The sequence below is a fragment of the Pseudomonas sp. B21-031 genome, assembly GCF_024748985.1.
Taxonomy (GTDB): Bacteria; Pseudomonadota; Gammaproteobacteria; order Pseudomonadales; family Pseudomonadaceae; genus Aquipseudomonas; species Aquipseudomonas kermanshahensis.
The window spans coordinates 2922218-2979113 of sequence record NZ_CP087181.1; the positions used below are offsets into that span (position 1 = coordinate 2922218).

49 protein-coding genes, 2 pseudogenes and 1 riboswitch (2 of these 52 cut by a window edge) are annotated in these 56896 nt (G+C 63.4%); of the genes and pseudogenes, 28 read left to right on the plus strand and 23 right to left on the minus strand.

The window, feature by feature from the left end:
- A protein-coding gene (locus LOY53_RS12970; protein ID WP_099454123.1) for an oligogalacturonate-specific porin KdgM family protein crosses the window boundary here: on the plus strand, positions 1-88 show its end. It extends 638 nt beyond the left edge of the window; the window shows 88 of its 726 coding nt (coding positions 639-726); its start codon lies beyond the left edge, outside the window; it ends in the stop codon at positions 86-88.
- An 83-nt stretch (positions 89-171) separates the two neighbouring features.
- The gene (locus LOY53_RS12975; RefSeq protein WP_027593217.1) at positions 172-1002 is read left to right on the plus strand and encodes an NAD(P)-dependent oxidoreductase; all 831 of its coding nucleotides are present in this window, start codon (positions 172-174) and stop codon (positions 1000-1002) included.
- A gap of 53 nt (positions 1003-1055) precedes the next feature.
- On the opposite strand, the gene LOY53_RS12980 is transcribed toward LOY53_RS12975, so the two are convergent.
- On the minus strand, positions 1056-1973 hold the full coding sequence (locus tag LOY53_RS12980) for a LysR family transcriptional regulator (protein WP_252824141.1): 918 nt from the start codon (positions 1971-1973) through the stop codon (positions 1056-1058).
- Between the two features lie 107 nt (positions 1974-2080).
- Between LOY53_RS12980 and araD1 the strand changes: the two genes are divergently transcribed.
- The 9 genes from araD1 to LOY53_RS13025 all read left to right on the plus strand — a co-directional run bounded on the left by araD1 (position 2081) and on the right by LOY53_RS13025 (position 13331).
- Positions 2081-3079 carry an AraD1 family protein gene (araD1, locus tag LOY53_RS12985; RefSeq protein ID WP_258704133.1) on the plus strand — a complete coding sequence of 333 codons (999 nt, stop codon included), beginning with the start codon at positions 2081-2083 and terminating at the stop codon, positions 3077-3079.
- Between the two features lie 64 nt (positions 3080-3143).
- The gene (locus tag LOY53_RS12990) at positions 3144-4460 is read left to right on the plus strand and encodes an MFS transporter (RefSeq protein WP_252824145.1); all 1317 of its coding nucleotides are present in this window, start codon (positions 3144-3146) and stop codon (positions 4458-4460) included.
- A 27-nt stretch (positions 4461-4487) separates the two neighbouring features.
- Complete coding sequence (locus LOY53_RS12995; RefSeq protein WP_252824146.1) at positions 4488-6041, plus strand: UxaA family hydrolase; 1554 nt, start codon at positions 4488-4490, stop codon at positions 6039-6041.
- 44 nt (positions 6042-6085) lie between these two features.
- Positions 6086-7666 carry an aldehyde dehydrogenase (NADP(+)) gene (locus LOY53_RS13000; protein ID WP_252824147.1) on the plus strand — a complete coding sequence of 527 codons (1581 nt, stop codon included), beginning with the start codon at positions 6086-6088 and terminating at the stop codon, positions 7664-7666.
- A gap of 113 nt (positions 7667-7779) precedes the next feature.
- Positions 7780-10272: a DNA ligase D gene (ligD, locus tag LOY53_RS13005; RefSeq protein WP_252824148.1), complete on the plus strand. Its 2493-nt coding sequence runs from the start codon at positions 7780-7782 to the stop codon at positions 10270-10272.
- Positions 10272-11315 carry an acyl-CoA dehydrogenase family protein gene (locus LOY53_RS13010; RefSeq protein WP_027593210.1) on the plus strand — a complete coding sequence of 348 codons (1044 nt, stop codon included), beginning with the start codon at positions 10272-10274 and terminating at the stop codon, positions 11313-11315. The genes ligD and LOY53_RS13010 overlap by 1 nt, the downstream gene beginning before the upstream one ends.
- Complete coding sequence (locus LOY53_RS13015) at positions 11312-12061, plus strand: PIG-L deacetylase family protein (RefSeq protein ID WP_252824149.1); 750 nt, start codon at positions 11312-11314, stop codon at positions 12059-12061. The genes LOY53_RS13010 and LOY53_RS13015 overlap by 4 nt, the downstream gene beginning before the upstream one ends.
- 11 nt (positions 12062-12072) lie before the next feature.
- Positions 12073-12672, plus strand: a complete 600-nt coding sequence (locus LOY53_RS13020; RefSeq protein WP_252824150.1) for a bifunctional 2-polyprenyl-6-hydroxyphenol methylase/3-demethylubiquinol 3-O-methyltransferase UbiG — start codon at positions 12073-12075, stop codon at positions 12670-12672.
- The gene (locus LOY53_RS13025; RefSeq protein WP_252824151.1) at positions 12669-13331 is read left to right on the plus strand and encodes a glycosyltransferase family 2 protein; all 663 of its coding nucleotides are present in this window, start codon (positions 12669-12671) and stop codon (positions 13329-13331) included. Before LOY53_RS13020 ends, LOY53_RS13025 begins: the two co-directional genes overlap by 4 nt.
- 56 nt (positions 13332-13387) lie before the next feature.
- Here the strand turns inward: LOY53_RS13025 and LOY53_RS13030 are convergent, their stop codons facing one another.
- The 9 genes and pseudogenes from LOY53_RS13030 to LOY53_RS13070 form a co-directional block, all read right to left on the minus strand.
- Positions 13388-14230, minus strand: coding sequence for a Ku protein (locus tag LOY53_RS13030; RefSeq protein WP_252824152.1), 843 nt, complete (start codon positions 14228-14230; stop codon positions 13388-13390).
- Positions 14231-14341: 111 nt separating this feature from the next.
- Positions 14342-14923, minus strand: coding sequence for a nucleosidase (locus LOY53_RS13035; RefSeq protein ID WP_252824153.1), 582 nt, complete (start codon positions 14921-14923; stop codon positions 14342-14344).
- A 46-nt stretch (positions 14924-14969) separates the two neighbouring features.
- Positions 14970-16121 carry a carboxylate-amine ligase gene (locus LOY53_RS13040; protein ID WP_252824154.1) on the minus strand — a complete coding sequence of 384 codons (1152 nt, stop codon included), beginning with the start codon at positions 16119-16121 and terminating at the stop codon, positions 14970-14972.
- Between the two features lie 6 nt (positions 16122-16127).
- Positions 16128-17081 carry a class I SAM-dependent methyltransferase gene (locus tag LOY53_RS13045; RefSeq protein ID WP_252824155.1) on the minus strand — a complete coding sequence of 318 codons (954 nt, stop codon included), beginning with the start codon at positions 17079-17081 and terminating at the stop codon, positions 16128-16130.
- On the minus strand, positions 17081-18415 hold the full coding sequence (locus LOY53_RS13050; RefSeq protein ID WP_252824157.1) for an iron-containing redox enzyme family protein: 1335 nt from the start codon (positions 18413-18415) through the stop codon (positions 17081-17083). Before LOY53_RS13050 ends, LOY53_RS13045 begins: the two co-directional genes overlap by 1 nt.
- Before the next feature lie 54 nt (positions 18416-18469).
- Positions 18470-18601, minus strand: a pseudogene (locus LOY53_RS13055) (general stress protein); the annotation flags it as partial.
- 223 nt (positions 18602-18824) lie between these two features.
- Complete coding sequence (locus tag LOY53_RS13060; protein WP_252824159.1) at positions 18825-20108, minus strand: NTP/NDP exchange transporter; 1284 nt, start codon at positions 20106-20108, stop codon at positions 18825-18827.
- Between the two features lie 4 nt (positions 20109-20112).
- A complete protein-coding gene (locus tag LOY53_RS13065) occupies positions 20113-21021 on the minus strand; it encodes an aldo/keto reductase (RefSeq protein ID WP_252824161.1) in 909 nt (302 codons plus the stop codon).
- An 88-nt stretch (positions 21022-21109) separates the two neighbouring features.
- Entirely contained in the window at positions 21110-21991 is an 882-nt protein-coding gene (locus tag LOY53_RS13070) for a Dyp-type peroxidase (RefSeq protein ID WP_258704135.1), read from the minus strand.
- 197 nt (positions 21992-22188) lie between these two features.
- Between LOY53_RS13070 and LOY53_RS13075 the strand changes: the two genes are divergently transcribed.
- Positions 22189-23088: a bile acid:sodium symporter family protein gene (locus LOY53_RS13075; protein WP_099429371.1), complete on the plus strand. Its 900-nt coding sequence runs from the start codon at positions 22189-22191 to the stop codon at positions 23086-23088.
- A 12-nt stretch (positions 23089-23100) separates the two neighbouring features.
- Here LOY53_RS13075 and LOY53_RS13080 read toward each other — a convergent pair whose 3' ends face one another.
- Positions 23101-23568, minus strand: a complete 468-nt coding sequence (locus LOY53_RS13080) for a sterol desaturase family protein (protein WP_027593197.1) — start codon at positions 23566-23568, stop codon at positions 23101-23103.
- 413 nt (positions 23569-23981) lie between these two features.
- Between LOY53_RS13080 and LOY53_RS13085 the strand changes: the two genes are divergently transcribed.
- Both LOY53_RS13085 and LOY53_RS13090 read left to right on the plus strand, forming a co-directional pair.
- On the plus strand, positions 23982-24695 hold the full coding sequence (locus tag LOY53_RS13085; protein WP_099429372.1) for an MgtC/SapB family protein: 714 nt from the start codon (positions 23982-23984) through the stop codon (positions 24693-24695).
- Positions 24696-24733: 38 nt separating this feature from the next.
- A complete protein-coding gene (locus LOY53_RS13090; RefSeq protein ID WP_252824167.1) occupies positions 24734-25294 on the plus strand; it encodes a GNAT family N-acetyltransferase in 561 nt (186 codons plus the stop codon).
- Here the strand turns inward: LOY53_RS13090 and LOY53_RS13095 are convergent.
- The 3 genes from LOY53_RS13095 to LOY53_RS13105 are packed head-to-tail and all read right to left on the minus strand — an operon-like array spanning position 25252 to position 27897.
- Complete coding sequence (locus LOY53_RS13095; RefSeq protein WP_252824169.1) at positions 25252-26820, minus strand: sensor domain-containing diguanylate cyclase; 1569 nt, start codon at positions 26818-26820, stop codon at positions 25252-25254. The genes LOY53_RS13090 and LOY53_RS13095 overlap by 43 nt on opposite strands.
- Before the next feature lie 43 nt (positions 26821-26863).
- Positions 26864-27658: an exodeoxyribonuclease III gene (xth, locus tag LOY53_RS13100; protein ID WP_252824170.1), complete on the minus strand. Its 795-nt coding sequence runs from the start codon at positions 27656-27658 to the stop codon at positions 26864-26866.
- Positions 27655-27897, minus strand: coding sequence for a hypothetical protein (locus LOY53_RS13105; RefSeq protein WP_099429376.1), 243 nt, complete (start codon positions 27895-27897; stop codon positions 27655-27657). Before LOY53_RS13105 ends, xth begins: the two co-directional genes overlap by 4 nt.
- Positions 27898-28064: 167 nt before the next feature.
- Between LOY53_RS13105 and LOY53_RS13110 the strand changes: the two genes are divergently transcribed.
- Both LOY53_RS13110 and LOY53_RS13115 read left to right on the plus strand, forming a co-directional pair.
- Positions 28065-28565 carry a DUF4142 domain-containing protein gene (locus LOY53_RS13110; RefSeq protein WP_252824172.1) on the plus strand — a complete coding sequence of 167 codons (501 nt, stop codon included), beginning with the start codon at positions 28065-28067 and terminating at the stop codon, positions 28563-28565.
- An 8-nt stretch (positions 28566-28573) separates the two neighbouring features.
- On the plus strand, positions 28574-28825 hold the full coding sequence (locus LOY53_RS13115; RefSeq protein WP_252824174.1) for a hypothetical protein: 252 nt from the start codon (positions 28574-28576) through the stop codon (positions 28823-28825).
- A gap of 37 nt (positions 28826-28862) precedes the next feature.
- Here LOY53_RS13115 and LOY53_RS13120 read toward each other — a convergent pair whose 3' ends face one another.
- From LOY53_RS13120 to codB, 5 genes are all read right to left on the minus strand, one after another.
- A complete protein-coding gene (locus LOY53_RS13120; protein ID WP_252824176.1) occupies positions 28863-29033 on the minus strand; it encodes a DUF6021 family protein in 171 nt (56 codons plus the stop codon).
- Positions 29034-29100: 67 nt separating this feature from the next.
- Positions 29101-30093, minus strand: a complete 993-nt coding sequence (locus LOY53_RS13125; protein WP_252824178.1) for a DNA-binding protein — start codon at positions 30091-30093, stop codon at positions 29101-29103.
- Positions 30094-30325: 232 nt separating this feature from the next.
- Positions 30326-31567, minus strand: coding sequence for a cytosine deaminase (codA, locus tag LOY53_RS13130; RefSeq protein WP_252824179.1), 1242 nt, complete (start codon positions 31565-31567; stop codon positions 30326-30328).
- Between the two features lie 4 nt (positions 31568-31571).
- Positions 31572-32789 (minus strand): PucR family transcriptional regulator, encoded by a 1218-nt coding sequence (locus LOY53_RS13135; protein ID WP_258704136.1) that lies wholly within the window; start codon positions 32787-32789, stop codon positions 31572-31574.
- Complete coding sequence (codB, locus tag LOY53_RS13140) at positions 32786-34051, minus strand: cytosine permease (RefSeq protein WP_258704137.1); 1266 nt, start codon at positions 34049-34051, stop codon at positions 32786-32788. Before codB ends, LOY53_RS13135 begins: the two co-directional genes overlap by 4 nt.
- A 502-nt stretch (positions 34052-34553) precedes the next feature.
- On the opposite strand from codB, the gene LOY53_RS13145 reads away from it, so the two are divergent.
- The 8 genes from LOY53_RS13145 (at position 34554) to LOY53_RS13180 (ending at position 45378) form a co-directional block, all read left to right on the plus strand.
- Positions 34554-35378 (plus strand): class II aldolase/adducin family protein, encoded by an 825-nt coding sequence (locus LOY53_RS13145; RefSeq protein ID WP_252824182.1) that lies wholly within the window; start codon positions 34554-34556, stop codon positions 35376-35378.
- 10 nt (positions 35379-35388) lie between these two features.
- Complete coding sequence (locus LOY53_RS13150; RefSeq protein ID WP_258704138.1) at positions 35389-36357, plus strand: ABC transporter substrate-binding protein; 969 nt, start codon at positions 35389-35391, stop codon at positions 36355-36357.
- A 177-nt stretch (positions 36358-36534) separates the two neighbouring features.
- Positions 36535-38973, plus strand: a complete 2439-nt coding sequence (locus tag LOY53_RS13155) for a TonB-dependent siderophore receptor (protein ID WP_258704139.1) — start codon at positions 36535-36537, stop codon at positions 38971-38973.
- A 50-nt stretch (positions 38974-39023) separates the two neighbouring features.
- Positions 39024-40343: an LLM class flavin-dependent oxidoreductase gene (locus LOY53_RS13160; RefSeq protein WP_252824185.1), complete on the plus strand. Its 1320-nt coding sequence runs from the start codon at positions 39024-39026 to the stop codon at positions 40341-40343.
- A gap of 9 nt (positions 40344-40352) precedes the next feature.
- On the plus strand, positions 40353-41954 hold the full coding sequence (locus LOY53_RS13165; RefSeq protein WP_258704140.1) for an ABC transporter substrate-binding protein: 1602 nt from the start codon (positions 40353-40355) through the stop codon (positions 41952-41954).
- Positions 41955-41957: 3 nt separating this feature from the next.
- Positions 41958-42917: an ABC transporter permease gene (locus LOY53_RS13170; RefSeq protein ID WP_252824187.1), complete on the plus strand. Its 960-nt coding sequence runs from the start codon at positions 41958-41960 to the stop codon at positions 42915-42917.
- Positions 42914-43753 (plus strand): ABC transporter permease, encoded by an 840-nt coding sequence (locus LOY53_RS13175; protein WP_252824188.1) that lies wholly within the window; start codon positions 42914-42916, stop codon positions 43751-43753. The genes LOY53_RS13170 and LOY53_RS13175 overlap by 4 nt, the downstream gene beginning before the upstream one ends.
- The gene (locus LOY53_RS13180; RefSeq protein WP_252824190.1) at positions 43753-45378 is read left to right on the plus strand and encodes an ABC transporter ATP-binding protein; all 1626 of its coding nucleotides are present in this window, start codon (positions 43753-43755) and stop codon (positions 45376-45378) included. Before LOY53_RS13175 ends, LOY53_RS13180 begins: the two co-directional genes overlap by 1 nt.
- A 126-nt stretch (positions 45379-45504) precedes the next feature.
- Here LOY53_RS13180 and tenA read toward each other — a convergent pair whose 3' ends face one another.
- The gene (tenA, locus tag LOY53_RS13185) at positions 45505-46164 is read right to left on the minus strand and encodes a thiaminase II (RefSeq protein ID WP_252824192.1); all 660 of its coding nucleotides are present in this window, start codon (positions 46162-46164) and stop codon (positions 45505-45507) included.
- Between the two features lie 2 nt (positions 46165-46166).
- On the minus strand, positions 46167-46814 hold the full coding sequence (locus LOY53_RS13190; protein WP_252824194.1) for a TenA family protein: 648 nt from the start codon (positions 46812-46814) through the stop codon (positions 46167-46169).
- 79 nt (positions 46815-46893) lie between these two features.
- Positions 46894-47008, minus strand: a riboswitch (TPP riboswitch).
- A gap of 243 nt (positions 47009-47251) precedes the next feature.
- On the opposite strand from LOY53_RS13190, the gene LOY53_RS13195 reads away from it, so the two are divergent.
- The 4 genes from LOY53_RS13195 to LOY53_RS13210 all read left to right on the plus strand — a co-directional run bounded on the left by LOY53_RS13195 (position 47252) and on the right by LOY53_RS13210 (position 55204).
- Positions 47252-50644, plus strand: coding sequence for an Ig-like domain-containing protein (locus LOY53_RS13195; RefSeq protein ID WP_252824196.1), 3393 nt, complete (start codon positions 47252-47254; stop codon positions 50642-50644).
- A 142-nt stretch (positions 50645-50786) separates the two neighbouring features.
- Positions 50787-51773, plus strand: coding sequence for an SCO family protein (locus LOY53_RS13200; protein WP_252824197.1), 987 nt, complete (start codon positions 50787-50789; stop codon positions 51771-51773).
- Positions 51774-51853: 80 nt separating this feature from the next.
- Positions 51854-54181 (plus strand): bifunctional diguanylate cyclase/phosphodiesterase, encoded by a 2328-nt coding sequence (locus LOY53_RS13205; protein WP_258704141.1) that lies wholly within the window; start codon positions 51854-51856, stop codon positions 54179-54181.
- A 42-nt stretch (positions 54182-54223) separates the two neighbouring features.
- A complete protein-coding gene (locus LOY53_RS13210; RefSeq protein WP_258704142.1) occupies positions 54224-55204 on the plus strand; it encodes a site-specific integrase in 981 nt (326 codons plus the stop codon).
- Here the strand turns inward: LOY53_RS13210 and LOY53_RS26685 are convergent.
- Complete coding sequence (locus tag LOY53_RS26685; protein WP_408981376.1) at positions 55194-56246, minus strand: SMP-30/gluconolactonase/LRE family protein; 1053 nt, start codon at positions 56244-56246, stop codon at positions 55194-55196. The genes LOY53_RS13210 and LOY53_RS26685 overlap by 11 nt on opposite strands.
- A 27-nt stretch (positions 56247-56273) precedes the next feature.
- Positions 56274-56896 (minus strand): annotated as a pseudogene (locus LOY53_RS26690) (SDR family NAD(P)-dependent oxidoreductase) (its annotated part continues 22 nt past the right edge of the window); the annotation flags it as partial.

The window sequence follows — 56896 nt, forward strand, 5'->3', positions numbered from 1 at the left end:
CATGGAAGTGGGTGACATCAAGGTCAACGCCTATACCGACGACCGCCAGGCCCGCTGGCGCCTGGGCATCCAGTACAACTTCATGTAATGCCGCGCTGCCGGGTGCCTGTCAGGTGGCCCGGCGTTGTCGCCCAACTACCCCCAACCACCCCTCACGCCAAGGCGCTCGCCATGACCACACCCTCCTCGCCCACCCTGGGCAAACCGTTCAACCGCCTGCTGCTGACCGGCGCTGCCGGCGGGCTCGGGCAGATCCTGCGCGAAGCCCTGCAGGCGCACGCCAACGTCGTACGGGCTTCCGATATCAGTGCGATGGCGCCCGCAGCGGGCGCACATGAAGAAGTGATCAGTTGCAACCTTGCGGACAAGGCCGGTGTACTGGCGCTTGCCCAAGGCGTGGATGCCATCGTCCACTTGGGTGGGATTTCCACGGAGCGTGCGTTCGAAGAGATTCTCGACGCCAATATCCGCGGCACTTTTCATATCTATGAAGCCGCACGCAAGCACGGTATCCCACGGGTGGTGTTCGCCAGCTCCAACCACGTTACTGGGTTTTACCCGCAAGACGAGCAGGTGGATGCGCAGTCTGTGCGTCGCCCAGACTGTTATTACGGGTTGTCGAAATCGTACGGCGAAGACCTCGCCACCTTCTATTTCCACCGTTACGGCATCGAGACCGTGAGCCTGCGCATCGGCTCGTCATTCCCAGAACCGCGCAACATGCGCATGCTCTCGACCTGGCTGAGCTACGCAGACCTTTCGCACCTGGTAGAACGGGCCTTGCTCGCTGAAAACGTTGGCCACACCGTGGTGTATGGCGTGTCGGCCAACCGCGAGCTGTGGTGGGACAACCGCTACGCGGCGCACCTGGGCTTCAATCCGCAGGACAGCTCGGAGCGCTTTCGCGCAAAACTCGAGCAACAGCCAAAACCTGCGACTGACGATGCCAGCGCGCACCTGCAAGGTGGCGCCTTCACCGTTGCCGGCCCGTTCGGGGACTGACCCCGCGCTCTGTCACCCTTTAAAGCCCCTTGCACCCGAGCGGTGCAGCGGGCTCATGCCATCAGAATGCTCACCAGCATCTGCGCAGGCCGGCTCAACTCCACGCCCTTGCGCGTGACCACTTCGTACGGCTCGCTGCGCGACTTCAGCTGCAGCGGTAAGCGCACCAGCATGCCATGGTCCAGTGCGACCTTGGCCACATCCCACGGCATCACGGCGAGCAAGCCCGGGTCCTGCAGCAGCATCGACAACGTGGTGAAGGTCGAGGACGTTTCAATCGGGTATTGCGGAAAACTCAGGCCCGCTTCGCGGAACTCGCGTTCCAACGTCAGGCGCATGGGCATGTTGACCGGGAATACCACCCAACGTGAACGGGCCAGCTGCGCAAGGCTCAAGGTCTCGCTGCCGGCCAGGGCGTGTGCAGGGTTGGCCACCAGCACCAATTGCTCCTGGTGTTTCGGCACGCTGTCGTAGGCAGCGGGCCGCGGGCTGACACTGGTCCGGCAGATCACCACGTCCAGGCGGCCCTGGTCGAGCAGGTTGAGCAGGCGATCGCTGGTGTCCTCAACTACCGACACCGACAGGTCTGGCTGGCTTTCACGCAAGCGCGCCAACCCCTCCACCAATATCGGCACGGCCCCCATGATCGTACCGACCGACAAACGACCACCATGGCCCTGCAGAATACCCAGCATCTCTTCGCGCAGGTGTGCCAGGTCGTTGCTGATCAGGCGCGCATAGCGCAGCACGCAACGGCCCAGGTCATTGGCCTCAAGGCCCTTGCTGGTGCGCTCGAACAGTACCGCGCCAAGGGTCGATTCAATCTCGTTGAGGGCTTTTGTCGCCCCCGGTTGGGTGATCGACATGGCCTCGGCCGCTTTATGAATCGAGCCCAGCTCATCCAGGCTGATCAATAACCGCAACTGGCGCAGGCGAAGGCGCGAGGCCATGGAACTCAGGGGTGGCAGCATAGGGGATCACTTAAAGTTATCACGGGGTCAGCAGGTCTCATTAGGCAGCAACGGCGGGGAAAATTAAAGTGACCTGCATCTTCAACAAGAACAACACAGGAACCCGCATGCGCCTGATCCAATTTGAAACCGCACCCGGCCAACGCCACGTCGGCGTGGTCGAAGGCGACCTGATCCAGGTCGTGCGTGATACCCACTCCATGCGTGAGCTGGCCTTGGCCGCGATCCGCAACCACACCAGCCTGGCCGCAGAAGTGCTCGAACGCGGCCTGGACAGCACGCAACACAGTTACAGCCAGGCCCTGAGCGACTGCCGCGTACTGCCCCCGCTGGACCACGAAGACCCAGCCCATTGCCTGATCAGCGGCACCGGCCTGACCCACCTGGGCAGTGCTGCCACCCGCGACAAGATGCACCAGCAAAAAATCGACGATGCGGCGGCGTTGACCGACACCGCGCGGATCTTCCAGTGGGGCATCGAAGGCGGCCGCCCGGCACCGGGCACCGCAGGCGTACAACCGGAGTGGTTCTACAAGGGCGACGGCTCCATTGTGGTCCGCCCTGGCCAGGCCTTGCAGCGCCCGGCCTTTGCCGAAGATGCCGGTGAAGAGCCCGAGCTGGCCGGCCTGTATGTGATCGGCGATGATGGCCAGCCCTACCGCCTGGGTTTTGCCATCGGCAACGAGTTTTCCGACCATGTGATGGAACGGCGCAACTACCTGTACCTGGCTCACTCCAAATTGCGCAGTTGCGCCTTTGGCCCTGAACTGCGGGTCGGTGAGCTGCCGCGCCACCTCGATGGCATCAGCCGGATTCGTCGCGGCGACCAGGTGATCTGGGAAAAGGCCTTCCTCAGCGGTGAGGACAACATGTGCCACTCGCTGGACAACCTGGAGTATCACCACTTCAAGTACGCCCAGTTCCTGCGCCCGGGCGATGTGCACGTGCACTTCTTCGGCACGGCGACCCTGTCGTTCGCCGACCAGATCAAGCCCGCCGAGGGCGATGTGTTCGAGATCAGCCTGCCTGATTTCGGCGCCCCCCTGTGCAATGGCATTGCCGTGACGCCTTCGGCCATCTCACCTGGCGAGGTGAAGTCGCTCTGAACCGACGGCGGCGCAGGGCCGCGCCGCCGCGGCATTTCATAACAATCACAACAGTGAGATGAGCATGAAACACACCCCTTACCCGGCGGCCACAGCCGCCACGGCCAGCACAGACACCGCCAAGCCGACCACCGTGCGCTGGCGGATCTTCCTGATCCTGCTGTTGCTGGCAGCGATCAACTACATCGACCGGGCGTCGCTGTCGGTGGCCCTGCCCTTGATTTCTGCCGAGTTCGAACTCACCCCAGCACTTGAAGGGTTGATCCTCAGCGCCTTCTTCTGGTCCTACGCCCTGATGCAGATCCCGGCCGGTGTGCTGCTCGACCGCTTCCAGGTGCGCAACATCATTGGTGTCGCCACCATCGGCTGGGGCGCCTTCCAGGCGCTGGGCGGCTTTGCCCACAACTGGGTCACCCTGCTGGTCACCCGCATCGGCCTGGGCGTGGCCGAGTCGCCGATCATGCCGGCGGGCGCCAAACTCAACGGCGCCTGGCTGACCCCCAACGAACGTGGCCGCGGGGCTACTCTGGTCGACGGCGGCGCGCCGCTGGGCACAGCGTTTGGCGCGATCATCATCGCCGGGCTGATCACCTGGTTCGACTCCTGGCGCATCGCCTTTATCATCGCCGGTGTCGGCACCGTGGCGGCAGGCATCTGGGCCTGGTGGTACATCCGCAACCACCCCAGCGAACACCCGCAGGTCAACGCCGCCGAACTGGCCTACATCACCCAAGCCAACGACGCCGCGACCCAGGCCAACGGCAATCGCAAGGCGGTGCTCAAACAACTGATCAAAAGCCGCTCGGTACTATGCATGTTCGCCGGCTACGCCTGCTACAACAGCGTGTTCTATGGCCTGCTGACCTGGATGCCAAGCTACCTGCATCAAGCCCACAACCTGGACATCAAGGCCATGGGTGGCGCGACCTTCCTGATCTTCATGTGCGGTTTTGTCGGCGAGCTGGTGGGCGGCTGGATCTCTGACAAGTGGAAAGCCAATGGCGGCCAGCCGAACACGGTCATGCGCAGCATGTTCGCAGGCTCCGCTGCCGTCGCCGCGCTGTGCATCCTGCTGGTGGCCTACACCCCCGATGCTGCACGGGTAATCGCCCTGCTGTGCGTAGCGCTGTTCTTCATCCGCTGGTGCGGCATGTACTGGTGCCTGCCGGCCATTCTCGGCGGTAAATCCAAAGCCGGCGTTCTGGGCGGCAGCATGAACTTCTGCGGCAACATGGTCGGCGTGCTGGTACCGATCCTGATCGGCCTGATCGTGCAGTTCACCGGTTCGTACTTCCTGGCCCTGATCTTCTTCGTGGTCATGGCCTTCGGCCTGATGCTGTTCTCTGGCCTGATCGACTATCGCGAGCGCGGGCTGGCCTGAGCCACGCGCCCTATTGAGGTAACTGTCATGCAACTCATTACAACAACAGGCAGTGAACGCGCTGCCCACGCCGTGATCCGACTCAACTCGCTCGACGACGTGCTCATCGCCCGCCAGGCCTTGCCCGAAGGGTTGCTGCTGGACGAGAGCATCACCGTTCGCCAGCCAATCCCTGCCGGGCACAAGGTGGCGGCGCGCGACATTTCGGCCGGCCAGCCGCTGCGCCGCTACGGGCAGATCATCGGCTTTGCCAGCCAGGCCATCACCGCAGGCGAGCATGTGCACGTGCATAACCTGGCAATGGGTGACTTTGCCCGTGACTACGCCTTTGGCGTCGATGCCCGTGGCGTGCAGGCGCCCAACGACGACACCTTCAGGGGTATCGTCCGGGCCGATGGCCGGGTCGCCACGCGCAACTATGTCGGCATCCTCACCTCGGTGAACTGCTCGGCCACCGTTGCCCGGGCAATCGCCGACCATTTTCGCCGTGACATTCACCCCGAAGCGTTGGCGCCGTACCCGAACGTCGACGGCGTTGTCGCCCTGACCCATGGCGTCGGTTGCGCCGTCGACCCCTCTGGCGAGGCCTTGGCCATGCTGCGCCGGACCTTGGGCGGCTATGCCGTGCATGCCAACTTCGCCTCGGTGCTGCTGATCGGCCTGGGTTGCGAAACCAACCAGATCCCTGAGCTGCTCGCCGCCCAAGGGTTGCAAAGCAGCCACACCCTGCGCACCTTCACCATCCAGGGCACCGGTGGCACCAGCAAGACCATCGCCAGCGGCATTGCCCAGGTCAAGGCGTTGCTCGCCGAAGCCAACCAGGTCGAGCGCCAGCCAGTCAGCGTGCGCCACCTCACCGTAGGCCTGCAATGCGGGGGCTCGGACGGCTACTCGGGCATCACCGCCAACCCTGCGCTGGGTAATGCCGTGGACCGGCTAGTCGCCGCAGGCGGTACCGCGATCCTGTCGGAAACCCCCGAAATCTACGGTGCCGAGCACTTGCTGACGCGCCGCGCCGTAAGCCAGCAGGTCGGTGAAAAGCTGATCGCCCGTATCCAGTGGTGGGAAGCCTATTGCCAGCGCATGGGCGCCGAGCTGAACAACAACCCTTCGGCCGGCAACAAGGCCGGTGGTTTGACCACCATCCTGGAAAAATCACTGGGTGCGGTGGCCAAGGCCGGCTCCAGTGACCTGGTGGATGTGTACGAGTACGCAGAGCCGGTGCGCGCCCATGGCCTGGTGTTCATGGACACCCCCGGTTATGACCCGATCTCGGCCACTGGCCAAGTCGCCGGGGGTGCCAACTTGATCGCCTTCACCACCGGCCGCGGTTCCGCCTACGGCTGTGCGCCTTCGCCGTCCATCAAGTTGGCGACCAACACGCGCCTGTGGGAAACCCAGGAAGACGACATGGACGTCAACTGCGGCGGTATTGCCGACGGCAGCATGACCATCGAAGAGCGCGGCGAGCACATTTACCAGATGATGCTGCGCATCGCCTCGGGCGAGCGCAGCAAGAGCGAACAGCATGGCTACGGGCAGAACGAGTTCGTGCCGTGGCAGATCGGTGCCATTACCTGACTGCTTGCCTTGATGTACCTGCCTTAACGTTTATCGGAGCCCTCATGACCCAGATCCTTGGTCACAACTACATTGGCGGCCAGCGCTCGGCGCAAGGCAAAACGCTGCTCAAGAGCCTGGATGCCAGCACTGGCGAAGCGCTGCCCGGCGCATTCTGCCAAGCCACCGAAGCTGAAGTGGATGCGGCCGCAACGGCTGCTGCCGCGGCCTTCCCGGCCTACCGCAACCTGCCGGCCGAGCAACGCGCAGTGTTTCTGGAGGCGATTGCCGACGAACTCGATGCACTGGGTGACGCCTTCATCGCCACGGTTTGCCGGGAAACGGCCCTGCCCGCCGGCCGGATCCAGGGTGAACGTGCCCGCACCAGCGGCCAGATGCGCCTGTTCGCCACGGTGCTGCGCCGGGGTGATTTTTACGGCGCCCGCATCGACCGCGCGCTGGCGCAGCGCCAGCCGCTGCCGCGCCCGGACATACGCCAGTACCGTATCGGGGTGGGCCCGGTTGCCGTGTTCGGGGCCAGCAACTTCCCGCTGGCGTTCTCGACCGCAGGCGGCGATACCGCATCGGCCCTGGCCGCCGGCTGCCCGGTGGTGTTCAAGGCGCACAGCGGCCACATGGCCACCGCTGAAGGTGTAGCGGATGCCATCTTGCGCGCCGCGACGCGCAGTGGCATGCCGGCGGGCGTCTTCAACATGGTCTACGGTGCGGGCGTCGGCGAGTGGCTAGTCAAGCACCCGGCCATCCAGGCCGTGGGTTTCACCGGCTCGCTCAAGGGCGGTAACGCGCTGATGCGCATGGCTGCGGAGCGGGCGCAGCCGATCCCGGTGTTTGCCGAGATGTCCAGCATCAACCCGGTGATCCTGCTGCCTGAAGCGCTGGCTCAGCGAGGCGCTGCACTGGCCGGCGAGCTCGCCGCGTCCGTGACCCTGGGCTGTGGCCAGTTCTGCACCAGCCCAGGCCTGGTGCTGGGCATGCGCTCTGCTGCATTCAGCCATTTTGTCGAGCACATGCAAGCACAAATGGCTGCGCAAGGTGCCCAGACCATGCTCAACGCCGGCACCCTGGCCAGCTACCGCCAGGGCTTACAACACTTGCACGCGCACCCCGGCATCACCCACCTGGCCGGCGCCGAGCAGGGCGAACGTCAGGCGCAGCCGCAACTGTTCAAGGCCGATGTCAGCCTGCTGCTGAACGGCGACCCGCTGCTGCAGGAAGAAGTGTTCGGGCCCGCGACCCTGGTCATTGAAGTTGAAGATCAGGCGCAACTGAGCGCCGCCGTGCAGGCCCTGCGCGGGCAACTGACCGCCACGGTCATTGGTGAAGCGGCAGAACTGACAGGCTTCAGCTGGTTGAGTGAATTGCTTCAAGCCAAGGTCGGCCGCGTGTTGTTCAACGGCTACCCCACCGGCGTCGAGGTGTGCGATGCGATGGTCCACGGCGGCCCATACCCTGCCACCTCGGACGCCCGCGGCACCTCGGTGGGGTCGCTGGCGATCGATCGCTTCCTGCGGCCGGTGTGCTTCCAGAACTACCCTGATGCGATGCTGCCCCCTGCGTTGCAGAACGCCAATCCGCTGGGTATCTGGCGCCTTGTCGATGGTGAGGGCAGCCGCTCAAGCTGCTAGAGGGCCTTGTGCTCCCGTCGAGCCGTCAGGCGCTCGACGGGGGGAAATTTTGAACTCCCCTCACCGCACCCTCTCCCACCTGAAGAGCCCCCGCGATTCTTCAGGACCCCGCCATGGCCAAGCCCCTGCAGGAATACCAGAGCAAGCGTGACTTCAATGCCACGCCCGAGCCGAGCGGTAAACGTGGCCGGGGCCGGAAGCCTCATGCCCTGCAGTTCTGCATCCAGAAGCACGACGCCAGCCACCTGCACTACGACTTCCGCCTGGAGCTCGACGGCACGCTCAAGAGCTGGGCCATCCCCAAGGGCCCGTCGCTGGACCCGAAGGTGCGGCGCTTGGCCGTGCACGTCGAAGATCACCCGCTGGACTACGCCGATTTCGAGGGCAATATCCCCGAGGGCCATTACGGCGCGGGCGATGTGATTGTCTGGGACCGTGGCATTTGGGAGCCTGAAGGTGATGCGCAGCAGGCCTATGCCAAGGGCAAGCTGCGCTTTCGCCTGCAAGGCGAGAAGCTCAACGGCGTCTGGAACCTGTTCCGCACCCACCTGGCGGGCAAGAAAGAACAATGGATGCTGGTCAAGTCGCACGATGGCGAAGCCCGTAGCGAGGCCGATTACAGCATCGTCGAGGCCCAGCCCGACAGTGTGCTCAGCGAGCGCACCCTGGTCCCAAGGCGTAGCAAGCCTGCCGAAAAAGCGGCGCCGCGTACCCGCAAACGCAAGGCAGGCGCACAGAGCGCCCCCTTACCTGACACGCTGCAACCGCAACTGGCCACCTTGGTCGACTCGCCGCCCGCGGGCGACTGGCTGTACGAGGTCAAGTTCGATGGCTACCGGATTCTTGCGCGCATCGACGGCGATGACGTGCGTCTTTTTACCCGCAATGGCCACGATTGGAGCGCCAAGCTGCCCCATCAGCGAGAGGCACTGCGCACGCTTGGCCTCGACTCGGCCTGGTTGGACGGCGAGATGGTGGTCAATGACGAACACGGCGTGGCCGACTTCCAGGCCCTGCAGAACGCCTTTGACGTGGAGGACGATCAGCACATCCTCTACTACCTGTTCGACCTGCCCTTCCTGGGCGGCGAGGACCTACGCCAGTTACCGCTGCAAGCGCGGCGCAAAACCCTGCAGCAGTTGCTTGAACAGGCCGACTCGCAGTGGTTGAGGTTTTCCGAAGGTTTCGATCAGCCGGTCGACTCCCTGCTCGACAGCGCCTGCCGCATGAACCTGGAAGGCCTGATCGGCAAGCGCGCCGACAGCCCTTACACCGGGCGCCGCAGCGCCGACTGGGTCAAGCTCAAGTGCCAGCAACGCCAGGAGTTCGTGATTGTCGGCTACACCGACCCCAAGGGCAGCCGCAGCGGTTTTGGCGCCTTGCTGCTGGCCGTGCATGACGACAGCGGCGCGCTGCGCTATGCCGGCAAAGTCGGTACCGGGTTCAGTGCTGCCACCCTGGAAACCATTCATGCGCGACTGAAACCGTTGGAAACCCCCAAGCCGATGCTGAGCAAGCCGCCGACCGGCGCCGAAGCCCGGGGCGTGAACTGGCTCAAGCCGACGTTGCTGGCCGAAGTCGCCTATGCACAGATGACCCGAGACGGCGTGGTGCGCCATGCGGTTTTCCACGGCCTGCGCGATGACAAACCCGCGACCGCGATCGACCTGGAGCACGCCATGCCTGGTAAGTCCGTGGCCAAAACCAAGGCTCAGCACAAGCCCGAAGCGTTGGGCGAACTGCGCTTGACCCACCCTGACCGCGTCATCGACGCCACCCGCACCACCACCAAACGCCAAGTCGCCGAATACTATGCGCAGGTGAGCCAATGGATCCTGCCCCAGCTGAAAAACCGCCCCGTGGCGCTGGTCCGCGCGCCCGACGGCCTCGGTGGCGAGTTGTTCTTCCAGAAAAACGCTGGCCAGCTGCACATCCCCAACGTGGTCAGCTACGACAAGAAACAGGCCGGCCAGGCTGCCATGGTCATCAACCGCGCCGATACCCTGCTGGGCGCGGTGCAGATGAACATGCTCGAACTGCACACCTGGAACGCCACCGACAAGGACTTCGAAAAACCGGACCGCTTCGTGCTCGACCTGGACCCGGACCCAGCGCTGCCCTGGAAAGCCATGCTGGAGGCCACGCAGCTGACCTTGACCCTGCTCGACGAACTTGGCCTGAAGGTGTTCCTGAAGACCAGTGGTGGCAAGGGCATTCACATTGTCGTGCCGCTGACCCGAAAGGCGGGCTGGGACGAGGTGAAGGACTTCAGCCATGCGATCGTCGATTACCTGGCCAACCTGTTCCCTGATCGCCTCAGCGCTGTGTCGGGGCCGAAGAACCGGGTCGGGCGCATCTTCATCGACTATCTGCGCAATGGCAAAGGCGCCACCACCGCCTGTGCCTACTCCTTGCGCGCGCGGGAGGGCCTGCCGGTGTCCGTGCCGATCTGGCGTGAAGAGCTGGCCGGGCTCAAGGGTGCCAACCAATGGCACATCGGCAACCTGCACGAGCGCCTGGCCGAGGTGGACGACCCTTGGGCCGAGATGAGCAAGACCCGTCAATCGATCACTGCGCGCATGCGCAAACAGCTAGGGCTGGGCTGATGAGCATCATTCAGGACTTTGATTTGAACACCCTCGACCGCCTGTTGCGCACCTTCACCGAAAGGCCGCAGGCGCTGAACCTCGATACCCAACTGCCGGCGCTGATGCAGGCGCTGCAGGCCGACCACCTTGACCTGCTGCCCCTGCCCGGCCAGGGCAACACGTTGCGCCGCTGGCAGAGCCTGGCCCGCATTGCTGGCTGTGACATGGCTTTGGCCAAGCTTTACGAAGGCCATACCGATGCCTTGGCGATCCTGGCCGAATGTGGCGCCGCGCACCATGCGCAGGACGGCATCTGGGGTGTATGGGCGGCGGAACCGCCAGATGCCCGCGCACGTATCGTCGAGCGCCAGGGCGAGCAGGTGCGGCTTTCGGGCCGCAAGGCGTGGTGCTCGGGCGCCTTGCAAATCGACCGCGCCCTGATCACGGCATGGGGTGAAGACGACCAACCGCAGCTGGTGGCCATAGAGCTGTCGCACCCCAGCCAAGGCTTGCGTATCGAACAGTGGCAGGCGGTCGGCATGGCCATTACCGCGAGCGTCGAGGTCGAGTTCAACCATACCCCTGGTATCGCCATCGGCCGACCCGGGCAGTACCTCTCCAGACCCGGCTTTTGGCACGGTGGTGGGGGTATCGCGGCGTGCTGGTACGGCGGCGCTGAGGCCCTGGCGGACTACCTGCGCGAACACTGTCGCAACCCGCGACCAGACCCGCACGCTGACGCACACTTGGGGGCTGTGGACGCCGCCTTGTGCGGTGCCAGGGCGGCGCTGCGCGAGTGTGCGGGCTGGATCGACCGCCAGCCGGGCGCAGACGCCTGCTTCGAAGTGCGGCGTACCCGCGCACAGGTCGAGCAGGCCGTCGAGCACGTGATCCATCACGTGGGGCGCGCCTTGGGCGCCTCGCCGTTTTGCCGCAGCAGCCACTTTGCCCGGTTGAGTGCCGACTTGCCGGTGTTCCTACGCCAGAGCCACGCCGAACGTGACCTGGCCGCCCTCGGACAGCAGCTGGCTACCCTGCCGGCAGGAGCCTGGCAACTATGAACTTGATCGAGTCGAGTAGCGGTACCCCCTGGTCGGCCTGGCAGCACGCCGCGCACCTGGCCAGGGCCACCTGGATCGACCCAGGGCAGCTGTGCCCGCCTGGCCGCCGGCTTGTACTGGTCGCCCCGCACCCGGATGACGAAATTCTTATGGCGGGTGGTTTGCTGGCAGGCTTTCATGGGCGCGAGGACGACCTGGTGTTGGTCTCCGCTACCGATGGCGAGGGCAGCCATCCAGGCTCCAGCCACTGGACCGAGCACCGCTTGCGCAGGCAGCGGCCGCTGGAGAGCCGCCACGCCCTGCAACAGCTCGAACTTGACCTCAACCGGCTGGACTGGCGCAGGCTGCACCTCAAGGACGGCGCGCTGCCGCGCGACGAGGCGTTTCTGGTCAACCACCTGAGCCAGTTGCTCAAGCCTGACGACGTGCTGATGGCGACCTGGCGCAACGACGGCCACTGCGACCACGAGGCGGTGGGCAGGGCCGCCGCGCAAGCGGCAATGGCGCGCAAGGTGCAATTGGTGGAGGTGCCGGTCTGGGCCTGGCACTGGGCGCAACCGGACGACCCTCGCCTGCCCTGGCCACGGGCTCATCGCGTGCAGCTGGATGAAACCCGCCTGGCCCGCAAGCGCAAGGCCTTGGCCGCGCACACCAGCCAACTCGAGCCAGATGAAGGCCAACCGCCCGTGCTGCCAGCGAACTTGCAGGAGTGCCTGCTGCAGCCTTTCGAATTGGTGTTCTTGTAAAGGGAGTTGTCATGAGCCTTGACGCGCAGTATTTCGCCGACCTGTACGCCAGCAGCGAAGACCCTTGGGCCTTTCGCACCCGCTGGTACGAAAAGCGCAAGCGCGAGCTGGTCATGGCCAGCCTGCCCCGCCAATGCTATCAGCGCGTGTTCGAGCCTGCGTGCGCCAATGGCGAGCTGAGCGCCCTGCTGGCCGAGCGGTGTGCAGACCTGTTGTGCCAGGACTTGAACCCGACTGCCGTAGGCCTCGCGCGGGAACGCTTGGCCGAGGTCAGCCACGCCTCGGTCGAGCTCGGGAGGCTTCCGGGTGATTGGCCCGGTGGGCGCTTTGACCTGATCGTGCTGAGTGAGCTGGGTTACTACCTTGATCCCACCGATTGGTTGCAGGTGATCGAACAGTCAGCCGCCAGCTTGAGCTACGACGGCGGGCTGCTGGCCTGCCACTGGAAACACCCGATTGCGGGCTGCCCCCAGGACGGGCGTGAAGTGCATCGCATGCTGGGCAAGCATCTGTCGCTGTACCCCGTCTATCGCCATGAAGAAGCGGATTTTCTGCTCGAATACTGGTCCTGTCAGCCCAGCGTGGTCGACCTTGACGAGACCTGCCCATGATTGCCGTGGTCATACCCGCGCACAACGAAGCACGCCGCCTGGGTCGTTGCCTCAAGTCCGTGCGGGTGGCTGCAGACCAGGCCGAGTTGGCGGGCTATCAGGTCGAAATACTGGTGGTGCTGGACCGCTGCAGCGATGGTAGCGCGGCGGTTGCCAGGCGGCACCAGGTGCAGACATTGGAAGTGCATGCAGGCAATGTTGGCATAGCGCGCAGTGCCGGCGCGGCTCAGATGATCGAACAGGGCGCCAGCTGGCTGGCCTGTACCGATGCCGACAGCCAAGTGCCGCCGCATTGGTTGCTGTCGCAACTGGCGTGTGGTGCGGACGTGGTCTGTGGCACCGTGCATGTGGAGCGCTGGCAGCCCTGGCAGAAAGCCGCGCTGCGCCGGTTGTACCTGAACCATTACCAGGCGCGAGAGGGGCACCGGCATATCCACGGCGCCAACCTTGGAGTCAGTGCGCAGGCGTATTTGCGTATCGGAGGCTTCCAGCCGTTGCCGGCCCATGAAGATGTACAGCTGGTGCGCGACCTGGAGGCGCACGGTGCGCAGATCTCCTGGACGGCACGGCACAGCGTGGCGACCAGCAGCCGACGCGACAGCCGCGCCCGGGAAGGGTTTGGGGATTTCCTGGCAGGCCTTGAAGCCTCCCCCTCCTGAATCGCAGGCTTATAGCGCTCCCACAGGAGTGGGCTGCCGATACATAGATGGAAAGATCAAGAAGCCTTCCGGGTCCGCTTGGCAGGCTTCTTCTTGCCAGTGGCCCCACTCTTGCCCCCCAGGCTGCGCTTGAGCAACTCGGTAAGGTCGATGATATCGGCACTTTTCTCCGCACTCCCGCCCTCGCCCTTCTCGACCACGCTGATCTTGCCTTTACTGGCCTTTTCTTCCACCAGGTCCATGATCGTCTGGCGAAACGCATCGTGGTATTCATCCGGCTGCCACGGCCCGCTCATGTCCTCCACCAGCCGCTTGGCCATGTCCAGCTCACGCTTGTCCACTTTGGTGTCGGTCACGCTCTTGTCCAGCTCCAGCGTGTCCAGCCCTCGCACTTCCTCTGGCCAGCGCAAGGTGATCATCACCAGTGCATCGTCCAGCGGGCGCAGCAGCGTCAGGTGCTGACGGGTATGCAACACCACCGTGGCCAAGGCCACCTTGCCGGTACTCGCCAGGGTTTCGCGCAGCAGCGCGTAAACCTTGCCGCCACGGCGGTCGGGGGCCAGGTAATACGGGGTATCGAAATGCTGAAGGGGGATTTCGCTGGCGTCGACGAACGAGAAAATATCAATGGTCTGGGTCGCTTCAGGCCGGGCCGTGCGGATCTCCTCCTCGCTGATCACCACATAGCGGCCTTTTTCATACTCCACACCTTTGACGATGTGCTCCTTGTCGATTTCCTTGCCTGTGACCTTGTTGACCCGCTTATACCCGACCGGCTCCATGCTGCGCTTGTCGAGCCAGTCGAAATCGACCCGCTCGGTGCGCACAGCGGTATTGAGCGAGACAGGGATGTGCACCAGCCCAAAGCTGATCGCGCCTTTCCAGATTGCCCTAGCCATCGTTAATCACCTCCCGCCAGGCCCCGCGTCTATCGGGGCTTCTACTGAAAGTGACTGCGGCGCGCCGGGAAGGTTTAGTCAGGCTGCCCTGCGGCGGGCAGCGCCGCTTTATTAGCTGAACAATACGCGCTTGAAGGCTTCGGCGGCCAGGTGCACCTGCACCGACCAGTCGTCTGCCGCGTCGCTGCCGGCATCGTCTGAAATGTACTTGAGGCAGACGAACGGAATGCCTTCGTCACGGGCGATCAGGGCCAGCACATAGGCTTCCATGTCGACGATATCGTAAGGTGCCTCGCCGTGGCTGACTTCGAAACTGTCACCACTGCCGCAGGTACCCAGGGCGAGCCCGGGGATTTCTTCGCCGTGTTCCAGCAGCACCGGGATATCAGACAGCGGTGTCTCGTAGCGGGCGAAGCCCAAAGGCGTGACGTCCATGTCGCGCTGCACGAAACGGGTACAGCACACGACCTCGCCCTTGCCATAGCGCTGACTGCCGGCAGAGCCCAGGTTGACGATCAACTTGGGCTTGCGCTGGGCAATGGCCTTGGTCAGTGCGATGGCGGCATTGACCTTGCCGATGCCGGTGAACACGGTGTTCACGTCGGCGAACACAGCGCCCGCCTCTGCCTCGAGGGCGAAGACAAAAAGCGTGTCGGTCGGGGTGATCTGGGGAAATTGCTTGATCAGCATCATGGCGCAGGACGTTCCGAGTGGCTGCAAAGGGCGCGGCCATTTTCGGTCAACCCTGTCTAATTGCAACCCCAGCCGTTGGCAATGCGGCGTTTCCTTGCGTCACCACCTGCTCGACCACGGCCTGTAAAGCGTGTGCTGCGCTTTGCCCATCGGCGTGTGCGCGCTCCAGGCAGTGCAATTGCCGGTCCGCGCTGGTGCCCTCGCGCAGAATGCCGTGGGCATGCTGGAAGGCGCGTTCGGCGTCGACAGTGTCGACCGGAAACTGGCCCTGCAACTGCCCAAGCCAGCCTTGCGCCGTGACCGGCTGCTGCGCATCGGCACCGATGAATTGGCCATGGCGCCCATAGCGCATGGCTCGCCAGTAGTTTTCCTGTGCGACCCAGCGCAGTTCGCGATTGAAGGGACTGCGTTCATGCCTTGGCTGCAGGCTGTGCTCGACCAAGTGGCGAAACACGCCGGCAATGCTCAACGCGTCCTCTAGGCAAGGGCAACCATCGCAGATGCGCAACTCGACTGTCGGAAAGCGCTGCGAAGGCCTGATCGCCCACCAGAAATCACCCTTTTCTGCCAGTGAGCCGGTCCTTTGCAGCAAGGCTCGGTAGCGCTCGTAGGCGGGCCAATCAGCTAATGGCTCTGGCAGCCCCATGTGCGGCCACTCGCCACAAATGACCCGCCGGTAGCTCATGTAGCCGGTCGCCTGGCCCAGCCATAAGGGTGACGATGTGCTGAGCACCAGTAGCAACGGTAACCAGGGCACCAGGCGATTGATCAGTTGCATGCGATCGCAGTCAGCCGGTACGCCTACGTGCACGTGCAAACCGTTGAGCAGGCTGCGCCGTGCCACATGCCGGTAGTCGTCGAACAGCTGGCGGTAGTGTGCCGAGGCTGGCGGCTTATGCCGGAACCAAGGTGCATTGGGGTGGCTGGCTGCGCCATACAGGCCCATACCGTGCGCCGCCAGCACGTCGGTCAGCCGCTGCCGCGCATGCATGAAGAATTCCCGTGCCTCGTACAGATTCGAAAACACCGGCGAGGCGACTTCTATCTGGCTGCGAAACATCTCCTGCACAAAGTACGGCCCCACTGCCTCTCGGCAGTGTCTTACCAGGCTGGGCGGCGGCATCGCTGGGGCTTTGCCAGTGGCAAGGTCCACCAACAAATACTCCTCTTCGATGCCGAACGTGCAAGGCCGCGGCATAGGCCTTCAGCCGTTGCGCGTGACAGTGAGCGCTACGGCGGCAATGCGCTCCACCTGTTCATAGCCGGGCTCGGCCAGTTGCTCGCCGAACACATCGGGGTCGATTTCCCGGTAGATCCAGGACCACTCTGGGCTCGCCAGACGTAAACGAACAGCTTCAAGCAAGGCATCGCGGCCTTCGACCATCGCAACACCGGTGTAGAGCAGCAAGGTGCCCCGCGCACTCAAGCGCTCCAGCGCCTGCTCGACGATACGCAGTGACAGCGCTTCGCCCAGCGCACCACCGCCGTGGCGGTAGGTGCGCGCGCTGAGGTCCAGCATGTAGGGAGGATTGGCGACAATCAGGTCAAAACGGCCGGTCGTGCCATCGAGCAGATCACTGGCGGCCACCGACACGTTGTTGATACCCGCCAATGCGGCATTGATGGCGGTGTAGCGTAGCGCAAGCGGATTGATGTCCACCGCGCTGACCTGCGCATGCTGTGCGGCACGCGCGATGATCAAGGCGCCCACGCCGGTACCGCAACCGATGTCGACCGCATGCTCCACCCGAGACAAGCGGTGTTGCAGGTGATCGTGGATGACCTGGGCAAAGCGGTAACTGTCGGGGCCGAAGAAGACTGCGTCACTGGCATGAGTCGGGTAAGCCGAATGGACCAGCAGCAGGTCGTTCAGGCTTGACCAGCGCACCGTGCTGGCCATCAGCTCGCCGCGTCGCGTCAGCACCTGCGCGCACTCCAACTGGTGTAGTAGGTCAGCAGGCATCAGCGAAGGCGCGAAGGGTCGGCTCCAGCCGAACACATCGCGCATGTTCGTCGCCTGCCTGGCGCCATCGCGGGCATTGTTGCGCGCATGGGTGGCCGGGCTGACGCAGGTAAAGCGGTAGCCTTCGGCACGCAAGCGCATGCCGACTCCCAGCAATGCCTGGTCCGCCTGGCCTTGAGGCGAGTCGAGCCGCATCACTGGCATCCCTCTTGAATCAGGCCGGTTGCGCGGATGAAGGCTTGAGTAGCCTGCAAACCTTCCGGCAACGCGTGACGGTTACCGGACATCCGCTCCACAAGGGTGGCAAGCCCTTCTGGGGCGATGCTGGCGATCGGTACTTCGCTCAAAGCTGAAGGTGTATCCCAACTGCCAGGCACGACACGGCGGGTCGTGGCCTGCCAGTCGTCAGCGATCCAGTCATGCCATAACTGCTTCTCGTACGCCGTGAACACCCCAAACATGGCCGCCGTTGGCCCCTCGATCAGCTTCCACCAGCGGCTATTCGCCGGGTTCTCGCCGCGCCGAATCCAGCCCTGGGCCTGCAGGGCGCCAACAAATGCCGGGATGGCGCCGGGCTCAGCCAGCCATTGATTGATGGTACGTTGCTGCAAGCGGCAATGATCGGAGTGCATGAACTGACCATACTGGCGCTTGCACTCCAGGGCCGCGAACAGCTGCGCTTGGAGGTCAAACTGGCTGACCAGGGTGGCAGCCGAGATGCCCAGGTCGTTCAGGCGGTAACCCCGCCGCACCCGCTGATAGAACGCCTGTGGGTCTTCTGCGGGGCACAGTGGGTGCAACGCTTGGATAGACAACTGCGCGTGACCACTGGCAGCGTTGTCGATGGTCACGTGCAGCTGGAAGTAGTGGCCATCGATACCCAACTCCGCCAGCTCGTAGGTAGTGATCAGCAAATGCAGCGGCGGTTGTTCGTAGCCAAGGTTGTAGCCCAGCACTTCGGGCAGAAATTCGTCGCAGTTCTGCCCCAAGGCCAGTTGCACGGCACCTTGCAGATAACGGTCGTCATCCAGTGGCGGCCGTTCCAGGCAGCCGAGGCGGCTGAGCAGCCTTTGGTAGATCAATACATGGTTACAGCGCGGGTCGCCATTGCCCAGTTCTTCCAGGTAAGTGCGGATCAGCCCGTGGTAACGCGGGTCTTGCCAATGCTGCAGCGTGCCGTGCAACCAGGCCCCGTCCACGGCCTTGGTCGGCGCAATTTGCTGGAGGAACCACAACGCATGGGCGCGGTTGCTGAAAAACTGGCGTGGCCCACCTTGATGACGCTGCTGGAGATATTCGGCGTAGGCCTTGGCCACCTCAGCGGCATGCTGGGCGCTCCAGGCAGACAGCTGTGAAGGGTTGGCCGGCAGGTCGTCAGGGCACTGCTCGACGCGGGCGATCTGTTCATTAAGCCACGCAGCGCTGGTGGCGTCGTGGCCTTGCAATAGGGTCTGATACCGGTGCTGCAGGCTATGGCTTGGGGTCATAGACCTTTCATGAGTAACGGTCTTGCAGGTCATCACCGTCATGCCGTGCGCCTCTGAATGCAGTGCCAGGTCGCCCTGGCACTGCGGATCCCTCGGTTACAAACGACGGTTACGAACGACCGCCTTTGCGGCTGGTGTCGTGAGGCATGTTGCCCCCGAAGACTGGCCGCCTTTACGCCCGGCTTCGGACGCTTTTTCACGGTCGTTGGCGAAGTTGCCTGGGTTCTTGCTGCCGCCTTGGCTGCCTTCCTTGCCTTGGGTGCCGGTGCGGCTGTTCTCTTTGTTAGCCATGGTCTTCAAGCCTCGTATGACTTCAGGATGCACGGCACTGGGCCGTACATAGCTTCGGAGTTCGGCAATATCGAGGGATTCGTTTTATTGCCGCACGTTCGGACCGGTGGCGTTAAATAAGGGAAGGTTACGTATTTGGTGCGCCAAGCGACCGCCCGCCTCACTCGGCATCGGGTGCATCGAGCCGCGCCTGGCGGCGACCCAGCCAGGCGCCGGTGCCGGCCCAGCCCAGCGCGATCGCCGCGCCAATCAGCATCGCCAACTGCGGGTGCTCCGCGATCACATCCAGTGCCCGCTTGAGCCAGCCGCTGAGGGCGTCACCGCCGCGGTAGACCACCGTGTCGATGAAGTTCTTGGCTTTGTACTTGTCTTCTGCCGACAAAACGGTGAAGAGCATCTCCCGCCCCGGCCGGACCAGCGCATATTCACCGGCCCGGCGCACCACCATCACCACCACGAAGGCGGCGAACACCGGCGCCACTGCCAGCCAGACAAAGCCTGCGGCCATGATCAACGGCACCGCCACCAGCAATACGCCCACGCCCATCCTTCGCGCCAGGCGCCCGGTCAGAAACACCTGCGTGAGTATCGCCAAGGCCTGGACCACGGTGTCGATCAGGCCGAACACCTGGGTTTGCCGGGTGCGGTCGGTGAAGGTCTCGCTGACGATACGTGCCTGTTCGAAGTACAGGAACGTGCTGACACTGGCCAGCAGCACCACGAACAGCGCGATGCCCAACAGGTAAGGAGCGCGCAGCACGGCAGTAGCCCCCGCGAACGGGTTGCCACCCAACGGCTTGGACGTCGAGCGCTGCAGATAGGCCGGCAGCGGATGACGGTCTCGCCAGCGCTGCAAAAACAAGGCAGCGCCGGTGCTGCCTAGCAAACATAGCCCGGCCAGTACCAGCAGGCCTGCATGCCCCAGCGGGCCCACCAGCAACGTACCCAGGACCGGCCCGCAGAGGCCGCCCAGGCTGGCACCCGCTGCCAGCAGGCCAAACAAGCGTTTGCCTTGTTCGGTGGCAAACAGGTCGGCCAGCACGCTCCAGGCCAGTGAAATGGTCAGCAAGTTGAACACCGACAGCCAGATATAGAAGGCGCGCGCATTCCATACATCGTCCGGGGCCTGGGCAAACAGCACCGCGAACAGCAGCAGATTGCTGGTGAAGAACCCGTAGGTCCAGGGCAGGATATGCCGTCGCCGCACCTTGGATGCCAGCCAGCCGAACAGCGGCAGGCATACCAGGGTGGCGACGAAGGTGCCGGTGAACAGCCACTGCAGGTTATCCACGCCACCGGCCACGCCCATGGTCTCGCGCACCGGGCGCAGCATGAAGTAGCCGGTGAACAGCAAGTAGAACAACAACAGGCCAGCAACCACCGCCGGCCCTTCGCCTGGTTGTATGTTCAGCCCTTGGTCCAACCGTCGCCGCCAGCCTTGCATAGTGTCAGCCGAACTGTTCGATCAGCGCCTGTTGCTGCGCCTGGCTGAGCAACGGTGTATGCCCGGCCTTGAGCTGGTCAAGCTGGCGATCAGGCCGGCTGGTGGCGGGAATGACCGTGGTCACTGCCGGATGGCTGATGGCGAACTTCAGAAACAGCTGTGCCCAGCTGCCGATACCTACTTCCGACGCCCAGCCAGGCAACGCTTGGTCCTTGACCCGGGCAAACAGCCGGCCGTCATCGAACGCCCGGTTGATCAGCACCGCGACGCCCTTGTCTTGGCACAATGGCAGCAGCTCACGCGCGGCCTGTGGGGCGTTGACCGAGTAGTTGATCTGAATGAAGTCGAGCGGTTCGCTACGTACGATCCTGGCCACTTCATCCTGGCCGCTGTTCAGGTAATGGGTGATGCCGACGTAGCGGGTCTTGCCCTGCTGCTTGAGTTCGCGGGCGTAGGGCAGTTGGGTCTGCCAATCACGCAGGTTGTGGATCTGCAGCAAGTCGACTTTGTCGGTGCGCAAGCTGCGCAGGCTGCCTTGCCACTGCGCTTGTGCGTCAGCCTGGCTATCGGCGGCAATCTTGGTGGCTAGAAAGCACTGCTTGTGCCAGCCGCCCTCTTCCAGCAACTGGCCCAGAATGCTGTCGGCACCCCCGTAGTTGGGCGAAGTGTCAATGACCCTGCCGCCACCTTCGAAGAAGGCCTTGAGCACCGTGGCGAGCTGCTGGTACTGAGGCGAGCCGGCCTCGACCTCGAAGCTGCCTGAGGTGCCGGCACCGATGACCGGCAAGGCCTCGCCGGTGGAAGGGATAGTGCGCGTCAGCAGGCCACTCGCTGCCCCAGCGTGCAGCCAAGGGCTTGCGGCCAGCAACCCCAAGGCTGCTCCGGCGCGTAGGACATCACGACGTGCATACATGGAAAAGCCCCCGTCATGAACCGGAAACTTTCAAGGCTAGCCGCTCTACCCCGCCTCGGCGAGTGATTCTGTATCTGGATGTTAGCGATCAGGCCTGCAACAGCAGGCGCAGGTCCAGGCCGGTTTCACCCATCGGCGGGCACCAGTAATAACCACCGGTCAGTGGCCGGCTGAAACGGTAGAGGCCGTCGATAATGCCGTCTTCCAGGCCGCTCATGCGCCGCAGTTGCACTTCGAAGGCATCGAAGCTGTGGCCCAGCGCCACGAAGGCAAGGCCAGCACCACGGGCGTCAGCCCAGGCGACCGAGCGACGGACCATGAACGCCTCAGGTTCGAAGCTTTCCTGGGCGGTGCGTTTGACGTGCGCGGACGCGGGGGCGTCGTCGAGCTCTTCGTTGTCGCTGAGGCGGCGGCCGATGATGTTGTCCTGGTCCGCCTGGGGCAGCGCCTTGAAGTACTCCAAGTCATGCTTCCACAGTTGAAACGCGGCAAAGCTGGAACCGTTGAGGCCAGGGTGTGCGTCGTCAACGATGGCGGCTTGCACGGCGTCTTCGTCCACCGGGTTCTCGGTGCCGTCTTCATAGCCGGTCAGGTCGTGGCCCCCCCGGTGCAAAAAACCATCGACGCTGTCTGCCAGGCGCAACGCCGGTGCCAGCGCGTGTTCCAGGGCCTGGGCCCGCAGCAGCAGGTCGCCACGCTCGTTACCGCGCAGCCACAGCCACAGGGCGTGCTGGGTGCTGGGGTTCTCCACGGCGGCGTCCAGCAGTGGGAAGGCACGCAAACCCGGCACGTCACGGCCCAAGGCCTTGGCCAGGGTCGCGCCAACGCCCAGGATCAACTGTTGGCCGTCGACCTGCGGCAGCAAGGCGTCGAGTGCGGCGGGCAGCGCTTCGGGCGAGTGCAGCGTGAAGAACAGGTGGCGGGCATGGGCCGGCACCGGCGTGGCAAGCAGACCTTGCTGAAACGGCATGACAGGCTAATCCTCGGTAAAAGCGCGCATGCTACTGCGCCGGGACGCCCATCGCAACGCGGCAGGCAGACGCTGCGCACGGTGCACTCGGTAACAAAAGGTTACCAAGAGGTGGCGCTTTGCAATTAGCTATCACTACAGTGCCACCTACACTCCTCGGAATCCTTTGTGCGACTCCCTGATCCGAGAGCCCCTTCATGACTGCCTCGCCCCTGCTCACCGCATTTCTGCCCCTGGCCCTGGGCATCATCATGCTCGGCCTTGGGCTGTCGCTGACCCTGGCTGATTTCGCCCGTGTGGTGAAGTACCCCAAGCCTGTGGTGATTGGCCTGGTCTGCCAGATCCTGTTGCTGCCGCTGGTGTGCTTCCTGATCGCCAACGGCTTTGGCCTGGAGTCTGCCCTGGCGGTGGGGCTGATGCTGCTGGCGGCCTCGCCGGGGGGGACCACGGCCAATCTGTTCAGCCACCTGGCTCACGGCGATGTGGCATTGAACATCACCTTGACGGCGGTCAACTCGTTGATTGCGATCCTCACCATGCCGCTGCTGGTGAACCTGTCGCTGGGCTGGTTCATGGCCTCGGACCAGGCCATCCCGCTGCAGTTTGCCAAGGTGTTGCAGGTGTTCGCGATTGTCCTGCTGCCGGTGGCGCTGGGCATGTTGATCCGCCACTTTGCCCCGCGCTTTGCCGCACGCATGGAAAAGCCGATGAAGCTGGTGGCGGCGCTGTTTCTGGCTTTCACCATCATCCTCGCGCTGGCCAAGGACTGGCAGACGGTGGTCGAGTACGCCCCCGTGGTAGGCCTGGCGGCCCTGTTGTTCAACGTGCTGAGCCTGACCGTAGGCTACTGGGTGCCCCGGCTGTTGAAGATTCCCAAGCGCCAGGCCATCGCTATCGGCATGGAAATCGGCATCCACAACGGTACCCTGGCGATCGCGCTGGCCTTGAGCCCTTCGTTGCTGAACAACGCCACCATGGCGGTGCCAGCGGCGCTGTACAGCCTGATCATGTTCTTCACGGCGGCAGGGTTTGGCTGGTGGGTGAGCCGCGGGCACGTGGCAGAAACCGTTGAGGCCGAGGGCAACGCGGTCAACTGACCGCAGTGACGGTCAGGGCCGCTCGCGCCGGTCGCGCAACTGGCGCTTGAGCACTGCAAGGGGCGGAGCGTAGAAAAAGCCGAACGACACGCTGCCTTGACGGCCTTTGACCGCATGGTGAAGCCGATGGGCGCGATGCAGGCGCTTGAGGTAGCGGCTGACTGGCCGCGGTTTTTTCGGCCAGTGGCGATGAAAGAACCCGTCGTGGGCCAGCACATACAACAGGCCGTACCCGGCCACGCCCCCACCCACCCACTGCAAGGGGGCGTACCCGGCTTTACCCAGCGCCACCAGGCCGGCGGCGATCAGCCCCAGCGCAAGCAGGTAAATGTCATTGGTCTCGAGCATGCCCAGGTGTGGCTCATGGTGCGAGCGGTGCAGCCACCAGCCCCAGCCATGCATGATGTACTTGTGCGCCAGTGTGCCGACACCCTCCATGGCCACCAGTGTGCCGAGCAGCACGGCGAGATTGAACAGCATGTAACGGGTCCGGGTGATCGCAAGGGAAGGCGCAAGGTTACCGACTACCCGCCTATTTTTCCATGCAGGCGTGACGGGCTGTAGGCACTTTCCTGATGAAGCCCTTGTCATGTTTTTACCCTTGACCTCGCCTATCTCGGGGCGTAAGGTCCGCGACGCAATTTCGCATCCCCAAACAGGAGTCCTGCATTGGACAGTAGCCCCAGTCGCTTGCGACAGGCCCACTTGGCGAGCTAGTCCGGCAGTGCCCTGCCACTGTCTCGCCGTCATGGCTTGATGGTGGATTTCTTCAGCCCCTGTGGCTGCAGCTTCCTCTTTTCTTCCTTCTGTGGTCCTGCGCATTTTCTGGTTATTCAACCACGCCAACACCCGATGGCGTTCATGCGGGCGTGTGCCCGTGGAAGAGGTTTGCTATGGATTGGAAAGTCTTTCTGCTGCGCGTCAGCATCGCCCTGCTGCTGGGTGCCCTGATCGGCGCCGAGCGTCAACTGCGTCAACGCCTTACTGGCTTGCGTACCAATGCGCTGGTCAGTACCGGCGCTTGCCTGTTCGTACTGATGACCCAGGCTGTACCGGGCATGGCCCCCAACGACGCCTCGCGCGTGGCTGCTTATGTGGTGTCGGGGATCGGCTTTCTTGGGGGCGGCGTGATCATGCGCGACGGTTTCAACGTGCGCGGCCTGAACACTGCCGCCACGCTGTGGTGCACGGCGGCCGTTGGCGTACTGTGCAGCCTTGGGCTGCTGCTGGAAGCGACCCTGGGCAGCCTGGCCGTGTTGTGCGCCAACATCCTGCTGCGCGACATCGCCCAGCGCCTGGACCGCCAGGACATTGTCCCGGCCACTGAAGTGGAGCAACGCTTCGAAGTGCGAGTCGTGTGCCGTGCCGAGGATGAAATCCAGGTCCGCAGCCTGATGTTGCACAGCCTCGGCGACCCGGAGCTGCGCCTGCAATCGCTGCACAGCGAGGACCTACCCAACCCGGCACGCCTTGAAGTACGCGCCGAACTGCTGGGCAACCCGCAGGCACCGGCGCAGTTGGAACGGCTGGTCAGCCGGGTGAGCCTGGAAAAAGGTGTAAGCTCGGTGCGCTGGCAGTTGCAGCCGCAAGAGGTGGCGGCAGACTGACGCCTACCCACCCAGCCAACGGATTACAGGACTCGACTGTGCACATACGCCCTACCCTCACCCGCGATATCCCCAGGCTGGCCGAGGTCGAGCGTTCAGCCGCCCAGGCTTTCGCCCAACTGCCGGCGCTGGCGTGGCTGGCACAAGGCGATGTGCTGGACAGCGCAGCGCATCAAGGATTCGTCGATGCAGGCGCAAGCTGGCTGGCGGAGGGTGACGCCGGGCAGATCCTAGGCTTTGTGTGCGCACGGCGGGAGCAACAGGCATTGCACATTCATGAAATTTCCGTGCGCCGGGAGGCTCAAGGGCGAGGGATCGGGCGCCTGCTGCTGAATCAACTGGTCGATGCGGCGCAAGCAGCAGGCGTTCGGGAGCTGACCTTGACCACCTTTATCGACGTGCCCTGGAATGCACCTTTCTATGCACGCTATGGGTTTGAGGCTATTAATGAAGGCCAGCTGTGCACGCGGCTGTGCGACATTCTGGCCAACGAACGCGTTCAAGGGTTTGTCGGGCGTTGTGCAATGCGCCTGCCTTGCTCGCCCTTGATAGGCGATCATGGGTCTACACCCGCCGCGGTATTGTTCGCCACGCAGTAACCGTCCCGCCCCTGCCGCTTGGCCTGGTACAACGCGCTATCTGCCGCCGCCATCAGGCGCTCGGGCGTCATGGCTTGCCGAGCCGGGTCGCCGATCGCAATGCCGGCACTAAACGACACCCGCCCCAATGGGCTGCCGCCGTGTTCGATTATAGGGCGGCGCAACACCTGCTGTATTTCTTGCACGACAAGCTCGGCACCCGGCCCATCGGTGTCGGGCATCAATAGCGTGAACTCCTCACCCCCGAAGCGCACCGCCAGGTCTGCCGGGCGCTTCAGCGCCTGTTGCAGCAGCTCGGCGAAACGCCGCAGGCACTGGTCGCCGGCAAGGTGCCCGTAACGGTCGTTGTAAGCCTTGAAGTAGTCGAGGTCGAGCATCACCAGCGCTACCGGGTAACCTTGCCGTCGAGCCCGCCGCACCTCGGGCTCGAACACTGCATCCAGCCGCCGGCGGTTGCCAAGCCCAGTCAGGCTGTCGGTCAAGGCCAGGGATTTCAGCGTCTGGTGCGCCTGGTGCAAGGCGCGCTCTATCACAATACGTTCGCGCAGTTGGCGCAAGACCACCCCGCCGAACGCTGCCAACCCCACCAGCAATAGCAACAGCACAGCCACTGATTTGATCGCGTCGTGCCGCCAGGGCGCCACAATGGATTCCCGCGACAGGCCAGCCTCTACCACCAACGGGTAACTCGACAGCGCCCGGTATGCATACAGGCGAGGCGTGCCATCGACTACTGCCACTGCTTCGACAAGCCCTTCATTGGCGTAGGGCAAGTGATTGCGAAAGACGTCACTGTTGGCCAAGGTCCGCCCAACCACCCTCGAAACGAACGGGCGACGGACCAAAATCGTGCCGTCACGCTTGGCCAGCACCAGCGCGCCACGCTCGTCGATCTTGAAATCGCCGTAATAGCGCACGAACCAGTCCACTTTGATCGTGCCCAACAGCACCCCGGCAAAATGCCCGTCGGGGTATTCCAGACGCCGCGAGATGGGAATGATCAAGTCGCCGGTCGAGCGGCTGCGCACCACCGAACCGATGCGTACCTGCCGGTCACGATGATTACGGTGGTAAACGAAATAGTCGCGGTCAGCATTGTTGAGGTTGGGCGGTAGGGTCGCCTGGTCGGTAACCAGCCAGCGGCCATCCGCGCCATACACGAACAGCCCGTGCAGCTGCGGCATGAGCGCTTTTTGTCGCGCGAGCAACGCCTGCAGGCGCGGGCGATTCATATGATCGAGACCGTCGCCCTCCAGGCGTTCGGCCAGGGACGCAGTGACGACATCCACTTGGCGAATGGCATCCTCGGCATGTTGCGCCGTCGCCCTAGCCAGGTTGGTCACCATGTTTTCGGCATTGCCGAACGCGTGACGGTAATCACGCCAGATACGCCAGCCTTCCACCATCACGAAGGCCAGCATCACCACCACCATGAATGCCAGGACCTGGCGGAACAACGCCACGGCGCGGCCTTCGCCCGCTAGCGCAAGGTGCCCATCGTCATCCTGTTTCCTGGCTGCGCACATCCTATTCCCTTGTTGTCTCGCGTTCGCCGCTTATGACTATAGTTCAGCGCTGCTTGCGCGAAGCCAGCTCGATCCACACCGGTGCATGGTCGCTGGCCTTGGGTTCGTTGCGTATCCAGGCGTCAACGCCTGCAGCCTTTAGGTAAGGCGCAAGTTCAGGGTTGAGCAACACATGGTCGATGCGCAGCCCGGCGTTACGCTGCCAGTGATTGCGAAAATAGTCCCAGAAGGTATAAACCCGCTCGTCAGGGTGCAGGTGGCGCAGCGCATCTGTCCAGCCCTGGTTGAGCAAACGCTGGTAACAGTCTCGAGATTCAGGTTGCAGCAGCGCGTCCTTGAGCCAGGAGCGCGGGTTATAGATGTCGAAATCGGTGGGGACGACGTTGAAATCGCCGGCTAACACTGCCGGGTGCCCACTCTTTTGCAAACTGGCCGCATGGTCGATCAGGCAGTGGAACCAGCGCAGTTTGTAGTCGAACTTAGGCCCGGGTTGCGGGTTGCCGTTGGGCAGGTAGAGGCAGCCGATGATCAGCCCCTGCACGGCTGCCTCCAGGTAGCGGCTCTGGCCGTCATCCTCCATGCCGGGTAGGCCGCGGCGCACTTCGAGTGGCTCACTGCCACGCGCGAGAATGGCAACGCCGTTCCACGAAGGCTGCCCTTGGTACAAACACCCGTAGCCCACCGCTTCAAGCGCTTCCCGTGGGAACTGCTGGTCGGGCGCTTTCAGCTCTTGCAGGCAGGCAATGTCAGGCTTCTCTCGCTCTAGCCAGGCGATCAATGCCGGCAATCGGCTGCGAATGCCGTTGATATTGAAGGTGGCGATCTTCAGCGCTTTCATGCGTCAGGGTCGTCGACATGCGCCTGTACTGCATCTTCGAGCGCGTTGATGTGCGCCTGGTCGGCCAAGGCCTTCAGCTGCAACCAGTCATCCCAGTCGATGGCGCCGTCATCACGCAGGGCTTCGGCCGTGCGCACCAGTTCATGGTGATAAGCATCTGGCGATTCGCGGCGGTAACTGATGTCGTCGTACTGCGCGTACCAGGCCTCAAGCTCGGGAATGCTGCGTTCAATGCTCATGTGCGTGGCTCCTCGCTACCCGCTTTGAATGTGTGAGCCCTGCCCTGCGCCAGCGTTCAACCTCGCTGAGAAAAGGGGCCGGCCGGCAAACTCTTTAAACCTTTGCCGCCTGTGAGCGCTCAACTGTAAGCGACACTGAAGTCGCGCCAACGGTTAAGGAGTGAAGCATGAGCAATCTATTGATCAAGCGCATCGGATTGTCGATAGCATTGGGCCTGACCTCTGTGCATGCGATGGCAGCGAGTTCCGATGATTTCGTTGACGCGGCCACCGAAGCGGGTATTGCAGAGGTGGTGACAGGCAACCTGGCCAAAGAGAAAAGCCAGAGCGCCGATATCAAATCATTCGCACAGCAGATGGTGACTGACCATACCCAGGCCAACCAGAAACTTGGCGACATTGCCCGTAAACTCGATATTTCTGTCCCGGATGAAGCAGCGCTGACCGACAAGGTCAAGAAGATGATCTTGGAATGGCGTGATGAATCCTTTGACAAGTCTTATATCAACAACCAGGTCGATGCCCATGAGAAGGCCGTCGAACTGTTCAAGAAAGAAGCGGCATCGTCCGACAAGGCTGAGCTGAAGGCATTCGCCAGCGCAACGCTGCCTAAACTCGAACAGCACCTGGAGCATGCCAAGGCACTTCAGGCCAAGCACGATAAGTGAGGCCAGACATGAGTAATGATGCATTGCGCTCGGAAGTGTTGACGCGTCTGCTGCATGCCCACCCCGAGGGGTTGGGAAAGGAGGTGCTCGACAACTACCGCGGTGAGAAAGCGGTGGCCGGCATGTTGAAGACACTCCAGGACCACGGATTGATTCACGATGGCGCCGTTGCCATAGACGGTAACCACCACATTAGCCTGCAGTATCCGATAAAGCTGTCCGCTTCGGGGGTAGAAGCCGCGAAGCAATTGGCGCGCTAGCCAACGTGAATGCGGGGCCGCTCAGCGGCCCCTTCTCTCATTTATCTTTGTCGACGTCACGCGGTGCGATAGCCGGGCCTTGCGGGTCAACCTGCGGGTCTTCCAAGTCTGGTGAGTCCGGGTCGAACCCCAGATCCTCCTGTTTGTCACCGTGATCGGAAGAATGAGGCCCCTCTTGCTGTGTGTGCTGCTTTCCAGGCGTTGGCATGGCACTTTCTCCTGTGAATGTATACGGAAGAAAGCATCAGCCCGAGGAAGTTTGATTTATCAGTATCTCATTTTGCTTGAGTGGCTTTGCTCAATTGCGAGCGAACCGCCTTCAACGCCTCATCGCGCTCTAGCAGCTCACCCTCCAGACGCTGCACTTGGCGCACCTGTTCGGCATAAAGCTCGCGCTTGTCTTCCAGGTTTTGCGTTTGCACATCCAGCTGCCGCCGCATTTCCTCGGTCGCCCCTTGGGCTTGAGCCAAAATCGTTCGCAGGCCCTGAATCTGCGCGTCCCGCTGTTCAAGCAGTTCGTCCCGTGCCTTGCGTTCGCTGGTGGCTTGGCGATGCTCGCCAAGCAAGCGCTCGTTATCACGGTGCAGGCGCGTCAGTTCGTCCTGCTTGACCATCATGCCCTGCTGCAGTTGCCTTACTTCTACTTGCAGCTGTTGCAGTTGCGCCTCGTGGCGACGCTGGTCCTGCTCGCGCTGTTCGCGGCTGGCGCTGCGGTAGTGTTCCAGGGCATCGCGGGCGTGGCGGTGTTTGTCTTCGAGTGACCTCACCTGCTCTTCCTTGTCGTTCAGGCGCAATTGCAACTCGCCCAATGACTGATTGAGGCTGGCACTGCGCAGTTGCTCAGCCTGCAAGGTGCTTTGCGTGGACAGCAGTTTCTCCGATTCTGCAGCCAGTGCCGCGTCCTGGATCTTTTGCTGTTGATACGCCGCAGCCAGCGCTTCTTGGGCCAACTGCAATTGCGCTTCGAGCTGTTCGCGTTGCTGGGTGAAAACGCTTTCGGCCTCTTCGATGCGTATATCCGCCTCTTCCTGCAGCTGTGTTGCCAACTGCCCGACAAACCGCCCAAGCGTATCGCTCAACCCAGGGGTGCCCGCCGTGGCCACGGTTTGCTGGCCATTGAGCTCCTTCAGGTAGCGATGAATCGTGCTTTTCGAGCCGGTGTTGCCTAGCTCGATACGTACCGCATCAATGCTGGGGTTCTCCCCGCGGGCGATCAGCGCCTGACGCGCTTGCTGCACTACCACCTTGTTGATACCGCCCCGGGCCATGCTTGCTCCTACGATTTTGTACTGGAATACGTAATATGTAATTACGTACTGATTTTGACCGGTCAGCACCTCTAATTCAAGTGCTATCTAACATGGAATAATCACGGCTTATCGCATGTGAAGGGCCATATAAGCGGTTTTTAAGTGGGAAACGCGTACACCAAGCGCAGAAAGCAAAACGCCCCGCCTGGCAAAAGCCAGCGGGGCGTTGCGTTTGAAGCGTGCAGCGATGTCAGACCAGGCGTTCAACCTGCGCCGGCGTGCGCCGCATCAGCACCTTGCCGTTGCGCACTGATACCAGCGCATGCCCCTGGCTGCGCACCATCTCGTAGTCATCCGGCGCCGACAGCAGCAGCAAGTTCGCCGGCCGCCCCACCTCGATGCCATAACGCTCCCCCAGGTTGAGCGTGCGGGCGCTGTTGTCGGTGATCAGGTCCAGGCAGCGTTGCAAGTCTTCGTAGCCGAGCATGTGGCAGATGTGCAGCCCGGCCTCAAGAATGCGCAAGATGTTGCCATTGCCCAACGGGTACCACGGGTCGACGATCGAGTCCTGGCCAAAGCACACGTTCATGCCTGCGCGGTCGATCTCCGCCACGCGGGTTACGCCGCGGCGCTTGGGGTAGCTGTCGAAGCGCCCTTGCAGGTGAATGCTCTCGGTTGGGCACGAGACGAAGTTGATGCCCGACAACTTGAGCAAACGGAACAGCTTGTAGCAGTAGGCGTTGTCGTAGGAGCCCATGGCCACGGTATGGCTGGCCGTAACCCGGGCGCCCATGCCGCGCACCCGCGCTTCTTCGGCCAGCACTTCGAGAAAGCGTGACTGCGGGTCATCGGTTTCGTCGCAGTGCACGTCCACCAGGCAGCCGGTACGCTCAGCCAGGTCCATCAGGAACTTGACCGACGACACGCCCTGGTCGCGGGTATTTTCGAAATGCGGAATACCGCCGACCACGTCGGCGCCGATGGCCACGGCTTCGGTCATCAGCGCCCGCCCGTTGGCATACGACTCGATGCCCTCCTGCGGGAAGGCGACGATCTGCAGGTCGACCAAATGGCGCACCTCCTCACGCACTTCGACCATGGCCTTGAGGGCAGTGAGCTTGGGGTCGGTAACGTCGACGTGAGTGCGCACATGCTGGATGCCATGGTCCACTAGCATGTTGATGGTCTTTTTGGCGCGGCCCTTGATGTCTTCGTGGGTGGTGATTTCTTTGCGCTCGGCCCAGCGTTCGATGCCTTCGAACAACGTGCCGCTCATGTTCCACTTCGGCTCGCCGGCCGTCAGGGTGGCATCCAGGTGAATGTGCGGCTCGACAAAGGGGGCTACCACCAGGTTCTGTTTGGCATCCAGGTCATCAGCGCCGCCTGGTGCCACCGGGTCGGCCTGTGGCGTGATGCTGGCGATGCGGTCACCGTTCAGTTCGATGCGAAACAGGCCAGCCTTGCCTCGCAGTTTTGCGTTGATGATGTTCATGGCGTTACTCCTTGCCTTGGGCTTCGGTCATGCGCCACACCAGCATGGCGACCGAAGCATTCATACGGAAAAGCGGGTCGTCCAGCGACTGCCCGCTCAGCTGTTCGATGCGTTGAATGCGTTGATTGATGGTATTGCGGTGCAGCCCCAGGCGTTGCGCTGCTTTCAGGCCGTTGCCGTTTTCCTTGAGCAGGGCATCGAGGGTATGCACCAGTGTATTCGGGTGCTTGCGGCCAGGCGCTATCAGCGGCCCTAGTGTCTGAGTGACGAAGTCGTCGATCAACGACCGATCGACGACCCCTTGCAGCAGGCGCAGCACGCCCAGCTCGCTGAAATCGCAATAGCCATTGGCGGGACGCAGGTTTTGCGCCACTTCCAGGGCCTGGCGGGCCTCGTTGAGCGCGCGGCGGTAGTGCGCGCAATCTTCCGCGAGGCTCGACAGCCCCATATAGAGGCCCAGCTCCCCTGCCACGCCCGCCAATTGCCGGTGCAGGGCGGCCAGCGTAGCAGGCAAGCCCAGTGTATCGGGCAGCAACACTACGAACAGGTCACCCGGCAAGTGGGCTGTCACGGTGCCCGGCCGGCTGCGGCACCAGGTTTCGAGCTGGTCCTCAAGGGCTTGGCGAATGCCTTGCCACAAGCGCTCGCCTTGGGCCAGCCCATGGCGCTCGAATACGCCATCGACGCCCGACAAACGCAGCGCCAGCAGGCGTCGCGGCTCGTCCAGCGCCAGGGCCAGGTGCGTTGCCCGTTGCCGGGCGATGGCCAGGCTTGGGTAGTCGCCGGTCAACAGTTGCCCGAGGATGTCGTTGCGCGAGCGGCGCACCTGGGCCATCTGCACCAGGGCCGTGCCGATCAGGTGGGTGACCACGACCATTTTCAGCGCATAGGGCTGCTCGATCAACGGCAAGCCCAGTTGCTCGGCACGGGCAACCACCGCTGGCGGGATAGCCTGGATGAAAGTGCCGCCGGTGAGGATCACCAAGCCGGCAATACCCACGGCCTCGCCGTCTTCCACCAGGCTCAGCAGGTTGGCCTCGCCACGCGGGTGGTTGATGCCGGTGACGAACACCAGTTCGCCGCCCATCACCCACTCGGCGATGCCCTCGTTCTCAGCGACGTAAGGCCAGCGCACCCGGCGCTGCAGGTTGCGTGCGCCTGCGCGAGCGGTCATCTCCTGCAAGCCAGGCAGGTGCAAAATTTCTTCCAGTGCCAGGCTCACGGCTCGGCACCGGCCTCGCCCACCACCCGGCGCCGGCCGCTCAGTTCAAGCAAGAGGATGTAGCACAGCGCCGAGGCAGCAATACCTACCAACGGCGCAACCCAGGGCGAGGCATACGCCAGTACCGCGCCGACGGCATAGGCACAAAGCCCCCTCAGGTTGTAGCGCGGCAGGGTGGCTGTAGCCAATGCGGGATACTGGCCACGGTGGCGATACCAGAAATCAGCCATGATCACCCCACCAACTGGTGGGATGACCGAACCCAACAGCACCAGGAACGGGATCAGCAATTCGTACATGCCGCCAATCGCCAGCACAATGCCCACCGCTGCCGCCACCAACGTCGCGGTCCGCCGGCGCTCGCTGCGCAGCAGGTGGCAGGCGGCTGCCGACACGTTGTAGATGGTCGGGCCCTGGATCGTCCACAGGTTCAGGCAGAGCATCACCACCGCCGCGAACGACAGGCCCTGCAGCATCATCACCTCGACGATGTCGGCCTGCTGATACACCATCGCGCACCAGGCACCGGCGACTACCATCAGGCCGTTGCCCAGCAGGAACGCGACGATACTGGCAACCACCGCTACCCGCCCACTGCGTGCCAGGCGCGTCCAATTGGTGGCTTGGGTGGCGCCACTGGCGAAGGTGCCGAAGACCATGGTCACGGCCGCCGAAAAGGTCATGGTTTCGTGTGGCACCACGGCAGCAAGGCCAGCAAAGCCCCCGGCATCGTGGGTGGCAATGTACATCGACACCAGCAACAGCACGAACATCAAGGGCACTGATACCCGCGACAACAGGTCCAGCCCTTTGAAGCCGATAATGGCCGTAATACTGAAGCCCAGGCCGAACAGCACCATCAGCGGCACAGTGAAGCCGCCCGCCAGGCCCAACAATTTGACCAGCACGATCGCTACGGTCGCGGTGCCCCAGGCGTACCAGCCCAGTTCAGCGAACCCCAGCAAGAAGTCGGAAAGTCTGCTGCCCGCTTCACCGAAACAAAAGCGGCCCATCAACACGGTATTCAGCCCACTGCGTGACGCGATGAACGCCAGGGTTGCGGCGTACAACGCCAACAGCGTGTTGCCGACCGTGGCAACCCACAGCATGTCGACGAAATTGAAGGCCATGCCCAATTTGCCACCGGCGAACATCGTGCCAGTGAAGAACGTGAAGCTGAACAGCACCATGGCTATCGGTAGCAGGCCCTTGCGGGACGACTGAGGGGCTTCGCAAAGCGGGAATTCGGTAGGTGAGCTCATTGCACGGGGCTCCGGGTGGTAGTCGGGAGCAGGAAGAGCAATATGCGGGCCGGTTTAACAAGGGATGGAAACCGAAGCGCAACAGGCGAACGGCACAGGCAACGCTGTGCACTCTGCACATTTAAGCATCGAAACAGGCGAGATGATGTGTGCCAGCTGCCTTGAATTGAGGCATTTACGCACCAAAGGTGAACAGCGCTGAGTACTTTTCACCCAGGCTGCGGGCAAGGTTTTGCCTACGAGGGCGCGGTGTCGCGGGCAAGCACACGTCTTAAATGCATTATTCAAATATCAACGCTAATTTATATTCGTAAAAATAATAATAAAAATAGATCAAAACAGTATTTCTTCCCGCCCCTACCCCCTTGCTACAGTCCCCTCAGACCCGACCCCTCGCATGGTGGAGGCCCCGATTCATCCACCTGCGAACCCTGCCCTTGAAACGGCGGACATGGCAGAACGGATGATCGGCAAACGATCATTTCCTCCGTGAGGTACTGCCATGAGCCAACCTGCTGCGCGCCACAGTGTCGCCCGCCTGCCCAACCTTGATCATCGCCTGCAAATCACCGCTGCGCCCACGTTAAGCGACCCGCTCGCCGAGCGCCTGCACCGCAAGCAGCGCCTTGCAGCGTCCTATCGGCTGTTCGCCGAACTGGGCTTTGAAGTCGGCTTGGCCGGCCATTTTACGGCACGCGACCCGATCGAGACCGACCACTACTGGATCAACCCTCTAGGGGTGCCGTTCTCGCACATTCGCACCCGTGACCTGCTGCGGGTAAACGGCGAAGGCCAGGTGGTCGAAGGTGACGGCCTGCTTAATACCAGCGCCCTTGAGCTGCATGACGCGTTGCAACGCGCCCGGCCTGACGTGGTGGGTATCGCGCACCTGCATGGCTTCCATGGGCGAGTATGGTCAGCGCTGGGGCGTTTGTTCCAGCCGATCACCGCTGAGTCGTCTGCCTTCGCCGGTGAGCAGGTGCTGTTCGACCGCCACGCACTGCGCACGCCCGAAGGCGGCCTGCTGCAAGACCGCGACCAAGTGGCACAAGCCTTCGTCGAAACATTCGCCGACAACAACCTGCTGGTCTGGCAGAACCACGGCCTGTGGACCACGGGCCAGACCGTGGAAAGCGCCGCCTGGCGCTTCATCCTCGCCGACGACAGCGCCCGCGCCCACCTGCTGGCTTACGCTGCCGGCCAACCGCGGATCCCGGACCTGGACGAAGCCCCCGTCAACCCTGGCCAGCGCGAGCTGTTCGGTTGGCTGAACTTCCTGCCACTGTGGGACCGCATCGTCCAGCAACAACCCGACCTGTTGGACTGAGGCGCACCCTATGGCAATCAGCATCAGCCGCCGCACCTTCCTGCGCCACAGCGCCATTGCCGGGCTGGCCGTGGGCTTGGCCCCCGCCCTGGCACGCGCCGATGAAGCCTTACGGGTCTGGCGCTACAAGGGCCAGGCCGCGAGCTTTCTCGCCGACGCGGGCCAAGCGCAAACACCCTACCCGCTGCACTGGGTAGACGTGCCCGGGGGCGCCATGGTGCTGGAAGCCTTTGCCAGCAACAGCCTCGACTACGCCTTCATGAGCCCGGTGTTGCCCCTGTTCGCCAGCGTGGCCGGTAACCCGCTGGTGTTGATCGCCAGCTACCAGGGCGAGCAGAACCGCAGCAGTGTGATCGTCAAACGCGGCAGCGGCATCGCCTCCATCGCTGACCTCAAGGGCAAGCGCGTGAGCTTCGTGCGCGCCACCGACACCCACTACCTGATACTCAACCTGCTGCGCGGCAACGGCCTGACCCTTGCCGATATCCAGGCCAGGCCCATGCCTGCCCGGGATGCGCTGGTGGCATTTCAAAACGGCCACCTGGACGCCATCGTCGCCGGCGGTATCGGTGCCCTGCAAGCGCAGACGGCCATGGATGGCGTGGCGCTGGCCGACGCTAGCCCCTATCACTGCGGCAACTACCTGATTGCAACCACTGCCAAGGTGTTGCAGCAGCCAGGCAAACAGGCTGCCATTCGCGACTTTTTGCAGCGCGAAAAAGCCACTTGGGACTGGGTCGAGCACAACCCCAATGCATGGGCTGCACGTAACCAAGCCCTGACCGGGATTTCCAGCGATCTCTACCTGCAGCAGTTCGCCCAGCGTCAGCAACCTTGTCGGCTATTGCCCGTCAGCGAGGCTGACATTGGTGCCCAGCAAAACATCGCCGACCTGTTCCACGACAGCGGGCTGATCCGCCAGGCAGTGGATGTGCGTGGCTTCTGGGACGACCGCTTCACCCCCTTGCTCAGCGGCTAAGGACCCGCCGCGGCACACCGTACCGGCGCGCGCCGGACGGCTCACAGGCACCTCAGCCACGGGAGCAACGGACCTCCTGCGGGCAAGGCCGCGCCTGCACTGCGTGAAACACCTTATGAGCGCCCGTTCGATCGCACATCCAGGGCCTGATCTGCCAATCGAACCCAAGGAACAGTCATGAAGTCTGTGTTTACCTCTTTAACGCTGGCACCCGCCGTACTCGCCGGCTACCTGCTCACCCCCCTGGCCATGGCAGCGGAGGATGACGCCGCCCTCGACACGGTGATCGTCACCGGCTCACGGGGCAGCGAAGTGCGTGCCGTCACCAGCAGCCCGGCACCGATCGACGTCATCGACAGCAAGCAACTGGAGCAAACCGGCGAGTCCAGCCTGCGCGGTGCCCTGCAGAAAACCCTGCCATCGTTTTCCCAGCGCCCTTCCGGTTCGTCCAATGACAGCATCGCCCGCCCCTATAGCTTACGCGGGCTGAACGGCTCCAACGTACTGGTGCTGGTCAACGGCAAGCGCCGCCACAACAGCGCAGTGATCAACCTCGACTCCACCGCCGCCTACGGGACCAACCCGGTGGACCTGGACATGATCCCCATCAGTGCCATCGACCACGTCGAAGTGCTGCGCGACGGCGCCTCGGCGCAGTACGGCTCCGACGCCATCGCCGGCGTCATCAACATCATCCTCAAGCAGCGCGACAACGGCGGATCGGCCAGTACCCAGTACGGCCAATACTACGAGGACGGCGACGGCGGTAACCTGCGGCAAACCCTCAACCAGGGCCTGGCCCTGGGCGACAACGGCGGCTTCTTCAACTATGCGTTGGACGCTAAGTCAGTCCAGACCGCCACCCGCTCGCGCGCCGCTACCGGCAACCTGTATTTCGCCGGCGACCCGCGCAACGACACCGCCGACCGCGAAGTGCAAAAAAACGGCCTGCCCAAGATCAAGGCCATCAACCTGTCGTATAACGCCGAACTGCCGGTGAGCGACGCGCTGACCCTGTACTCCTTCTCGACCTTCAGCAAGCGTGATGCCCGCGGCGGGCAAAACTACCGCCGGCCCAATTCTACTAACATCATCCCCGAGATCTACCCGGACGGCACCGCCCCCTTCTACACCCTGGAAGAGACCGACTACCAGGCAGCCGCCGGTGGCAAGGGCGAGTTCGCCGAATGGCACTGGGACCTGAGCTCCACCTTCGGCCGCGACAAAGGCCAGGCCGGTGCCGACGAAACCCTCAACGCCTCGCTCGGCCCGACCAGCCCGACGCGCTTCGACACCTATACCAATATTTTCGACCAGTGGACCAACAACCTCGACCTGACCCGCGCCTTCGAGGTAGGCCTGGCCAAGCCCTTGCAGGTTTCCTGGGGCCTGGAACACCGCCACGAACGGTACAAGACCGAGTCCGACGACCCGCTCTCGTACATCAACGGCGGCTACTTCTACCCCAGCGGCCCCTTGGCCGGCCAACCGGCAGCGGTGGGCGCCCAGGGTGCAATCACCCTGACCCCGGAAGATGAAGGCCAACTCAGCCGCAACAGCTACGCCAGCTACCTCGACCTGGGCCTGAACCCGACGGAAAAACTCTGGCTCGGCGTGGCCGCGCGCTTCGAAAAATACGATGACAGCAGCGGCAATACCCGCAGCGGCAAGTTTTCCGCACGGTACGACTTCACGCCAACCTTTGCCCTGCGCGGCACCCTCAGCAACGGCTTTCGCGCCCCGTCGCTGTCGCAGTCGGTCTACGCCCAGACCGCCAACCAGTACACCACCGTCGACGGTGTGGCGCAGTTCGTCGAAGCCAAGACCGTGCGGGTGGATTCGCCGTTGGCCAAAGCCCTGGGCGCCGAAGACCTCAGCCCGGAAAAGTCACGCAACATCAGCCTCGGCCTGACCTGGCAACCCTTGCCGCAGGCCAGCGTGACCCTGGATGCCTATCAGATCGAAATCCGCGACCGCATTGCCTTGACGGGCTTCCTTTATGGCAACGGCGTCGATCAGCAACTGGTTGCCAACGGCTACAAGCCAGGCTACCGCGTCAAGTACTTCACCAACGCGGCCGACACCACCACCCGTGGCGTCGACCTGGTGGCCGACTACCGCGTCGACTATGGGCGCTTTGGCCGGGTCAAATACGGCCTGGGGGTCAACTACAACAAGACCATCATCGACGACATCAAGCAGACCCCGGCATCGCTGCGCGCCGCAGGCAACAACCTCGAACTGTTCGACCGCGTCGCCCAGGGTTACCTGACCGTGGCCAACCCCAAGACCAAGCTGATGCTCAGTGCCAACTGGCAGATCGAGCGTTTTACCATCAACGCCGGCCTGACCCGCTACGACAAAGTCATCGCCCGCGACGCCAACCCTGATTATGACGTGACCTACGGCGCCAAGTGGCTGACTGACCTGGAAGTCGCCTACGCCCTGACCGACCACTTCGATGTCGCCGTGGGTGCCAACAACCTGTTCGACGTGCGTGCCGACAACAACGGCTACCCCGCCGGCGATACCAATGGCTTCCCCAAGTTCGGTGCCATTTCGCCGTTCGACCCTTACGGCGGCTTCTGGTACACGCGCATCGCCTACAACTTCTGACCCTACCCACACAGCGCCCGCCGCGTGTGGCGGGCGCCAGGAGAAGCACCATGAGCCACGGCCCATTCATACTCGGCGCGTTCATCCCCGGCACCCTCAGCGGCAGCGCCTGGCGCCTACCGGAGGCACCGCTCGATACCTTCAAGAGCCTGGAGCATTACCAGTACATTGCCCGCAAGCTGGAAGCGGGGCGGTTTCACGCGCTTTTTTTCAACGACACGCTCGACGTCAAACTGGACCTGGCCCTGCAGCGTGGCCCCAACAGCGTGCGTTGGGACCCTTTGATCCTTGCCCCGGCGCTGGCCGCCAGCACCCGTCATATTGGGCTGATCGCCACGGCCAGCAGTACCTATAACGAGCCTTACAACATCGCCCGCAAATACGCTGCACTGGACCACCTGAGCGGAGGCCGGGCCGGCTGGAACCTGGTGACCTCGCTGGGCGGCGGCGAAAACTTCAACCGCCAGGAGCACGTCGAACACGATGACCGCTACGCCCGTGCCGAAGAATTCTACGACGTGGTCAGCGGCCTGTGGGACAGCTGGGCCGACGATGCTTTTGTCCAGGACAAGGCCACTGGTACCTGGCTGGACATCGACAAACTGCATGTGCTCGAGCATCAGGGCGAGCACTTCCAGGTGCGCGGGCCGCTCAACGTGGCGCGATCGCCGCAAGGTCACCCGGTGGTCGCCCAGGCCGGCGCCTCTGTTGCTGGCAAGCGGCTGGCAGCGCGGGTTGGCGAATTGATCTTCACCGCCCAGCACACCATCGCCCAAGGCCAGGCGTTCTACCAGGAGACCAAGCAGGCCGCCGCCGGTTTCGGGCGCCGTGCCGATGCACTGAAAGTGTTGCCGGGCGTCTCGCCGGTAGTGGGCAAGACACAGGCTGAAGCCCAGGCCAAGTACGACCGCCAGCAAGAACTGCTGGAGCCCAAAGCCTTTCTCAGTTCCATCTCGCGTTTCGCCAGCCTCGGCTACGACCTCTCGGAGTTGCCCTTCGACGAAGTGGTGCCCCTGCCCCCAGAGACCTTCACCACCAACACTCACCAGAGCCGGCAAAAGTTGGTGTTCGACCTGATCCGCCGTGAGCGGCCGACCGTGCGGCAGCTGTTCAATCAACTCACCTCCGGCGGCCATCGCATCCTGATCGGCACCCCGCAGAGCATCGCCGATGACCTGCAGGCCTGGTACGAAGCCGGCGCCGCCGATGGCTTCAACATCATGTTCAGCGGCCTGCACGCGGCCATTGATGATTTTGTCGACGGCGTGGTCCCAGAGCTGCAACGCCGCGGCCTGTTCCAACGCGAATACGCCGGCACCACCCTGCGGGAAAACCTAGGCCTGCCTTACCGCGCCAACCGCTTCTTTTAAGGAGAGCCCATGTTACGACCCCTGGCGACACTGAGCCTGGCCACCGCCCTGAGCCTGGCCGGCTGCGATGGTAAAAGCGCGCAGCAGGCCAACCTGGGCGCCCCGGCGCAGCCGCAGCATGGCGGCGTGCTGCGGGTGGCGTTCGACGGCGACCCCAACTGCATCGACCCGCAACAGGCGGGCAACAACACCGCCCTCAACGTTGGCCGGCAACTGGTGGACTCGCTGACCGACCAAGACCCGCAGACCGCCGAGATCGTGCCCTGGCTGGCCGAGCGCTGGGAAGTCAGCGACGATTCGCGCCAGTTCACCTTTCACCTGCGTGAAGGGGTGACCTTCAGTGACGGCAGCGTGCTGGACGCCGCAGCGGTCAAGGCCAATTTCGAGGCCATCATCGCCCTCGGCGCCCAGGCGCAACTGGCCAGCACTTACCTGGCTGGCCTTGAAGCCGTCGAAGTCATTGGGCCGCTGAGCGTGCGCATCCGCTTCAAGCACGCCAACGCGCAGTTCCTCCAGGCGACCTCGACCATGAGCCTTGGGCTGCTGGCAGCCAGTACCCTGGCACGAAGTGCCGAACAACGCTGCCAGGGCGCCTTGGTGGGCTCCGGGCCATTCAACGTAAAAAGCTTCGAGCACAACCGCCTGGTGCGCATCGAAGCCCGCGCCGATTACGCCTGGCCGTCTTCGCTGGCCGAACACAAGGGCCGTGCCTGGCTGGAGGCTATCGAGTTTCACATCCTGCCCGAGTCCGGTGTGCGCCTGGGCAGCCTGCTGTCCGGGCAAATCGACGTGAACACCAGCGTGCCGGTACAGGACGAAGCGGTGCTGCAGGCCCAGGGCATTGCGTCCATCGCGCGGTCTAACCCAGGCATCGTCTTCAACCTGACGCCCAACGAGTCCCGCCCGCCGCTGGACGATGCCAAGGTGCGTCAGGCGCTGAACAAGGCGATCGACCGCAGCCAGTTCAAGGGCGTGATTTCCCGCTACCAGAAACCAGCAAGTTCCGTGCTTGCCAGCAGCACGCCCTACTACCAGGACCTAAGCGCGGTGCTCGCCTATGACCCACAAGGTGCCGGCCAACTGCTGGACAGCGCCGGCTGGCACAAGGGGGCCGACGGTTGGCGGCAGCGCGATGGCAAGCGCTTGAGCTTTGCCCTCGACTACTGGCAGGCCAGTACACCGGTGCTGGAGTTGGTACAACAGCAACTGCGTCAAGCCGGCATCGAGCTGCGCCTGAACAAATCCACCATTGGCCAGGTCAGCCTGCTGCAGACATCGCTGAACTACCAACTGTGGTTCTTCAACCTGACCCGCGCCGACCCGGACGTGCTACGCACGGTGTTCCTCGCCAGCGGGCGAAATGTGAATGTGCGGGGGCCGCTGGCACTGGACCAGACCCTGATCGATTCGGCTGCCAGCCTCGATGTGCAAACGCGCGGTGCATTGATCCACCAGGCCAGCCGCGAGCTGCTCGAACAGGGCCACGTGATCCCGTTGGTCGAGGCCGCTACTGTCACGGCGTTCCGCGATGCGGTGCGCGGCCTGCATTACGAGGCCTCGACCCGCTTGCAGTTCTACGACACCTGGCTGGTACAACCGGGGAGTCTTTAACCGATGAACGCCTGGAACAATCACCCCGCGCACCTGTGGCGCCTGGCCCAGTCACTGCTGGTGCTGTGGGCAGCGTTTACCCTGTCGTTTGCCATCCTTTATGGGCTGCCCGGTGACCCGGTAGCGATCTTGCTGGCGCAAAGCGGCGAACCGGGCTCGGCAGACCCGGTCAAGGTCGCTGAACTGCGCGCTCGCTATCACCTCGACGGCAGCCTCTGGCAGCAGTACACCGGTGCCCTGTGGCGGTTGCTGCAGCTCGACCTGGGTACTTCGCTGCAGACCGGCAAGCCCGTCACCGCAGCCCTTGCAGCGGCATTGCCGGCCACCCTGGCGTTGGCCTTCACGGCGCTTGGCCTGGCGCTGCCACTGGGCATCTGCCTGGCCCTCGCGGCCCATCGTGTACGCCAGCGACCGTTGCAGAGCGTGCTGCACAATGCCCCTGCCGTGGTGGTGTCGCTGCCGACCTTCTGGGTCGGGCTGGTGCTGCTGCAACTGTTTTCCTTTCAACTGCACTGGTTGCCGGCCATGGGTGGGCAAGGTCTGGCCAGCCTGGTTCTGCCGGCCGTGACCTTGGCCCTGCCGTGCGCGGCGATGATCGCCCAGGTGCTTGGCCGCTCGATCGCCACGGTCAGCCAACAGCCCTTTGTGCAGGCCCTGCGTAGCAAGGGTGTCGGGCCATGGCGGCTGCTTGGCGTGCATACCCTGCACAACGCTGCAATCCCCTTGTTGAGCCTGGCCGGCACCCTGCTGGGCAACCTGCTGGCCGGCGCGGTGGTGACCGAAACCGTGTTCTCCCGTGATGGCGTCGGGCGCCTGGCCCAAGGTGCTGTTGCCAGCCAGGACATCGCCGTGGTCCAGGGCGTAGTACTGCTGGCCGCCGCATTGTACGTGCTGACCAACTTGCTGACCGACCTGGCCTACCCGTTGCTCGACCCCCGTATCCGCCAAGGAAGCCGTCCATGATTCTGCAACCTGCCTATCGCCTGGCACGCCCGGTGCGCTGGCCAAGCCTGCCACTGACGCTGAGCGTGGCCCTGTTCATCGTGGTACTGGGCTGGGCCTTTTGGCCGAACCTGTTCAGCAGCGCCGACCCGCTGCTGGCGAACCCGAGCCAGGCCTTGCAAGCCCCTTCTGCCGCCCACTGGTTCGGCACGGACCACCTGGGCCGCGACCTGTATGCGCGTTGCGTGCATGGCGCGGCACTGTCGCTGCAGGCCACCAGCATTGCGGTACTGATCGCCCTGGTCGCCGGCAGCCTGCTGGGGGGCATTGCCGGCTGGCTCGGTGGCGTCGCCGACCGGCTGTTGGCGATGGGGGTGGAAGTCCTGATGGCGATTCCTGCCTTGTTGTTGGCGATGGCCATCGTTACCGCCCTGGGTTTCGGCACGCTGGAAATTGCCCTGGCCGTGGGGCTTTCTTCGGTGGCGATGTTCGCTCGCCTGGCCCGTGGCGAAGTCTTGCGCTGGCGCAGCCGCAGCTTTGTCGAAGCAGCCCAGGTGGCCGGGGTTGGCCGCTGGACCAACCTTTGCCGCCACGTGCTACCACATGCCGCAGGGCCGTTGCTGGCCCTAGCCGCACTGGAATTTGCCAGCGCCGTGTTGGCCGTCTCGGCCCTGAGCTTTCTGGGCTTTGGCGCGCCGCCGCCCCAGCCGGAATGGGGCTTGCTGATCGCCGAGGGGCGCAACTACATGGTCGTCGCCTGGTGGTACACCACCTTGCCTGGCCTGGTGGTGGCCGCAGTGGTGCTTGCCACTCAACAACTGGCGCGCAGCCTGCAACAACTTCAAGGAGCAGCGTGATGAGTTCGCCACTGGTTCGTATCCGCCAGTTCCGCGTCGACTACCCCGGCAGCCAACAACCCGCCGTGCAGGCGCTGGACCTGGAGATTGGCGCGGGCGAAATCGTCTGCCTGGTCGGCGAGTCCGGCTCAGGCAAGTCCACTACCGCGGCCGCGCTGGCGGGTCTGTTGCCGGCTACAGCACGGCAAAACGGCCAACTATGGCTACAGGGCCAGGCGCTCGACACCTTCAATGAGCGCGACTGGCAAACCCGCCGTGGCCGCCTGGTCGGCTTCGTGCCACAAGACCCAGGTACGTCGCTGGACCCAGTCAAGACCATCGGCGCGCAGGTGATCGAGGCCATGACCGTACATGGCGTAGCGCACAGTGAAGCCCATGCCAAGGCGCTGGCCTTGCTGCAGCAGGTTGGCCTCAAGGCGCCCGAGCAACTGCTGCGGTGCTACCCTCATCAGTTGTCGGGCGGCATGTGCCAGCGGGTATTGATCGCCATCGCCCTGGCCAATGACCCGCCGCTGCTGATCGCCGACGAGCCCACCAGCGCCCTCGACGTGAGTGTCCAGCGGCAGATCCTCGACCGTTTGCAGCATTTGGTGCGCGCGCGCGGCAGCAGCCTGTTGCTGATCACCCATGATTTGGCGGTAGCGCTGGACCGCGCCGACCGTATTCTGGTCATGCGCCACGGCCAACTGCTCGAAAGCGGCACGCCCGAACACCTGTGGCATACCCCCAGCCACCCCTACACCCGCCAGTTGCTCAATGCCTCACCCCTGGCACGGTTGCAGCAGCGTCGTACTCGCCCGGCCGATCACCCTGCGGCGCCCTTGCTGCAGGTCACTGGGCTGCAGCGGCGCTTCAACCGCCAGGGGCCTGCGGCCGTGGCGGATGTCAGTTTCAGCCTGCCTCGTGGCAGCACCACCAGCCTGGTTGGCGAGTCAGGCTCGGGCAAGTCCACCACTGCGCGCATCATCCTGGCCCTGGAACAGGCAGACGCAGGCAGCGTGTTGTTCGATGGCGAGCAGGTGCTTGGCGCCAGCCGCAAGCAGTTACAGGCCTATCGGCGGCGGGTGCAGTTGGTGTACCAGAACCCTTGGGCTGCACTCGACCCGCGGCACAGCCTGCTGGACATCATCAGTGAGCCGCTGCGCGCCTTCGCCATCGGCAACCGGCGCGATGATCGCCAGCGGGTGGTCGAGCTGCTGGGACGTGTCGGGCTACCTGCCGACTTGCTGCAGCGGCGCCCTGGCCAGTTGTCCGGTGGGCAACGGCAACGGGTCGCCATCGCCCGTGCGCTGGCCGCCGAGCCGGAATTGTTGGTACTGGATGAGCCGCTGTCAGCGCTGGACGCACCGGTGCAGGCGCAAGTGCTGGAGCTGTTGCAGACCTTGCAACGCGACCTGGGCCTGACCTACCTGTTCGTCTCCCACGACCTCGCCACGGTACGCGGCATCAGCGACCAGGTGCTGGTGATGAACCAGGGCAGGCTGGTGGACCACGGGCCTACCGAGCAGGTATTCGAGCAACCAGCGAGTGAATACACACGCCGCTTGCTGGCGGACATGCCTGGGTGGCGAGGCCTACAGCCGGCACCCCCAGCCTTGCCTTCCCGTCATGCGCGATCCGGGTAGGAGCAGCCTTGTGCTGCGAAGAGGCCGGTGAAAACACCATTAATCTTCGCTGCTGCCACTGGCCTCTTCGCAGCACAAGGCTGCTCCTACCTGGATTTTTCAATGATCAACGAGGGCCATTGATCCCTACTTCGCGCCCTCCAGCCCCATCTGCCAGAAATCGGCCTCCAGGCTCGACGCCTGGCCAAAGATCCCTGCCAGCTCCACGAAGCGTTGTTCGGTCATGCTCCGCGCGGCCAGTTCATCCAGGTGCTTGCGGGCATTGGCCGCCACCTGCTGATACCCCTCCCCGGCATACTCAGCGATCCACTCACGGTAAGGGTGATCGCTCAGGTCACCAATCCGCTCAGCCAACGTCCGGCCAATTTCCGCATAGCCGATCACACAGGGCGCCAGCGCCACATGCAGCTCCAGCAGATCGCCGGCGGCGCCGCAGTCGAGCACATAGCGGGTATACGCCACCGTGGCCTGGTGCTCCGGTGCGGCCTGGATATCGGCCTGGCTCAGCCCCCAACGCGCGCACAGGCGCAGGTGCAACTCGGTTTCGTCGAGAATCGCCGCCAGCCCGGCCTGGGCGGCGCGGATGTCGGCCGGCAGGCGGCTCTTGTAAGCGGCCAGGGCCCAGGCGCGGGCGAACTGGATCAGGAACAGGTAGTCCTGCACCAGGTACGTCCGGAACGCCGCCTCGCTCAGCGTGCCTTCACCCATCTGCTGCACGAAATCATGCTCGACATAGCGGTGCCACTCGCCCGTGGTGGCGGCCTTGAGGCGATCGAAAATATCCATGCTCACGCCTCCCCCTCGTAGACCGCATCGAAGAAGGCCAGCTCCAAGGCCACGGTACGCAGATAGAAATCGGTGCTCAGCTCGGCTTCCTGCGGCCCGACGCGGTCCAGCTCGGCCTGCAGGAAGGCGACAAACGCCTGGAACGCGGGGTTGTCGTGCAAGGTGATCCATTCGGCATGTACGAAGTGTTCAGGCAAGGGTTTCGGCGCCTTGAGCGCCCAGTCCAGGTACAACCCTTCGGCGACATTCAATACTGCCAACGCGGCAGCGTATGAGCGGGTTGCCGCCGCTTCGCGCATGATCGCCTTGAAACCTGCGGTCGGCGCAGTGTCCGCGGCTTCTACACGCTGCGCCGGGCTGACGTCCAACGCCTCGAAGGCGCGCAGGAAATAGGTGTTCTCATCGCTGGAAATCATCCCGGCGAACTGGCCGAAGCGCAGGCGCGCCTCGAAGGTGTCCGCGGTGGCGATCGCAGCGCCGAGCAGGGTCAGGAAGCTGTCGAGAAAGCGGTGGTCCTGCACCAGGTAGCGGACCATGATCGGGTTTGGCAGGCTGCCGTCGCACAGTTGGCTAACGAAGCGGTGCCCGACGGCCGCCGACCAGGTCGGCTCGCTCTGACGGCGCAGGGTTTGCGTGAAGCGTTCGGTCATGATGCTGTCCTCTGCAAGGGGTGACAGCGAGACCGTTGAAGCTGGCATGGACTGGCCTCGCAGTGAGGCCGGCAAAAAGGCAGGTTTCAAGTCCCATCCCTTCGCCGGCATGATCCGGATCAGGTTCGAAGGGTCACCGCGCTGCAACGCTCAGCGGTTTCTCAGCCCGTTGCCGGGCTCCCCTTGGTGGCCCACAGGTATACAGCAGGTAGGAAGGTGCTGTCACGCCCCAAACAGTGGGCCTTGGGTGACCCGCTAGTGGGTGCCTGTCCCCAGCCCCGGCACGCCATTATTTAGCGCGACTCAGGTTTTTAAAGGATTTGTTTAACAAAGCATTACCGAAACATCTGTTGGCACAGCCGTTGCTCAGGCCCCTTCACCAGGCAAAACGCCATTGATGGCCCCAAGCCATAACGCCGCGAGCGAGGCACCAGGCAATGAAAACACCTGCCGTGAGTCACCCAACCAGGCACACATTTAAACTGTCTGCCGTCACCGTGCTGATGCTCAGCCTTGGGCTGAACCCGGCAATCGCGTCTTCCCTCGATGACGTCGGTCAGCCGCCGCCGACCGACCCTTCGGCCTACACCGACCAGCCGGACGACCCAAACCCGGCGTTGCTCAACCTGTACAGCTTACCGGAAGCCAACGAAGGCTCGTTGGAACTCACCGATGGCGTCCACGGTGACCGTTCGACCGTACGCCAGGACAACGTGCTACCGCCCGCCATGCAAACGTCTGATAAATACCCTACCAACGGCAAGCCCAGCCCGCTGTTCGGTGCCCAGCCTTTTACCCAGCAATTGCTGCTGTTCGAAGAATTCGGCCCAGAAAAACTCGACCCAAGCATCCCGGCACCGGACCTTACCTTCCCCGTACCAACCTTAGGCGCGGCCCCGGCACAAGACCCGAATGTGGTCGCCCGCAGCGGCCCCAGTGGCACGGCCCTGGAAGCCTTCCTCAAGCAACCGGGCCTGTACCCATTCCCTACTCAGTTCTCCAACGTGCTCGACCGCAACCCGTGGAAAGCGCAGATCGAGATGTTCCTCAACCGCCACCCGGTCGGCTCGCCAGCTGAAGGACGCCCACCAGGAAAGGGCTGGTCCCATCAGCGTTGGAACGAGTTCTACCCTCAGGCCGCGTTCAAGACCGCCCAAGCTGGCGCACGCATCAACCTCGGGCTGCGTGACCGCAAGCAAATGCACAACTATGCGGTCGGCGAGTTCGCGCCGGGCGGGCTGTACTACCAGACTTCGGACATCCCCACCACGCTGGGCACCACCAAGGGCATCGACACCCGCTTCCACCCAAGCTTCCCTCTGCAAAACCACAAATCGCTGTGGACCTTCGACGGCACCTTCCCGCCCAAGCTGCTGATGGTCCGCTATGGCCAGCCGATCTTGATGCGCCATTACAACGCCTTGCCGATCGACCCTTCGGCCAACGGCGGCTTTGGCCTGCACACCATCTCGACCCACGAGCACAACGGCCACTCCCCGGCCGAAAGCGATGGCTTTGCCAACGCCTACTTCTTCCCCGGCCAGTATTACGACTACCGGTGGCCAGTGCAGTTGGCCGGTTACGACACCATCAACACCCGGGCCCAAGACCCGCGCGCCGCGTTCCCCTGCTCACCGGGCGAAACGCTGTACGTCAACGACGCCTCGCCGGGCCTTAAAACCTGCGAAAACGGCAGCATCAAGATTCGTGGCGACTGGCGCGAAACCATGAGTACCCACTGGTTCCACGACCACATGATGGATTTCACGGCGCAGAACGTCTACAAAGGCAACGCCGTGATGATGAACTACTACAGCGCTTTGGACCGCGGCAACGAGGCTCTGCAGGATGGTGTCAACCTGCGCTTCCCCAGTGGTTCGGCCATGCCGTGGGGCAACCGCGACTATGACGTCAACCTGGTGATCGCCGACAAAGCCTGGGATGCCAATGGCCAATTGTGGTTCAACCCGTTCAACACCGACGGCTTCCTCGGCGACCAGATCCTGGTCAACTGGCAGTACCAGCCCAAGCTGAAAGTACGGGCGCGTAGCTACCGTTTCCGCATCCTCAATGGGTCGGTGTCGCGCTACTTCAAATTTGCCGTGGTGCGTGAAATCGCCGGCAGCAGCGGCGAATTCAAAGGCCCGTCCGGCTCCAACGTGTCGTATGCCCGCGTGCCGTTCCACATGATCGCCAACGACGGCAACATCATGGAACATGCCGTGCCATTCGACGGCACCCTGGACCTCAACGGCGACGGTGACCTCAAGGACAACAACGGCATTATGCCGCTGCAAGGCATCGCCGAGCGTTACGACATCATCATCAACTTCGCCAAGAACGGCATCAAGGCAGGCGACAAGCTGTACTTCGTCAACCTGATGGAGCACCAGACCGGCAAGGGCCCGAACCAGGCCATTTCCCTGGCCGATGTGCTGTCGGAGAAATACAAGGCAGTCATCAAGCAGACCAGCAAGGGCCCGCAGTGGGACAAAGGCGACCCGGTGGTGGGCAAGTTCCTGCAACTGCTGGTGCAGCCCTACAGCGGCCAGGACCTGAGCATGGACCCTGTCGCCTATGAACCGGCCAAACCGGGCAAGGCCGCAGGCCTGAAAATGATCCCGCTGACCCTCGACCGCAACGCCGTGGCCGACCAGGCCAAGCTCAAGGATGCCCGCCACCGCGAGTTCATCTTCGGCCGCTCCGACGGCACCGACACCAACCCCTGGACCATCAAGACCGATGGCAGCTTTGGCTACAGCATGGACCCACGGCGCATCAACGCAGCACCGCAACTGGCCAGCGAAGCCACCCAAGGCGGCTTTAGCGGCGATGGCACCCTGGAAGTGTGGAAAATCAAGAATGGCGGCAATGGCTGGAGCCACCCGGTGCATGTGCACTTCGAGGAAGGCATCGTGCTCAGCCGCGACGGCAAGGCACCGCCAGAGTGGGAAAAGTGGGCGCGTAAGGACGTCTATCGCATCGGGCCGGATGCCGATTCGTCGGAAGAAGTGGAAATGGCCATCCGTTTCCGCGAGTTTGCCGGTACCTACATGGAGCACTGCCACAACACCCAGCACGAAGACTCGTCGATGCTGCTGCGCTGGGACCTGGAACACCCAGGCCAGTTCCAGGTGATGCCAACCCCGTTGCCGGGTTGGGACGGTGTGGAATATGTCGCTTCTGTAGGCCTGCCGACCTTCCGCACGTCTGGCCACAATGATAACGACGATACCAACAAGCCACCGGTTGCGGTCAACGACAGCGCTGCCACCACGGCCGGCAAGGCGATCACGCTCAATGTGCTGGCCAATGACACCGACCCCGAGCGCAACCTGCCCTTGACCGTCACCGGCCTCAGCCAGCCGGATTCGGGCATGGGTACCACCAGCACCGACGGCACCACGGTGACCTACACCCCACCGACCACCGTCGCCACACCGTTCACCGCCAGCTTCAACTACTCGGCGCGCGACGCCAAGGGTGCCGAGTCGGTCACCCCGGCGGCGGTCAGCATCGCCGTGAGCCCGGCGGTACCGGTCGATGACATTCAGGTCAGCAGTGCCTCGGTGCAATTGCGCAGCGGCAACCGCTACACCTGGGAGCTGGCGGGCACCACCTCGGTGGCTACCGGCAATGCCATCAACGTGACGGTGGCCACCACCAGCGGGCCGTTGAACTTGGGTGCTGCCACGCTGACCGCGGCCACCACAGGTGCCCGTTGGCGGTTGTCGGCTACTACCACCGGCAACGGCCCGGCAACACCGGCGACAGCGACCGTGACATCGACGCTGGGGCAAAGCGTAACAGCGCCAATCAGCATCAAGTAGGCAAAACAGATGTAGGAGCAGCCTTGCGCTGCGTAGAGGCCAGTGACCACACAATGTAATTTCGGTGCTTTCACTGGCCTCTTCGCAGCGCAAGGCTGCTCCTACAACGGTGTGTGTAGGTTCTTTTACGGAGGAGTACTTCATGACTGGCTCATGGCGTGTTCTGCTCGTGCTGTCGCTGTTCGCTGCCAGCATCCCGTTCTGGCCCGTGCAACCCCGGCAAGCCCCACCCCAAGAAACCGCCACCCCCTGGGGCGCCGACTACTTCCCCAATACCCCCCTGCTCACCCAGGATGGCGAAAAAGTGCACTTCTTCGATGACCTGATCAAAGACAAGGTCGTCGCCATCAACTTCATCTTCACCGGCTGCTCCGACTCCTGCCCAGTGGAAACCGCGCGCCTGCGCCAGGTGCAAAAGATTCTCGGCGACCGGGTCGGCAAGGACATATTCCTCTACTCCATCAGCATCGACCCCTACAACGACACCCCGGCCACCCTCAAACGCTACGCCGAAAAATTCGCCATTGGGCCTGGCTGGACCTTGCTCACCGGCGAGCCTGCCGACATCGAGCAATTGCGCAGAAGCCTGGGCCTGTACATAGAAGGCCTGGAAAACGGCCGCTCCAAAGACCACAACCTGAGCCTGATCATCGGCAACCAGGCCACCGGCCGCTGGATGAAAGCCTCCCCCTTCGAGAGCCCCTACATCCTCGCCGACCGCCTGGGCAACAGCTTGCACAACTGGAAGCAAGCCAGCGCCATGGCCAACGACTACGCCCACGCGCCGGAAGTCCGCTCGCCCAGCAGCGGCGAGCAGATCTTCCGCACCCGCTGCTCTTCCTGCCATACCCTGGGCGACGCCGAGCCAGGCGTGCAAAGGGGCATCGGCCCCGACCTGTTAGGCGTGACCCGGCAACGCGATGCCCGCTGGCTGAGCCGCTGGCTGAAAGAGCCAGATCAGATGCTTGCGCAAAAAGACCCGCTGGCGATGCTGCTGTACGAGCAATACAACCGCCTGGCGATGCCCAACATGCGCCTGGGCGATGCCGAGGTCGCTGCGCTGATGACCTACATCGAAGAAGAAACCACACGCTTGCAGGCGCCGTTGGCAGACACGGCAAAACCTTAGAGGCACTTAGCCATCAGTCATCGGCCTGTCATCATACTGTCGTATGTTTTCAGCATCACCCAGGGTCGGGATTATCAGTCGTGATTCGCCGTTCGCTCTCTTCCGCCAGCCTTCTGCGCCTGTTGATCCTGATGCTGTGTGCCGCCACCCTGGCATTTCTCTGGGGGCTGCACTTCTCACAGAAAGCCGCTGCGCGCCAGGATGCGGTGTCGGCCAAGGCGGCCGAGCACCTGAACCTGGCCAGCATCGTCGCGCAAAGCCTGCGCCAGTTGGTCGACCGTGCCCAGGCCGTGGGCCGCGTCACCCAAGGTGACCTGAAGGCCGCGCGCCAGGGCAACGCTAACCTGGCCCGGTTGCTGGCCGAAGACCCGTTGTTCAAACGCCTGAGCCTGTACGACCGACACGGCCGGCTCGTGTCGGCCAGCCATGCCGACGACGCCGCAACGCTGCCTGAAGACTGGCTGCGGCAGCTGCAATTGCACGTTGCCCGCTACGGCTTCAAACCCTTCATGCCCAGTATCGAGGTGCAAAGCCCGCTTAGCGCCCTGCCCAACTGGCGTCTGCCGTTCATATTGCCGCTGACCGACCTGCCCGGCCGCGAAATCGACAACATCCTGGTGGTGCAGCTGGACATCGGTTACCTGGCGGTGCTGTTCCAGCACATCGACCTAGGCAGCACCGGCCTGCTGCGCCTGCTGCAGGACGATGGCCACGAACGCCTGCGCATCGACTCCAGCGGGGTGGTCGTGGCCGCCGACAGCCTGGAGCCTGATTTACCGCAGGCCGGGCCCGACGCGGGCGCGCTCACGCAGTATTCACCCGGCGGCCCCTATCAGAGCCTGTACCGGCGCGAGGCCGAGCGAGGCTTTAGCGTGGTGGTCAGCCAACGCTACGAAGAAATCCTGGCGCCGACGGCCTTGGCCTACTCACGGCAGTTCTGGCTGAACCTGAGCATGACCCTGATGATTCTGGCCAGCCTGGTGTGGACGTTGCGCCTGCTGCGCAAGCGCCAGGAAGCGTTCAGCGCCCTGGAGCACGCACAGCAGGTCAACCAGCAACTGATAGAACGGCTTGAGGACGAACACCGGCGCAGCAGCCACGCCGCGGCCACTGACCACCTCAGCGGCCTGCACAACCGCCGCCAGTTCGTCGAAGTCGCTGGGCTTGCGCTGACCCGGCAACGGGGCAAACGCCGGTTGATGGCCATCCTGTTCATCGACATGGACCGTTTCAAGTCGATCAACGACTCACTCGGCCACAAGATCGGCGACCTGCTGCTGCAAGCCGTGGCCGGGCGCATCCAACGGTTGCTGGAACCGGGCGACGAAGCCTCGCGTTTTGGTGGTGACGAGTTCGTGGTACTGCTGGTCGGTCAGCGCAGCGAGGAACAGATCAACGCCTGGGTTCGCGAGCTGGTACAGAAACTCTCGACCACCTATGCGCTGGATGGTCAGGAGGTCAACACCAGCCCCAGCGTCGGCGTCAGCATATGCCCTCGCGATGGCCAAGACATCGACAGCCTGATCCGCTGCGCCGATGCCGCGATGTACTCGGCCAAGCAGGCCGGACGTGCCCAGTACCGCTTCTTCGACCCGTCGCTGAACCTTGCCGATATCCATGCCTTCACCCTCGAGCAAGCCTTCGGCGCGGCGTTGGCCGAGCGCCAGTTCATCCTGCATTACCAACCGCAGATCCGCCTCGATACCCACCAGGTGCTGGGCTACGAGGCACTGGTGCGCTGGGACCACCCTGAATTCGGCCTGCTTTACCCGGACCGCTTCATCGACCTGGCCGAGCGCAGTGGCTTTATCATCGAGCTTGGCTGGGAAGTACTGCGCCTGGCTTGTGAGGCGCTCGCCCGTTGGCACGCGCAGGGCCGCGAAGCGCGCCTGGCGGTCAATGTTTCGGCGCTGCAGTTGCGCCAGGCAGGCTTCAGCACGCGGCTGCTGAACAAATTGCAAAGGTACGGCATCGCCCCACACCGGTTGGAGCTGGAAATCACTGAAACCACCATCCTTGACCCCGAGGGCACGGCGGTCGAGCACCTGCAGCGCTTGCGCGAAGCGGGCCTGGGCATCAGCCTGGACGATTTCGGGCGCGGCTATGCAGGGTTCGCGCACCTGCACTCGCTGCCGTTGAGCAAGCTGAAAATCGACCGTTCGTTGATTGCGCCGTTGTCCAACAGCCATGACGACAGCCCGATCGTCTCCTCCACCATCATCCTGGCCAAGCGCCTCGGCCTAGAGGTGGTGGCCGAAGGGGTGGAGACCCGTGAGCAAGTGGTGTGCCTGAAACTCGCCGGTTGCGACATTGCCCAGGGGTACCACTTCAGCCGCCCGCTGTCGCCGGCACAACTGCTCGATTACCCACCCTTCAACGGCATCGATGAAAAGGTAGGTGTCTACTAAAGAGGGATGGATGCCAGGACAGGCAAGCCGATTCGGTTTATCGTGTCACCACTGAATACCGGCTACCGCACCATGACCGACATCGAGCGCTACGTCCGCGCCGCCACCCGTGACAACACGCGGCGCAGCTATCAGGCTGCCATCGACCATTTCGAGACCCAATGGGGTGGTTTCCTGCCGGCCACCGCCGAGGGCGTGGCCCGTTACCTGGCCGACCACGCCGAGCAGCACGCGGTGAGCACTTTGCGTCAACGCCTCGCGGCCCTCAGCCAATGGCACATCAGCCAGGGCTTCCCCGACCCGACCAAGGCGCCGCTGGTGCGCCAGGTACTGCGCGGTATTCGCACCCTGCACCCGACACCGCCAAAACAGGCTGCACCGCTGTTGCTGCAACACCTGCAAACCGCCGTGCAATGCTTCGAGGACGAAGCCTGCCAGGCCCGCGAATGCCACGACTTGACCACCCTGCGCCGGGCACGTCGCGACACGGCGCTGCTGTTGCTGGGGTTTTGGCGAGGGTTTCGGGGTGATGAGCTAGCACGCCTGCGCGTCGAGCATATCCAGGCTCAAGCCGGTGTCGGTATCACCTTGTTCCTGCCTCGCAGCAAGGGTGACCGCGAAGCACTTGGCGTGCAGCACCGCACGCCGGCACTCAAGGCATTGTGCCCGGTCAGCGCGTACCTGCAGTGGATCGAAGTGGCCGGCATCGCCCATGGCCCGGTGTTTCGCAAGCTCGACCGCTGGGGCAACCTCAGCGACGCGGCGCTCAACAGCAACAGCCTGGTCGGGCTGCTCCGGCGCCTGCTGGAGCGTGCCGGGGTACCGGCGGCGTTGTACACCGGCCACTCGCTGCGCCGTGGTTTCGCCACGTGGGCCACGGCCAATGGTTGGGAACTGAAGTCGTTAATGAGCTACGTGGGCTGGAAGGACGCCAAGTCAGCACTGCGCTACATCGACTCGGCGCAACGCTTTGGCGAGCTGGCCGTGTTACCGGCCAGCCAGGTGCACAACCTCATTCCTTGAAGGCGTGGCGCGCAATGCCGCCGATTTCCGGGCGGATCGCGTAAAGGTCGCCGGCATCCGGGTAGTGCCGCAGCTCTACCGCGTTCATGCCGAACCGCGCGGTGGTGATATACAAGGTGGTCATCCCTTCACCGCCAAAGCAGCAACTGGTCGGGCGCGTCACCGGCATCACCACCTGGTCGGTCAGGTGGCCGTGACGGTCATAACGCAGCAGGCAACTGCCATTGAACTGGCACACCCACAGCCCGCCTTCACGGTCCAGCGCAATGCCGTCCGGGCGCCCCAGCTCGGCAGGCGTTTCGGCAAACAGGGTAACCTCGGTCAAGCGGCCTTCGGGCAGGTACTCGGCGCGGTAGATGGCGCGGGCGACCGAGTCGACGAAGAAAACGCTGTGCCCGTCTTCCGACCAGGCCAGCCCATTAGGCAGCGCCATGCCATCGTGGATCACCTGGTCGCTCAGTTCCGCGTCGAAACGGAACAAGGCGCCGGTCTTGCCACTTGGGGCTTCGTCCATCAAGCCGCTGACGAAGCGGCCCTGGGGGTCGCAGGCGCCATCGTTGAAACGGTAGGTGGAACGCGGGTGAACCGGCACGGAGTATTGCCGCACCTTGCACGCGTTCACATCCAGAATGGCGACACTGGAATCTTCGGTGAAGATCAGGTTGCCCTGGTCGGTCAGGGCCAAGGCGCCAATGCGCGCTGCCGACTCGTACAGGCTCTCGACCTCGCCGTCCGGGTTCAGCCGATTGATGCGCCCATCGGTGATATCGACGAAGTACAGCGCGCCGCTGCGCGCGTCCCAAACCGGGCTCTCGCCCAGGTCGGCGCGGGTGTTGGCGACTTTGACCGGTACGTAGTGGCATTCCTTGATGCGGCTCCAGCGTTCGGCCACTTCTTTGAAGTTGCCCGCCTGTACCCGCGCCAGATCGCGTGGGTAGCTGACGCCGCTGTTCTCGGTGAAACGGGTGGCGGTGAACTGCCCGTTGCTGGCACGCAGGATGTAGCCCGTGTCGCGGCACAGCGAGCTGGCCAGGTACAACAGCCCAGGGGTGACCCATTCGGGCTTGAGCTCTTCCGGTGCCTGGGTCACGCCCCACATGCGGGTCTTGGCCACGGGCGAGATGGCATTGACCAGAATGCCGTGCTCCATCCCTTCCATGCTCAAGGCGTTCATGATGCCGACCTGGGCCATCTTGCCGGCTGAATAGGCCACCAGCCCCGGCTGCGAATAGCGCTGGTACATGGCGCGGTCTGAGGTGGTCAGCACCACACGCGGGGCTGCAGAGTGCTTGAGGTACTTCCAGGCATGCTTGGCCAGCCACACCGGGGCGTGCACGCTGATGCCCAGCGCGCGCTGAAGAAAGGCTTCTTCCTGCGCTTCGATGCCCTGGTAATCGACCCAGCCAGCATTGTGAATGAGGATATCCAGGGCGCCAAACTGCTCGATAGCCAGCTCGATCAATTGCTGGCAGGCACGTTCGTCTTCCAGTTGCCCCGCATGGGCGATCGCGTTGTAGCCCTTGGCCTGCAGGGCCGCGAGTGCCTGGGCCAGCGCCGACGGGTCCTCGCCCTGGCCTGCCCGGTCAGTCCCCAGGTCGCTGATGACCACGCGGGCGCCGCGCTCGGCCAGTGCCATGGCGTAAGCCAGGCCCAACCCTTGGGCAGCACCGGTGATGATCGCGACTTTGTTCT

Excerpts from the sequence above, each read along its gene's own strand:
- LOY53_RS12975 (WP_027593217.1), top strand. The coding sequence starts at position 172 with ATGACCACACCCTCCTCGCCCACCCTGGGCAAACCGTTCAACCGCCTG.
- LOY53_RS12980 (WP_252824141.1), bottom strand. The coding sequence starts at position 1,973 with ATGCTGCCACCCCTGAGTTCCATGGCCTCGCGCCTTCGCCTGCGCCAG.
- araD1 (WP_258704133.1), top strand. The coding sequence starts at position 2,081 with ATGCGCCTGATCCAATTTGAAACCGCACCCGGCCAACGCCACGTCGGC.
- LOY53_RS12990 (WP_252824145.1), top strand. The coding sequence starts at position 3,144 with ATGAAACACACCCCTTACCCGGCGGCCACAGCCGCCACGGCCAGCACA.
- LOY53_RS12995 (WP_252824146.1), top strand. The coding sequence starts at position 4,488 with ATGCAACTCATTACAACAACAGGCAGTGAACGCGCTGCCCACGCCGTG.
- LOY53_RS13000 (WP_252824147.1), top strand. The coding sequence starts at position 6,086 with ATGACCCAGATCCTTGGTCACAACTACATTGGCGGCCAGCGCTCGGCG.
- ligD (WP_252824148.1), top strand. The coding sequence starts at position 7,780 with ATGGCCAAGCCCCTGCAGGAATACCAGAGCAAGCGTGACTTCAATGCC.
- LOY53_RS13010 (WP_027593210.1), top strand. The coding sequence starts at position 10,272 with ATGAGCATCATTCAGGACTTTGATTTGAACACCCTCGACCGCCTGTTG.
- LOY53_RS13015 (WP_252824149.1), top strand. The coding sequence starts at position 11,312 with ATGAACTTGATCGAGTCGAGTAGCGGTACCCCCTGGTCGGCCTGGCAG.
- LOY53_RS13020 (WP_252824150.1), top strand. The coding sequence starts at position 12,073 with ATGAGCCTTGACGCGCAGTATTTCGCCGACCTGTACGCCAGCAGCGAA.
- LOY53_RS13025 (WP_252824151.1), top strand. The coding sequence starts at position 12,669 with ATGATTGCCGTGGTCATACCCGCGCACAACGAAGCACGCCGCCTGGGT.
- LOY53_RS13030 (WP_252824152.1), bottom strand. The coding sequence starts at position 14,230 with ATGGCTAGGGCAATCTGGAAAGGCGCGATCAGCTTTGGGCTGGTGCAC.
- LOY53_RS13035 (WP_252824153.1), bottom strand. The coding sequence starts at position 14,923 with ATGATGCTGATCAAGCAATTTCCCCAGATCACCCCGACCGACACGCTT.
- LOY53_RS13040 (WP_252824154.1), bottom strand. The coding sequence starts at position 16,121 with ATGCCGCGGCCTTGCACGTTCGGCATCGAAGAGGAGTATTTGTTGGTG.
- LOY53_RS13045 (WP_252824155.1), bottom strand. The coding sequence starts at position 17,081 with ATGCGGCTCGACTCGCCTCAAGGCCAGGCGGACCAGGCATTGCTGGGA.
- LOY53_RS13050 (WP_252824157.1), bottom strand. The coding sequence starts at position 18,415 with ATGACGGTGATGACCTGCAAGACCGTTACTCATGAAAGGTCTATGACC.
- LOY53_RS13060 (WP_252824159.1), bottom strand. The coding sequence starts at position 20,108 with ATGCAAGGCTGGCGGCGACGGTTGGACCAAGGGCTGAACATACAACCA.
- LOY53_RS13065 (WP_252824161.1), bottom strand. The coding sequence starts at position 21,021 with ATGTATGCACGTCGTGATGTCCTACGCGCCGGAGCAGCCTTGGGGTTG.
- LOY53_RS13070 (WP_258704135.1), bottom strand. The coding sequence starts at position 21,991 with ATGCCGTTTCAGCAAGGTCTGCTTGCCACGCCGGTGCCGGCCCATGCC.
- LOY53_RS13075 (WP_099429371.1), top strand. The coding sequence starts at position 22,189 with ATGACTGCCTCGCCCCTGCTCACCGCATTTCTGCCCCTGGCCCTGGGC.
- LOY53_RS13080 (WP_027593197.1), bottom strand. The coding sequence starts at position 23,568 with ATGCTGTTCAATCTCGCCGTGCTGCTCGGCACACTGGTGGCCATGGAG.
- LOY53_RS13085 (WP_099429372.1), top strand. The coding sequence starts at position 23,982 with ATGGATTGGAAAGTCTTTCTGCTGCGCGTCAGCATCGCCCTGCTGCTG.
- LOY53_RS13095 (WP_252824169.1), bottom strand. The coding sequence starts at position 26,820 with ATGTGCGCAGCCAGGAAACAGGATGACGATGGGCACCTTGCGCTAGCG.
- xth (WP_252824170.1), bottom strand. The coding sequence starts at position 27,658 with ATGAAAGCGCTGAAGATCGCCACCTTCAATATCAACGGCATTCGCAGC.
- LOY53_RS13105 (WP_099429376.1), bottom strand. The coding sequence starts at position 27,897 with ATGAGCATTGAACGCAGCATTCCCGAGCTTGAGGCCTGGTACGCGCAG.
- LOY53_RS13110 (WP_252824172.1), top strand. The coding sequence starts at position 28,065 with ATGAGCAATCTATTGATCAAGCGCATCGGATTGTCGATAGCATTGGGC.
- LOY53_RS13115 (WP_252824174.1), top strand. The coding sequence starts at position 28,574 with ATGAGTAATGATGCATTGCGCTCGGAAGTGTTGACGCGTCTGCTGCAT.
- LOY53_RS13120 (WP_252824176.1), bottom strand. The coding sequence starts at position 29,033 with ATGCCAACGCCTGGAAAGCAGCACACACAGCAAGAGGGGCCTCATTCT.
- LOY53_RS13125 (WP_252824178.1), bottom strand. The coding sequence starts at position 30,093 with ATGGCCCGGGGCGGTATCAACAAGGTGGTAGTGCAGCAAGCGCGTCAG.
- codA (WP_252824179.1), bottom strand. The coding sequence starts at position 31,567 with ATGAACATCATCAACGCAAAACTGCGAGGCAAGGCTGGCCTGTTTCGC.
- codB (WP_258704137.1), bottom strand. The coding sequence starts at position 34,051 with ATGAGCTCACCTACCGAATTCCCGCTTTGCGAAGCCCCTCAGTCGTCC.
- LOY53_RS13145 (WP_252824182.1), top strand. The coding sequence starts at position 34,554 with ATGAGCCAACCTGCTGCGCGCCACAGTGTCGCCCGCCTGCCCAACCTT.
- LOY53_RS13150 (WP_258704138.1), top strand. The coding sequence starts at position 35,389 with ATGGCAATCAGCATCAGCCGCCGCACCTTCCTGCGCCACAGCGCCATT.
- LOY53_RS13155 (WP_258704139.1), top strand. The coding sequence starts at position 36,535 with ATGAAGTCTGTGTTTACCTCTTTAACGCTGGCACCCGCCGTACTCGCC.
- LOY53_RS13160 (WP_252824185.1), top strand. The coding sequence starts at position 39,024 with ATGAGCCACGGCCCATTCATACTCGGCGCGTTCATCCCCGGCACCCTC.
- LOY53_RS13165 (WP_258704140.1), top strand. The coding sequence starts at position 40,353 with ATGTTACGACCCCTGGCGACACTGAGCCTGGCCACCGCCCTGAGCCTG.
- LOY53_RS13170 (WP_252824187.1), top strand. The coding sequence starts at position 41,958 with ATGAACGCCTGGAACAATCACCCCGCGCACCTGTGGCGCCTGGCCCAG.
- LOY53_RS13175 (WP_252824188.1), top strand. The coding sequence starts at position 42,914 with ATGATTCTGCAACCTGCCTATCGCCTGGCACGCCCGGTGCGCTGGCCA.
- LOY53_RS13180 (WP_252824190.1), top strand. The coding sequence starts at position 43,753 with ATGAGTTCGCCACTGGTTCGTATCCGCCAGTTCCGCGTCGACTACCCC.
- tenA (WP_252824192.1), bottom strand. The coding sequence starts at position 46,164 with ATGGATATTTTCGATCGCCTCAAGGCCGCCACCACGGGCGAGTGGCAC.
- LOY53_RS13190 (WP_252824194.1), bottom strand. The coding sequence starts at position 46,814 with ATGACCGAACGCTTCACGCAAACCCTGCGCCGTCAGAGCGAGCCGACC.
- LOY53_RS13195 (WP_252824196.1), top strand. The coding sequence starts at position 47,252 with ATGAAAACACCTGCCGTGAGTCACCCAACCAGGCACACATTTAAACTG.
- LOY53_RS13200 (WP_252824197.1), top strand. The coding sequence starts at position 50,787 with ATGACTGGCTCATGGCGTGTTCTGCTCGTGCTGTCGCTGTTCGCTGCC.